Annotated in this window: 60 protein-coding genes and 1 tRNA gene; 35 read left to right on the forward strand and 26 right to left on the reverse strand. The window is 63.8% G+C overall.

The genetic code is table 11. The features are described from left to right. The first annotated feature begins 294 nt into the window (after window positions 1-294). From DL899_RS02145 to DL899_RS02175, 7 genes are read left to right on the forward strand one after another with little or no spacing between them, the layout of a single operon-like run. Complete coding sequence (locus DL899_RS02145) at window positions 295-996, forward strand: response regulator transcription factor (protein WP_111732132.1); 702 nt, start codon at window positions 295-297, stop codon at window positions 994-996. After that, the gene (locus DL899_RS02150) at window positions 996-2,714 is read left to right on the forward strand and encodes a sensor histidine kinase (RefSeq protein WP_111732133.1); all 1,719 of its coding nucleotides are present in this window, start codon (window positions 996-998) and stop codon (window positions 2,712-2,714) included. Before DL899_RS02145 ends, DL899_RS02150 begins: the two co-directional genes overlap by 1 nt. A gap of 9 nt (window positions 2,715-2,723) precedes the next feature. Then, a complete protein-coding gene (locus DL899_RS02155; RefSeq protein WP_111732134.1) occupies window positions 2,724-3,203 on the forward strand; it encodes an HPr kinase/phosphorylase in 480 nt (159 codons plus the stop codon). A gap of 16 nt (window positions 3,204-3,219) precedes the next feature. Then, window positions 3,220-4,155, forward strand: a complete 936-nt coding sequence (gene rapZ / locus DL899_RS02160) for an RNase adapter RapZ (protein ID WP_111732562.1) — start codon at window positions 3,220-3,222, stop codon at window positions 4,153-4,155. Continuing rightward, window positions 4,152-4,544: a PTS sugar transporter subunit IIA gene (locus DL899_RS02165; protein WP_111732135.1), complete on the forward strand. Its 393-nt coding sequence runs from the start codon at window positions 4,152-4,154 to the stop codon at window positions 4,542-4,544. Before rapZ ends, DL899_RS02165 begins: the two co-directional genes overlap by 4 nt. Window positions 4,545-4,571: 27 nt before the next feature. Continuing rightward, complete coding sequence (locus tag DL899_RS02170; protein ID WP_111732136.1) at window positions 4,572-4,850, forward strand: HPr family phosphocarrier protein; 279 nt, start codon at window positions 4,572-4,574, stop codon at window positions 4,848-4,850. A 32-nt stretch (window positions 4,851-4,882) separates the two neighbouring features. After that, window positions 4,883-5,785 (forward strand): lysophospholipid acyltransferase family protein, encoded by a 903-nt coding sequence (locus DL899_RS02175; RefSeq protein WP_111732137.1) that lies wholly within the window; start codon window positions 4,883-4,885, stop codon window positions 5,783-5,785. Window positions 5,786-5,818: 33 nt separating this feature from the next. Here the strand turns inward: DL899_RS02175 and polA are convergent, their stop codons facing one another. Both polA and DL899_RS02185 read right to left on the reverse strand, forming a co-directional pair. After that, window positions 5,819-8,614, reverse strand: coding sequence for a DNA polymerase I (polA, locus tag DL899_RS02180; protein WP_111732138.1), 2,796 nt, complete (start codon window positions 8,612-8,614; stop codon window positions 5,819-5,821). Window positions 8,615-8,762: 148 nt separating this feature from the next. Further along, a complete protein-coding gene (locus DL899_RS02185) occupies window positions 8,763-8,942 on the reverse strand; it encodes a zinc-finger domain-containing protein (RefSeq protein ID WP_111732139.1) in 180 nt (59 codons plus the stop codon). Between the two features lie 75 nt (window positions 8,943-9,017). On the opposite strand from DL899_RS02185, the gene DL899_RS02190 reads away from it, so the two are divergent. Continuing rightward, on the forward strand, window positions 9,018-9,947 hold the full coding sequence (locus DL899_RS02190) for an ABC transporter ATP-binding protein (protein WP_111732140.1): 930 nt from the start codon (window positions 9,018-9,020) through the stop codon (window positions 9,945-9,947). 9 nt (window positions 9,948-9,956) lie between these two features. On the opposite strand, the gene DL899_RS02195 is transcribed toward DL899_RS02190, so the two are convergent. From DL899_RS02195 to DL899_RS02205, 3 genes are all read right to left on the reverse strand, one after another. Continuing rightward, window positions 9,957-10,736: an ion transporter gene (locus tag DL899_RS02195; RefSeq protein ID WP_111732141.1), complete on the reverse strand. Its 780-nt coding sequence runs from the start codon at window positions 10,734-10,736 to the stop codon at window positions 9,957-9,959. Between the two features lie 102 nt (window positions 10,737-10,838). After that, entirely contained in the window at window positions 10,839-11,219 is a 381-nt protein-coding gene (locus DL899_RS02200) for an HIT domain-containing protein (protein ID WP_111732142.1), read from the reverse strand. A gap of 12 nt (window positions 11,220-11,231) precedes the next feature. After that, complete coding sequence (locus tag DL899_RS02205) at window positions 11,232-12,809, reverse strand: DUF5928 domain-containing protein (protein ID WP_111732143.1); 1,578 nt, start codon at window positions 12,807-12,809, stop codon at window positions 11,232-11,234. Window positions 12,810-12,958: 149 nt separating this feature from the next. Here DL899_RS02205 and DL899_RS02210 point away from each other — a divergent pair, with 149 nt between their 5' ends. Beyond that, window positions 12,959-13,780: a sulfotransferase family protein gene (locus DL899_RS02210; RefSeq protein ID WP_239494572.1), complete on the forward strand. Its 822-nt coding sequence runs from the start codon at window positions 12,959-12,961 to the stop codon at window positions 13,778-13,780. Between the two features lie 99 nt (window positions 13,781-13,879). On the opposite strand, the gene DL899_RS02215 is transcribed toward DL899_RS02210, so the two are convergent. Together DL899_RS02215 and nth are read right to left on the reverse strand one after the other, a co-directional pair. Further along, the gene (locus DL899_RS02215) at window positions 13,880-14,866 is read right to left on the reverse strand and encodes an adenosine kinase (RefSeq protein WP_111732145.1); all 987 of its coding nucleotides are present in this window, start codon (window positions 14,864-14,866) and stop codon (window positions 13,880-13,882) included. Continuing rightward, window positions 14,863-15,507 carry an endonuclease III gene (gene nth / locus DL899_RS02220; protein ID WP_111732564.1) on the reverse strand — a complete coding sequence of 215 codons (645 nt, stop codon included), beginning with the start codon at window positions 15,505-15,507 and terminating at the stop codon, window positions 14,863-14,865. Before nth ends, DL899_RS02215 begins: the two co-directional genes overlap by 4 nt. 98 nt (window positions 15,508-15,605) lie before the next feature. On the opposite strand from nth, the gene DL899_RS02225 reads away from it, so the two are divergent. Together DL899_RS02225 and DL899_RS20050 are read left to right on the forward strand one after the other, a co-directional pair. Further along, window positions 15,606-16,490: a methylated-DNA--[protein]-cysteine S-methyltransferase gene (locus DL899_RS02225; protein ID WP_111732146.1), complete on the forward strand. Its 885-nt coding sequence runs from the start codon at window positions 15,606-15,608 to the stop codon at window positions 16,488-16,490. A gap of 140 nt (window positions 16,491-16,630) precedes the next feature. Further along, entirely contained in the window at window positions 16,631-17,293 is a 663-nt protein-coding gene (locus DL899_RS20050; protein WP_111732566.1) for a YiaD family glycine zipper/OmpA-like lipoprotein, read from the forward strand. A 93-nt stretch (window positions 17,294-17,386) separates the two neighbouring features. Here DL899_RS20050 and DL899_RS02235 read toward each other — a convergent pair whose 3' ends face one another. Next, window positions 17,387-18,772, reverse strand: coding sequence for an aminotransferase family protein (locus DL899_RS02235; protein ID WP_111732147.1), 1,386 nt, complete (start codon window positions 18,770-18,772; stop codon window positions 17,387-17,389). Window positions 18,773-19,174: 402 nt separating this feature from the next. Between DL899_RS02235 and DL899_RS02240 the strand changes: the two genes are divergently transcribed. The 3 genes from DL899_RS02240 to DL899_RS02250 all read left to right on the forward strand — a co-directional run bounded on the left by DL899_RS02240 (window position 19,175) and on the right by DL899_RS02250 (window position 22,332). Further along, a complete protein-coding gene (locus tag DL899_RS02240; protein ID WP_111732148.1) occupies window positions 19,175-20,173 on the forward strand; it encodes a taurine ABC transporter substrate-binding protein in 999 nt (332 codons plus the stop codon). Window positions 20,174-20,260: 87 nt separating this feature from the next. Further along, window positions 20,261-21,070 carry a taurine ABC transporter ATP-binding protein gene (locus tag DL899_RS02245; RefSeq protein ID WP_111732149.1) on the forward strand — a complete coding sequence of 270 codons (810 nt, stop codon included), beginning with the start codon at window positions 20,261-20,263 and terminating at the stop codon, window positions 21,068-21,070. After that, window positions 21,067-22,332: an ABC transporter permease gene (locus DL899_RS02250; RefSeq protein ID WP_111732150.1), complete on the forward strand. Its 1,266-nt coding sequence runs from the start codon at window positions 21,067-21,069 to the stop codon at window positions 22,330-22,332. The genes DL899_RS02245 and DL899_RS02250 overlap by 4 nt, the downstream gene beginning before the upstream one ends. Window positions 22,333-22,351: 19 nt before the next feature. On the opposite strand, the gene DL899_RS02255 is transcribed toward DL899_RS02250, so the two are convergent. Beyond that, entirely contained in the window at window positions 22,352-22,795 is a 444-nt protein-coding gene (locus DL899_RS02255; RefSeq protein ID WP_111732151.1) for an Lrp/AsnC family transcriptional regulator, read from the reverse strand. 82 nt (window positions 22,796-22,877) lie between these two features. On the opposite strand from DL899_RS02255, the gene DL899_RS02260 reads away from it, so the two are divergent. After that, complete coding sequence (locus DL899_RS02260) at window positions 22,878-23,483, forward strand: LysE family translocator (RefSeq protein WP_111732152.1); 606 nt, start codon at window positions 22,878-22,880, stop codon at window positions 23,481-23,483. A gap of 84 nt (window positions 23,484-23,567) precedes the next feature. Beyond that, window positions 23,568-24,530, forward strand: coding sequence for an acetyl-CoA carboxylase carboxyltransferase subunit alpha (locus DL899_RS02265; protein WP_111732153.1), 963 nt, complete (start codon window positions 23,568-23,570; stop codon window positions 24,528-24,530). 39 nt (window positions 24,531-24,569) lie between these two features. Here the strand turns inward: DL899_RS02265 and DL899_RS02270 are convergent, their stop codons facing one another. Then, window positions 24,570-25,220, reverse strand: a complete 651-nt coding sequence (locus DL899_RS02270) for a GntR family transcriptional regulator (protein ID WP_111732154.1) — start codon at window positions 25,218-25,220, stop codon at window positions 24,570-24,572. A 31-nt stretch (window positions 25,221-25,251) separates the two neighbouring features. Further along, window positions 25,252-25,944: a M48 family metallopeptidase gene (locus DL899_RS02275; RefSeq protein ID WP_111732155.1), complete on the reverse strand. Its 693-nt coding sequence runs from the start codon at window positions 25,942-25,944 to the stop codon at window positions 25,252-25,254. Window positions 25,945-26,061: 117 nt separating this feature from the next. Here DL899_RS02275 and DL899_RS02280 point away from each other — a divergent pair, with 117 nt between their 5' ends. Together DL899_RS02280 and DL899_RS02285 are read left to right on the forward strand one after the other, a co-directional pair. Further along, window positions 26,062-26,388, forward strand: coding sequence for a TIGR02300 family protein (locus DL899_RS02280; protein WP_111732567.1), 327 nt, complete (start codon window positions 26,062-26,064; stop codon window positions 26,386-26,388). An 83-nt stretch (window positions 26,389-26,471) separates the two neighbouring features. Continuing rightward, window positions 26,472-26,547, forward strand: a tRNA-Ala gene (locus tag DL899_RS02285). Window positions 26,548-26,866: 319 nt separating this feature from the next. On the opposite strand, the gene DL899_RS02290 is transcribed toward DL899_RS02285, so the two are convergent. From DL899_RS02290 to DL899_RS02310, 5 genes are all read right to left on the reverse strand, one after another. Beyond that, window positions 26,867-27,520, reverse strand: coding sequence for a DUF1826 domain-containing protein (locus tag DL899_RS02290; RefSeq protein ID WP_111732156.1), 654 nt, complete (start codon window positions 27,518-27,520; stop codon window positions 26,867-26,869). A gap of 40 nt (window positions 27,521-27,560) precedes the next feature. Next, entirely contained in the window at window positions 27,561-28,031 is a 471-nt protein-coding gene (locus DL899_RS02295) for a phosphoribosyl-AMP cyclohydrolase (protein ID WP_111732157.1), read from the reverse strand. 38 nt (window positions 28,032-28,069) lie between these two features. Continuing rightward, on the reverse strand, window positions 28,070-29,269 hold the full coding sequence (locus DL899_RS02300; protein ID WP_111732158.1) for a GTP-binding protein: 1,200 nt from the start codon (window positions 29,267-29,269) through the stop codon (window positions 28,070-28,072). Between the two features lie 20 nt (window positions 29,270-29,289). Further along, window positions 29,290-31,257 carry a threonine--tRNA ligase gene (thrS, locus tag DL899_RS02305; protein ID WP_111732159.1) on the reverse strand — a complete coding sequence of 656 codons (1,968 nt, stop codon included), beginning with the start codon at window positions 31,255-31,257 and terminating at the stop codon, window positions 29,290-29,292. A 96-nt stretch (window positions 31,258-31,353) separates the two neighbouring features. After that, entirely contained in the window at window positions 31,354-32,514 is a 1,161-nt protein-coding gene (locus tag DL899_RS02310) for a CobW family GTP-binding protein (RefSeq protein ID WP_111732160.1), read from the reverse strand. Window positions 32,515-32,605: 91 nt separating this feature from the next. Here DL899_RS02310 and hisI point away from each other — a divergent pair, with 91 nt between their 5' ends. From hisI to DL899_RS02325, 3 genes are read left to right on the forward strand one after another with little or no spacing between them, the layout of a single operon-like run. Continuing rightward, on the forward strand, window positions 32,606-33,079 hold the full coding sequence (gene hisI / locus DL899_RS02315; protein ID WP_111732161.1) for a phosphoribosyl-AMP cyclohydrolase: 474 nt from the start codon (window positions 32,606-32,608) through the stop codon (window positions 33,077-33,079). 10 nt (window positions 33,080-33,089) lie between these two features. Continuing rightward, the gene (gene ribD, locus DL899_RS02320) at window positions 33,090-33,788 is read left to right on the forward strand and encodes a bifunctional diaminohydroxyphosphoribosylaminopyrimidine deaminase/5-amino-6-(5-phosphoribosylamino)uracil reductase RibD (protein WP_204355233.1); all 699 of its coding nucleotides are present in this window, start codon (window positions 33,090-33,092) and stop codon (window positions 33,786-33,788) included. After that, on the forward strand, window positions 33,785-34,039 hold the full coding sequence (locus DL899_RS02325) for a hypothetical protein (protein ID WP_162685463.1): 255 nt from the start codon (window positions 33,785-33,787) through the stop codon (window positions 34,037-34,039). Before ribD ends, DL899_RS02325 begins: the two co-directional genes overlap by 4 nt. A gap of 265 nt (window positions 34,040-34,304) precedes the next feature. Here the strand turns inward: DL899_RS02325 and DL899_RS02330 are convergent, their stop codons facing one another. Then, the gene (locus tag DL899_RS02330; protein WP_111732164.1) at window positions 34,305-34,820 is read right to left on the reverse strand and encodes a c-type cytochrome; all 516 of its coding nucleotides are present in this window, start codon (window positions 34,818-34,820) and stop codon (window positions 34,305-34,307) included. A 370-nt stretch (window positions 34,821-35,190) separates the two neighbouring features. Here DL899_RS02330 and msrB point away from each other — a divergent pair, with 370 nt between their 5' ends. The 5 genes from msrB to DL899_RS02355 all read left to right on the forward strand — a co-directional run bounded on the left by msrB (window position 35,191) and on the right by DL899_RS02355 (window position 39,359). Then, the gene (gene msrB / locus DL899_RS02335; protein WP_111732165.1) at window positions 35,191-35,640 is read left to right on the forward strand and encodes a peptide-methionine (R)-S-oxide reductase MsrB; all 450 of its coding nucleotides are present in this window, start codon (window positions 35,191-35,193) and stop codon (window positions 35,638-35,640) included. Beyond that, entirely contained in the window at window positions 35,633-36,142 is a 510-nt protein-coding gene (gene msrA / locus DL899_RS02340) for a peptide-methionine (S)-S-oxide reductase MsrA (protein WP_111732166.1), read from the forward strand. Before msrB ends, msrA begins: the two co-directional genes overlap by 8 nt. A gap of 92 nt (window positions 36,143-36,234) precedes the next feature. Then, a complete protein-coding gene (locus tag DL899_RS02345; RefSeq protein WP_111732167.1) occupies window positions 36,235-37,251 on the forward strand; it encodes a C4-dicarboxylate TRAP transporter substrate-binding protein in 1,017 nt (338 codons plus the stop codon). Between the two features lie 81 nt (window positions 37,252-37,332). Then, complete coding sequence (locus DL899_RS02350) at window positions 37,333-37,962, forward strand: TRAP transporter small permease subunit (RefSeq protein ID WP_111732168.1); 630 nt, start codon at window positions 37,333-37,335, stop codon at window positions 37,960-37,962. Next, window positions 37,962-39,359, forward strand: coding sequence for a TRAP transporter large permease (locus DL899_RS02355; protein ID WP_111732169.1), 1,398 nt, complete (start codon window positions 37,962-37,964; stop codon window positions 39,357-39,359). Before DL899_RS02350 ends, DL899_RS02355 begins: the two co-directional genes overlap by 1 nt. Before the next feature lie 6 nt (window positions 39,360-39,365). On the opposite strand, the gene DL899_RS02360 is transcribed toward DL899_RS02355, so the two are convergent. Together DL899_RS02360 and paaZ are read right to left on the reverse strand one after the other, a co-directional pair. Beyond that, on the reverse strand, window positions 39,366-40,145 hold the full coding sequence (locus DL899_RS02360; RefSeq protein ID WP_111732170.1) for a PaaX family transcriptional regulator C-terminal domain-containing protein: 780 nt from the start codon (window positions 40,143-40,145) through the stop codon (window positions 39,366-39,368). A gap of 34 nt (window positions 40,146-40,179) precedes the next feature. Beyond that, window positions 40,180-42,210: a phenylacetic acid degradation bifunctional protein PaaZ gene (gene paaZ / locus DL899_RS02365; protein ID WP_111732171.1), complete on the reverse strand. Its 2,031-nt coding sequence runs from the start codon at window positions 42,208-42,210 to the stop codon at window positions 40,180-40,182. A 101-nt stretch (window positions 42,211-42,311) separates the two neighbouring features. Between paaZ and paaG the strand changes: the two genes are divergently transcribed. The 4 genes from paaG to DL899_RS02385 all read left to right on the forward strand — a co-directional run bounded on the left by paaG (window position 42,312) and on the right by DL899_RS02385 (window position 44,406). Continuing rightward, the gene (gene paaG / locus DL899_RS02370; RefSeq protein WP_111732172.1) at window positions 42,312-43,097 is read left to right on the forward strand and encodes a 2-(1,2-epoxy-1,2-dihydrophenyl)acetyl-CoA isomerase PaaG; all 786 of its coding nucleotides are present in this window, start codon (window positions 42,312-42,314) and stop codon (window positions 43,095-43,097) included. A 2-nt stretch (window positions 43,098-43,099) separates the two neighbouring features. Then, the gene (gene paaI / locus DL899_RS02375; protein ID WP_111732569.1) at window positions 43,100-43,540 is read left to right on the forward strand and encodes a hydroxyphenylacetyl-CoA thioesterase PaaI; all 441 of its coding nucleotides are present in this window, start codon (window positions 43,100-43,102) and stop codon (window positions 43,538-43,540) included. 38 nt (window positions 43,541-43,578) lie between these two features. After that, entirely contained in the window at window positions 43,579-44,175 is a 597-nt protein-coding gene (locus DL899_RS02380) for a TetR/AcrR family transcriptional regulator (RefSeq protein ID WP_111732173.1), read from the forward strand. Between the two features lie 63 nt (window positions 44,176-44,238). Then, on the forward strand, window positions 44,239-44,406 hold the full coding sequence (locus DL899_RS02385; RefSeq protein ID WP_162685465.1) for a hypothetical protein: 168 nt from the start codon (window positions 44,239-44,241) through the stop codon (window positions 44,404-44,406). 137 nt (window positions 44,407-44,543) lie between these two features. Here the strand turns inward: DL899_RS02385 and DL899_RS02390 are convergent, their stop codons facing one another. From DL899_RS02390 to paaA, 6 genes are read right to left on the reverse strand one after another with little or no spacing between them, the layout of a single operon-like run. Beyond that, a complete protein-coding gene (locus DL899_RS02390) occupies window positions 44,544-45,302 on the reverse strand; it encodes a Phenylacetic acid catabolic protein (RefSeq protein ID WP_111732175.1) in 759 nt (252 codons plus the stop codon). A 12-nt stretch (window positions 45,303-45,314) separates the two neighbouring features. Beyond that, window positions 45,315-46,391, reverse strand: a complete 1,077-nt coding sequence (locus DL899_RS02395) for a 2Fe-2S iron-sulfur cluster-binding protein (protein WP_111732176.1) — start codon at window positions 46,389-46,391, stop codon at window positions 45,315-45,317. Between the two features lie 13 nt (window positions 46,392-46,404). After that, entirely contained in the window at window positions 46,405-46,878 is a 474-nt protein-coding gene (gene paaD, locus DL899_RS02400) for a 1,2-phenylacetyl-CoA epoxidase subunit PaaD (protein ID WP_111732177.1), read from the reverse strand. Continuing rightward, entirely contained in the window at window positions 46,872-47,639 is a 768-nt protein-coding gene (gene paaC / locus DL899_RS02405; protein ID WP_111732178.1) for a 1,2-phenylacetyl-CoA epoxidase subunit PaaC, read from the reverse strand. The genes paaD and paaC overlap by 7 nt, the downstream gene beginning before the upstream one ends. Then, window positions 47,639-47,977, reverse strand: a complete 339-nt coding sequence (gene paaB / locus DL899_RS02410; protein ID WP_111732179.1) for a 1,2-phenylacetyl-CoA epoxidase subunit PaaB — start codon at window positions 47,975-47,977, stop codon at window positions 47,639-47,641. Before paaB ends, paaC begins: the two co-directional genes overlap by 1 nt. A gap of 11 nt (window positions 47,978-47,988) precedes the next feature. Beyond that, window positions 47,989-48,981: a 1,2-phenylacetyl-CoA epoxidase subunit PaaA gene (gene paaA, locus DL899_RS02415; protein ID WP_111732180.1), complete on the reverse strand. Its 993-nt coding sequence runs from the start codon at window positions 48,979-48,981 to the stop codon at window positions 47,989-47,991. Window positions 48,982-49,220: 239 nt separating this feature from the next. Between paaA and DL899_RS02420 the strand changes: the two genes are divergently transcribed. The 5 genes from DL899_RS02420 to DL899_RS02440 all read left to right on the forward strand — a co-directional run bounded on the left by DL899_RS02420 (window position 49,221) and on the right by DL899_RS02440 (window position 53,148). Then, complete coding sequence (locus DL899_RS02420; RefSeq protein WP_111732181.1) at window positions 49,221-49,613, forward strand: VOC family protein; 393 nt, start codon at window positions 49,221-49,223, stop codon at window positions 49,611-49,613. 97 nt (window positions 49,614-49,710) lie between these two features. Beyond that, window positions 49,711-50,094, forward strand: a complete 384-nt coding sequence (locus tag DL899_RS02425) for a DUF2946 family protein (protein ID WP_111732182.1) — start codon at window positions 49,711-49,713, stop codon at window positions 50,092-50,094. 77 nt (window positions 50,095-50,171) lie between these two features. After that, window positions 50,172-51,293, forward strand: a complete 1,122-nt coding sequence (locus DL899_RS02430) for an ABC transporter substrate-binding protein (RefSeq protein ID WP_111732183.1) — start codon at window positions 50,172-50,174, stop codon at window positions 51,291-51,293. Continuing rightward, complete coding sequence (locus DL899_RS02435) at window positions 51,290-52,372, forward strand: FecCD family ABC transporter permease (RefSeq protein ID WP_111732184.1); 1,083 nt, start codon at window positions 51,290-51,292, stop codon at window positions 52,370-52,372. The genes DL899_RS02430 and DL899_RS02435 overlap by 4 nt, the downstream gene beginning before the upstream one ends. Beyond that, on the forward strand, window positions 52,369-53,148 hold the full coding sequence (locus DL899_RS02440) for an ABC transporter ATP-binding protein (RefSeq protein ID WP_162685466.1): 780 nt from the start codon (window positions 52,369-52,371) through the stop codon (window positions 53,146-53,148). Before DL899_RS02435 ends, DL899_RS02440 begins: the two co-directional genes overlap by 4 nt. 252 nt (window positions 53,149-53,400) lie before the next feature. Here the strand turns inward: DL899_RS02440 and DL899_RS02450 are convergent, their stop codons facing one another. Further along, window positions 53,401-53,904 carry a hypothetical protein gene (locus DL899_RS02450; protein ID WP_111732185.1) on the reverse strand — a complete coding sequence of 168 codons (504 nt, stop codon included), beginning with the start codon at window positions 53,902-53,904 and terminating at the stop codon, window positions 53,401-53,403. Window positions 53,905-53,910 lie beyond the last annotated feature (6 nt).

A 53,910-nucleotide genomic window follows, 5' to 3' on the forward strand; every position in this document is an offset into this window, starting at 1 on the left:
CCGCGCAACGCCTTTGCAAAGGCTCTTAGCATGACGCTTTCGTCAATGAACAGGACGCTGTCGCGCAGTTAGCGCAACCAACGCCAAGTTAGCGCAACCGTGGCAAGGAACCGCCGGATCGATCGCGCGTCTGATGTGTCGCGATGTGAGTCAATTTAGCCATTGCTAAGATTTTTCCGCCTCAAATGGCCGGGGCGGGCTGGCTGATTCGCAGTTTGGGATTGATAAAATGGCCGAAAAAGGGCAGGTAGTAGAAAAAAATTGAGCAATGAGAGCGGTTAGGGGAAAAATAATATGTCAAGAATTGCCCTTGTGGACGATGACAGGAACATCCTGACATCTGTCTCGATGACACTCGAAGCCGAGGGTTTTGAGGTCGATACTTATAATGACGGGCAACAGGCGTTCGAGGCGTTCAGCAAGAAGCTGCCGGATATGGCCGTTCTTGACGTCAAGATGCCGCGCATGGACGGAATGGATCTGCTGCAGCGGCTGCGCCAGAAAACCTCGATGCCGGTCATTTTCCTGACATCGAAGGATGACGAGATCGACGAGGTGCTGGGCCTTCGCATGGGCGCGGACGATTATGTAAAGAAACCGTTTTCGCAGCGGCTCTTGGTCGAACGCATCCGCGCGCTGCTGCGCCGGCAAGAGGCGAACGCGGGCGAACTGGTCGCCGATACCGAGGAATCCAAGGTGATCGAACGCGGCCAGCTGCGGATGGACCCGCTGCGCCACGCGGTGACCTGGAAAGGCCAGGACGTATCGCTGACGGTGACGGAATTCCTGCTGTTGCAGGCGCTGGCGCAACGCCCCGGCTTTGTCAAAAGCCGCGATCAGCTGATGGATGTGGCCTATGACGACCAGGTTTACGTCGATGACCGTACGATCGACAGTCACATCAAGCGGCTGCGCAAGAAGATGCGTATGGTCGATCCGGAATTCTCGGCCATTGAGACCCTATATGGCATAGGGTACCGTTACAACGAAGAGTAATGGCTCTCGCCGAAAGGATAGACGTGCGCGACCAGTCGCTTTCGGACGACGGCGGCGTCGTTCTAGGAGATGACTTTGTAGCCCCTGAGAACGTGGTGGAGGACGAGGTCCGCATCCGTCGCGAAAAGCGTGGCTACCTGTCACGCGGCGGCGCCTCCCTGACCCGCAAGATCGTTACCTTCAACCTGATCGCGCTGAACATCCTCGCGGCGGGCATTCTCTTTCTCAACGCTTCGGGCAACGGGCTGACGCAGCAACGCGCCGATCACATTGCCGGCGAGACAGAGCTTGTCGCCGACGTGTTCGAGGCGCAGCTGCCCTCTGGCGCGCCGGTCAACCTGATGACGGGTGACGGTGTGGATGTCGCTGAAACCCTGGCCGGGATAGATTTGCGCCCCGGGGTCGAGGTGTTCGTTTTCGATACCGATGGCCGGCTGGCCGGCAAGATCGAAAGCCCCGCCGCCACGGTGGGCGAAGGCGATGGCTTTCGGACCTATATCACCGATGCGATCACCTGGGCATGGGGCCTGGTTTCGGCGCCATTTTCCACGGAAGAGCGCGGCCGCCCGATCCCGAGCGTCGAGGATCAGGTCGGGGCACTGGTGGCGCCGACGCTGGACCGGCGCACGCGCGTGATCAGTACCGGCAGGGGCGGCGGCGACGTCTTTTCGGTGGCGGTGCCCATCATGCATGGCGACACCCCCGTCGGTGTCGTGGCATTGGCCAGCGTTTCGGGCGAATTCGACCGCCTGGTGCGCGTCGAGCGCGAGCGCGTTCTGCAGATGTTCATCGTCGCCACGCTGGTTTCGGTTGGGCTGAGCCTGATCCTGGCCTCGACCATCTCGAACCCGCTGGCCGAACTGGCGGCGGCGGCCGAGGTCGGCGGTGCCCGCAACCGCAATCGTGGACGCGGCGGCCAGGGCGGGCGCATCCGAATTCCCGACCTCACCGCGCGGCCCGACGAGATCGGCCGCCTCAGCGGCGCGCTGCGGGGCATGGTCGCGGCGTTGTATCATCGGATAGATGGCAACGAACAGTTCGCGGCGGATGTCGCGCACGAGATCAAGAACCCGCTGGCGTCGCTGCGTTCGGCCGTCGGCACGCTGCGGCTGGCCAAGCGCGAGGACCAGCGCAACAAGCTGCTTGACGTGATCGAGCACGATGTTCGCCGCCTCGACCGGCTGGTCAGCGATATTTCCAACGCATCGCGGCTCGATAGCGAACTGGTGAAGGAAGAGCAGGAAAGCTTTGATCTGGTGGCGATGCTGTCAAATCTGGCCCAATACCTTGGCGAGCAGGCCGGCCAGAAAGGCATAGAGTTCGTAACCGATTTCCCGCGCGAACGGATCGTCATAACCGGGCTTGAGGCGCGGCTGGCGCAGGTGTTCGTGAACCTGATTACCAACGCCATCAGCTTTTGCGAGGATGGCGATGCGATCCGCCTTTGGGTGCGCAAGCGCGAAAACCGGGTGGTAGTCGTGGTCGAGGACACCGGCCCGGGCATCCCCGAGCAGGCGCTGACAAAGATTTTCCAGCGGTTCTATTCGCAGCGTTCTGAAAAGGAATTCGGCAACAATTCGGGTCTTGGCCTGTCGATCTCGAAACAGATCGTCGAGGCGCATGACGGCGTGATATGGGCCGAGAACATCCGCCCCACCGATGCCGATGCCACCTCTGACCCGCTTGGTGCCCGCTTTGTCGTGGGTCTGCCGGTCTGATCCGGCGCGATGGCCGGTCCCGATACCCCTGACGCCGTGCCCGCGGAATCGGCAGAGCCCCTGCCGGATGTGGGCGAACTGGTGCTGCACGCCTCTTGCGTCGCCATTGACGGGCGTGCGGTGCTGATCCGGGGGGCGTCGGGCAGCGGCAAGTCGGGTCTGGCGCTGCAACTGATGGCGCTGGGGGCCGGGCTGGTCGCCGATGACAGAACCCGGCTCTGGCGGAACGGGGCGGCGCTGATGGCCGACGCGCCGGCCACGTTGCGCGGCCGGATCGAGGCGCGCGAGGTCGGGATACTGACCGCCCCTGCGGCAGGCCCCGCCGAGGTGGTGCTTGTCGTCGACATGGATACGGTCGAGACCGACCGCCTGCCGCCGATGCGCCGCATGCCGATTCACGGTGTCGGGCTGCCGCTTGTAAGGAAATCGCATCTGGCGCATTTTCCTGCTGCGATCCTGACCTATCTGAAAGGTGGGCGCGACGCTTGAGAAAGGTCCTGACGAAATGGCGAAATCCGCAACGGCACATCCGCTGATTCTGGTGACCGGCCCCTCGGGCGCGGGCCGGACGACGGCAATTCGCGCGCTCGAGGACATGGGTTTCGAGGCGATCGACAACCTGCCGCTGTCGCTGCTGCCGCGGCTGGTGGAGGGGCACACGCCCGAGCGGCCGTTGGCGCTGGGGATAGACGTACGCAACCGCGACTTTTCCACCTTTGCCGTGATCCAGGCGATCGACAACATAACAAGCGCCGATTCGGAGCAGATGCAGGTGCTCTATCTCGATTGCCGTCCCGAAGTGCTGTTGCGCCGATTTTCAGAGACCCGCCGCCGCCATCCCCTGGCCCCGGCCGAAAGCCCGGGCGAAGGCATTCACCGTGAACTCGATCTGCTTGGGCCGATCAAGGCCAGGGCAGACGTGCTGATCGACACCTCCGAGATGTCGCCGCATGAATTGCGCGCGGAACTGGATCGCTGGTTCGCGCCCCGGGGCACGCCGCAGCTGGCGGTGACGGTGCAGTCGTTTTCCTACAAGCGCGGCCTGCCGCGCGGGCTGGACATGGTGCTGGACTGCCGTTTTTTGCGCAATCCCTACTGGGACGAGACGTTGCGCGGCCTTGACGGGCGCGACCCGCGCGTCATGGCCTTTGTCGCTGCCGATCCCCGCTATGTGCCGTTTCGTGACAGGGTTGCCGATCTGGTCAACCTTCTGCTGCCGGCCTATGAGGACGAAGGCAAGGCGTATCTGTCCATCGGCTTCGGGTGCACAGGCGGACAGCACCGCAGCGTTGTCATGACACAGACGATGGCCGAGGCCCTTGCTAAGGACGGCTGGCAGGTGTCTATAAGGCACCGCGAGTTGGAGCGAACCACCCCCCCGGCCCCGTCTGCCGTCATGGCACCGGCGGCGCGCTTGCCCAAGGAGGACGACAAGTCGTGATCGGGATTGTGATCGTGGCGCATGGCAGGCTTGCCCGCGAATATGTCCGGGCGATCGAACATGTCGTCGGCGCCCAGCCGGGCCTGCGTGCCATCACCATTGAACAGGACTATGACCGCATCTCCAAGCAGGCCGAGATTTGCGTCGCGGCCGACGAGGTGGATGCCGGCGACGGGGTCGTCGTCGTCACCGATATGTTCGGCGGCTCGCCCTCGAACCTGTCGCTCAAGGCCTGTCAGCCCAAAGGGCGGCGCATCCTGTACGGCGCGAACCTGCCGATGCTGATCAAGCTGGCCAAGAGCCGCCACCTGGACATCGCTGATGCGACACGTGCCGCCCTCGATGCCGGACGCAAATACATCGACAGCCACAACGTGTCGGCAGACTGAGCCGCAACCGACCGAAAGCGACGAGACATGAGCGATACTATCACTCGGCGATTCAATATCGTGAACGAAAAAGGGCTGCACGCCCGTGCGGCGGCCAAGCTCGTCGAAGTGGCCGAAGGGTTCGACGCCAGCGCCGAGGTCAGCCTTGACGGCCAGTCGAGCGGCGCCGATAGCATCATGGGGCTTTTGATGTTGGCAGCCTCGAAAGGAAAGACTATTGACGTGCGCGCTTGGGGGGCTGACGCTGAAGCCCTCGTCGACGCGGTAGAGGCACTCGTTGCCGACCGTTTCGGCGAGCCGATGTAGGCGCCAGCGTGGCACGGGTACGTGATACGGGGATGAACCAGGTGGCAGACCGTGCGCAGGACCATAGCCCGGACCAGACCGGCGAGACGGTCAACTTTACCAAGTATGACCGCCGCAGCCTGACCTATGCCAATTCCTTTGATTCATCGCTGACGGCGTTCACCATCCGCGCCATCGAATGGTTCACCGGCAAGTTGACGATCCTGCGCATGATCCGCGCGTTCGAACGCCGTGGCGCGCCCACCGGCCAGCCGTTCTGGCGTGCGGCGCTGGACACGATGGGCATTCCGCTGCTGACCCCGCAAGAGCAGATCGACAACATTCCCCCCGAAGGGCCGGTGGTGGTGGTGGCCAATCATCCCCACGGCCTGGTTGACGGGATGATCATGGCCGATCTGATCGGGCGGAGGCGGACGGATTACAAGATCCTCACCCGTGCCCTGCTGACCGGCATTGACGAGGTCGCGGCCTCGTACATGATCGCGGTGCCGTTTCCGCACGAACCGGATGCGCAGCGCAAATCGGTCGAGATGCGCGCCAAGGCGATGGCGCATCTGCGCGAGGGCGGGGTGATCAGCGTGTTTCCGTCTGGCGTGGTGGCGTCATCCGACACCTTGTTCGGCCCCGCAATCGAACAGGAATGGAACGTCTTTACCGCCCAGATGATCCGCCGTTCGGGCGCGCAGGTGGTGCCGGTGTATTTTCCCGGCTCCAATTCACGTCTCTACCAGATCGCCAACCGGATCTCGGCAACGCTGCGGCAGAGCTTTCTGTTGCATGAGGTGGTGCGCAGCTGCAACCGCCCGCAACGGCCGGTGGTGGGGCGCCCGGTGCCGCCAGAGCAGATGAAACTGCTGGAAACCGACCCGCGCGGTTTCATGGCCTGGCTGCGCGAGCATACGCTGTCGCTGGGTGACGAAGACAAGAAATCCTGAATACGCCCCCGGCACATAGGCCGGGGCGGGCGCTCAGTGTGCCTCGGCCCAGTTCGCGCCGCGCCCGGCATCGACGGTCAGCGGCACGTCGATGCGCACAGCCGGTTCGGCGGCGCCTTCCATCACCTCGCGCGCGGCGGCAATCAGATCGTCGGCGGCATCCTCGGCGACCTCGAACAGCAGCTCGTCATGCACCTGCAACAGCATCCGCGCCGGCATCCCCTCGATGGCGGCGGGCATGCGAATCATGGCACGGCGGATGATGTCGGCGGCGCTGCCCTGGATGGGTGCGTTGATGGCGGCGCGGCGGGCAAACCCGGCGCGCGGGCCGCGGGCTGAAATCTCGGGCGTGTGGATGCGCCGGCCAAAGAGCGTTTCGACATGCCCGTGTTCCTTGGCAAAGGCGATGGTGCTGTCCATGTAGGCGCGGATGCCGGGGAAGCGTTCGAAATAGCGGTCGATGAAGGCCTGCGCCTCGGCCCGCGGAATGCGCAGGTTACGCGCCAGACCGAAGCCCGAGATCCCATAGATGACCCCAAAATTGATCGCCTTGGCGCGGCGGCGAATGTCGGGCGTCATCTGGTCCATCGGCACGTCGAACATCTCCGACGCGGTCATGGCGTGGATGTCCAGCCCGTCGCGGAACGCCTGCTTCAGCTCGCCGATATCGGCGACATGGGCCAGGATGCGCAGCTCGATCTGGGAATAGTCGAGCGAGACCAGCACATTGCCCTTGTCGGCAATGAAGGCCTCGCGGATGCGGCGGCCCTCTTCGCTGCGCACGGGGATGTTTTGCAGGTTCGGGTCGGTCGAGGCCAGCCGCCCGGTGTTGGCCCCGGTCTGCACATAGGATGTGTGGACGCGGCCGGTCTCGGGGTGGATGTGATCCTGCAGCGCGTCGGTATAGGTCGATTTGAGCTTGGCCAGCGCGCGCCAGTCCAGCACGCGGGCGGGCAATTCGTGCTCGGTTGCCAGGTCTTCCAGCACATCGGCGCCGGTGGCCCAGGCGCCGGTCTTGCCGCGCGTGCCGCCCTCGTATCCCAACTTGTCGAACAGGATTTCACCAAGCTGCTTGGGCGAGCCCACGTTGAAGTTTTCGCCGGCAAGCTGGTGAATTTCGGCCTCCAGCGCGGCCATCTTCTGCGCGAACTTGCCGGACATGCGCGACAGTGTTCCTCGGTCGACGAGGATGCCGTCGCGCTCCATCCGGGCCAGCACCGGCACCAGCGGGCGTTCCAGCGTCTCGTAGACGGTCGTCACCCGTTCGCGGTGCAGCCGGGGCTTGAAGACATGCCACAGCCGCAGGGTGACGTCGGCATCCTCGGCGGCGTATTTCACCGCCTCGTCGACATCGACCCGGTCAAAGGTGATCGCCGACTTGCCGCCGCCCAGCAGTGACTTGATCGGAATCGGGGTGTGCGAAAGATAGCGTTCGGACAGGGTGTCCATACCGTGCCCGTGCAGCCCGGAATTGAGCGCGTAGGACAAGAGCATGGTGTCGTCGATGGGCGACACGCCCAGCCCCAGGCGGGCCAGGATCTTGGCGTCGTACTTGATGTTCTGCCCGATCTTGAGGATGGCGTCATCCTCCAGCATCGGTTTGAGGCGTTGCAGCACAGCGTCGCGGTCAAGCTGCCCCTGCACGGGCGCGTCGTTGCCGAACAGGTCGTCGGTTCCCTGGCGGTGGGCCAGCGGGATATAGCAGGCGCGCCCCGGCTCGGTCGCCAGCGACACCCCCACCAGTTCGGCCCGCATTTCGTCCAGCGAGGTGGTCTCGGTATCCACGGCGACAAAGCCCTGCGCGGAAATGCGGTTGAGCCACGCATCAAGCGCCTCCATCGTCGAGATGCGCTCATAGGCGTCGGGGTCGATGGCGGGCCAGTCGGGTGCGGCCTGTTCACCGGTCTCTGCCGCGGTGGGTTCGGGGATTGCGGGGGGCTCTACCCCCAGCGCATCGGCCACGCGTTTCGAGAGGGTGCGAAACTCCATCTCCGTCAGGAATGACAACAGCTTGTCAGGGTCGGGGTCGCGCAGTTCCAGGTCGTCGATGGTGAAATCCAGCGGCGTGTTGCAGTCGAGTTCCACCAGCTTGCGTGACAGTTCGATCTGTCCGCGGTGTTCGATCAGGGTCTGCCGGCGCTTGGGCTGGGGGATTTCCTCGGCCCGGTCCAGCAGCTCTTCGAGGGTGCCGTATTCGTTGATCAGCAGCGCCGCGGTCTTGATGCCGATGCCGGGCGCGCCGGGGATGTTGTCGACGCTGTCGCCGGCCAGGGCCTGGACGTCGACCACGCGTTCGGGCGGCACGCCGAACTTTTCCTCAACCCCTTCGACGTCGATACGGCGGTTCTTCATCGCGTCCAGCATCTCGACCCCGCCGCCGACAAGCTGCATCAGGTCCTTGTCGGAGCTGACGATGGTCACCCGTCCGCCGGCCTTGCGGGCTTGGCAGGCCAGCGTGGCGATGATGTCGTCGGCCTCATACCCTTCCAGTTCCTTGGCAGGGATGTTGAAGGCCTCGCTGGCGGCGCGCGTCAGCGGGATCTGCGGGCGCAGATCGGCCGGCATTTCGTCGCGGTTGGCCTTGTAGGCATCATAAAGGTCGTTGCGAAAGGTGTGGCTGCCCTTGTCAAAGATCACCGCGACATGGGTGGGTGCGTCGTTGCCGTGGTCGCTGTTGATATAGCGCTGCAGCATGTTGCAGAACCCGGCAACCGCGCCGATGGGCAACCCGTCGGATTTGCGCGTCAGCGGCGGCAGCGCGTGGTAGGCGCGAAAGACAAAGGATGACCCGTCGATAAGATGCAGATGGCAGCCCTTGCCGAATGTCATGATGCGCCCCCCTTGCCCGATGATTCATGTTGGCCGGCATTGCCGGGTATGCCACGTCGCACCGCCCCGGACCAGTATGCGGGCAACGATGCGGGCCGGGGCGTTGCCGCCGCCGGGCACCGGGATCAGGCCGCGCCGGGGTGCGGCGTCAGACCTTGCCCTCGAAATCGCGGTGGATGATCCGGGCGTCGCAATAGGGGCATTCGACCCAGCCGGTTTCGCGCGGAATCCACAGCCAGACACGCGGATGCCCCAACGCGCCCTCGCCGCCGTCGCAGGCGATGCGGTAGCTGTCGGCGATCCGGGTTTCAGGGGCCTTTGTCACCATCTGGCAGTTTCCTTTTCCGCTCCGGTCATCTAGGTGCGAATATGAGCGATCGCAAGCGCGGGGGCAAGAGCGGCCATGAGCGGAAACGCAGTCGAAATCCAAGGACTGACCAAGGTTTATCGCGGGCGCAAGGGCGAGCCAGAGAAACATGCGCTGCGCGGGATTGATCTGACGATACCCGCCGGCTGTGTTTTCGGGCTGCTGGGGCCCAACGGGGCGGGCAAGTCGACGCTGATCAACATCCTGGCGGGGCTGGTGGTCAAGACCTCGGGAAAGGTCACGATCTGGGGGTTCGACCAGGACGTGAACCCGCGCCAGAGCCGCGCCGCCATCGGGGTGATGCCGCAAGAGTTGAACCTCGATGCGTTTTTCAGCCCGCGCCAGGCGCTTGAGGTGCAGGCGGGGCTGTATGGCGTGCCGAAATCGCAGCGGCGCACCGACGAGATTCTCGCGCTGGTGGGGCTGCAGGACAAGGCCCACGCCTATGCCCGCACGCTGAGCGGGGGCATGCGCCGGCGGCTGCTGCTGGCCAAGGCACTGGTGCATCACCCCGCGGTGCTGGTGCTGGACGAGCCGACAGCGGGCGTCGATATCGAATTGCGCCGAATGCTGTGGGACAATGTCCGCCGCCTGAACGCCGAGGGGATGACCATCGTTCTGACCACGCACTACCTGGAAGAGGCCGAGGAGATGTGCGACCAGATCGCCATCATCAACCACGGCCAGCTTGTGGCGCAGGATACGACCCAGGCCCTGCTGGGGCGCTTTGACGCCAAGACCATGCTGATCCGCCCCGAGGAGCCGCCCGAACGCCTGCCTCATGCCGAGGGGCTGGAGGTCGAGGCCAAGGCCGACGGAACGCTGGCAATCACCTATCAGACCAGCCGCACCAGCGCCGAAGAGGTGCTGGCCGCAGTGCGCGACGCCGGGGTGCGCATCAATGATGTGCGCACCGAACAGGCCGACCTTGAGGACGTGTTCCTGGAACTGACCAGGGCGGATTGACGGTTTCGGTCAGTCCCGGCGCCGCTCTGCCAGCAGTTCCTCGATCCGTTCCAGCCGTGTCAGCACGTCGTCGCGGTAGGTGTCGGTGCGCTCGGCGTCCTCGGCATGGTGGGCGTCCTGCATCGAATTGACGATGAGGCCGACAACCAGGTTCACAACTGCAAAGGTGGTCACCAGGATGAAGGGAACAAAGAACGCCCAGGCGTGGGCATAGGTTTCCATCACCGGGCGGACGATGCCCATCGACCAGGATTCCAGCGTCATGATCTGAAACAGCGAATAGGCCGACCGCCCGATGGTGCCGAACCAGTCGGGAAAGGCCGCACCAAAGAGCTTGGTCGCCATCACCGAGCCGATGTAGAAAATAAGGCCCATCAGCAGAAAGACCGACCCCATCCCAGGCAGGGCGTTCATCAGCCCTTCGACCACGCGGCGCAGCGAGGGCGTGACCGACAGCACCCGCAGCAGCCGCAGGATGCGCAGTGCGCGCAGCACCGACAGCCCCTGACCGGCGGGCACCAGCGCGATGCCGACGATCACGAAGTCGAAGATGTTCCAGCCATCGCGAAAAAAGCCCGGCCCGCGGGCAAAGAGCTTGAGCGCGATCTCGGCGACGAAGATCGCCAGGCAGATCTGGTCGAGCAGTTCGATCACCGGCCCCGCCGCCGCCATCACGGTTTGCGATGTCTCCAGCCCCAGGACGGCGGCGTTGAACAGGATGACGCCGAGAATGAAGTTCCGAAACAGTGGGTGGCCGACAAGGGTGCCGACCCTGGCGCGCAGGGACATGGGGGCAAGATCCGGTTGCTGGGGCATGTGCTGGGATATGGGGGCAGGAGTCGTGGCGGCAAGATGCCGCCGCGCCGTTGGTGGCGATGTCCTGCCGTGGCCTCAGGTCTTGGGCAGCATCAGCCCCAGATTGCAGCCGCCAAGGATGTGCAGGTGATAGTGCGGCACGTCCTGCAAACCGTTCTTGCCCGCATTCGCCAGCACGCGGAAACCGTCGCCGCCATCGCCCGGGCTGACCTTGGTCATGCCGCAGATTTTGGCGGTGGCGCGCATGAAATCGACCAGCTCCGCATCGGATGCGTCGGCGGCGAAATGATCGTGGCACACATAGGCCCCTTTGGGGATGACCAACACATGCACCGGCGCCAGCGGCTGGATGTCGTTGAAGGCTAGCGTGTGCTCGGTCTCCAGCACGGTATCGTTGGGTATCTCGCCGCGCAGGATCTTGGCAAAGACGTTCTGGTCATCATAGACGTATGGCATGAGGTATCGGCCTTAATCAGCAAACAATTCAGGTGTCTGTGTGATCTCTAGCGCCTTTTCCGGCGGGATATCAAGGAACTGCGCGATCTGGGGCGCATTTTCCTCGGGCGTATCCCATTCCTTGATCATCATGTGGTTTTCGAACTCGGCATCGCGGATGCGATCGCGTTCATAGATCATGTCGCCGCGCACGGTGGGCAGCAGCCGTTCCCATGTCGCGTCGGAGGTCTGTTCGCCGGCCAGGCCGACCCTTTTGCAATGGCCGATGAGGTAGCTGTCGGTAAAGGTGCACTGCACCTCCAGCATGCGTGTCGTCGCCCGGTCGCCCGCGAAATCCTGCATCAGGTCCAGGTTGGAGGGGTCCAGGCAGATGATCAGCCGGTCGGTTTCGAAATAGTCGAACAGCATGCGCATCAGCGCCCGGCGATGGCGGTGGCGTTTTTCCAGCGTCGACTGGATGCCGCCCAGATCGGGCAGCGGCGTGTTCTCTTCGTTGAAGAGATAGTCGATGGTGGGCATGTTGGCGACGTGCTTGATCCGCCCCAGCAGGCGTTTGGCGACGTGCCATTTCTTGCAGATCACGATCATCAGCTCGCGCCGGCGACCCAGGGTACTTTCCTCTTCCCAGAAGCGGCTGGCAAAGCGGCGGCCGATGCGGCCCCGCCCGGTGAGAAAGTTGTAAAGATTGCGCCCCTCGCCCGAAATCTGGAATGTCGCGTTGCCGTCGGCGTAAAGCGTGCCGAGCCGCTGCTTGAGTTCCGTCGCCTCGGGGCTGATCTTGCGCGCGAACAGGGCATCCTGGCTGAGCAGCAGGTCGTAATGGTCGTTGTAGAACGTCACCGGCATCCCGTAATCGGTGAACATCAGGAATGTCAGGGTGCGGGTGCGGATCTGCGTTTCGGGCACCAGATGGCGCACAAGCGTCTGAAAGAACGTCTCGTCGGGGATCCAGGTGGTGCGAAAAAACCGCGTCACGTCGCGGCGCTGGCGGATGAAATCCAAAATCGCTTCGACGGTGCGGCGGCGCAGGCACCACCACTGGCTGCCGATCTGGATCTGCAGATCGGCGGGAATGGCGCGCGACAGCCCCAGCCGTTTTTGCAGGTTGTAGGCGGCGTAAAAACGCCGGGTCTGGGTGCGTTCGTTGAAATAGTGACGATAGATCAGCCGGTCTTCCTTGATCCCGGTCTTGATCCAGTCGCTTTCGAAGAAATCGAAGCTTTCGATGTAATCGACGTCTTCGGCATCCAGGAAATCATGCGCGTAGGCCGCGGATTTCACCGCCATGCAGTCGCCCGACAGCATGTAGAAATGCGTGGCGCGCGGAAACTTTTTGGTCGCGGCCTCGATCGCGTGCAGCGTTGCTTGCACCAGCGACCATTCCCCCCAGCCACATCGAACACGGCGGCGCGCGAAGGTGACGTTGGGGTTGTCGGCCAGCGCGTCCTTGATCCGCTTGAAATCCTCTGGTCGGGCGCGGGCGTCGAAATGAATCGACATATAGTCGCCTGCGGCGGTCAGCATCCGCGCCTGGCGGATGATGGCCTCCGGGTCTTTGTGACACAGCAGTATGAACGCGATTCTTGCCATGCGCGAAACGGCCTACCCCGATTTGTCTTTATTGTTTACATTGATAGCCATGAACGCGGATTGAAGAAACCTCCTTCCGCGCGGGTTTTCTACGGGTTACAAATCCTGAGTCCGAATAACAGGGCTGGCTGAGGCAGGAGAGACGAGAAATGGGCGGATTCCCGGGCACATGGATGACCGAAAGCGAAAGCGTCATCTACCGCGTGGTGCCCAAATGCGCCTGTTCCACGATCGGGCAGGTGCTGTACTATTCCGATCACGGCGAGTTCTTTGACGGCGACATTCACGATGCCGAAAACGGGCTGCACAAATGGGCGCGCGAGGACAGCCAGGACCTGATCCGCGCCAATGTGCAGGCACAGGACACCTATGCCTTTACCTGCGTGCGCAATCCCTACACGCGCATCCTGTCCAGCTTTTTCGACAAGATCTGTGGTATTCAGCGCAACGGCCGGCGCTATCGCGGCAAGCTGGTGCCGCTGCTGATCCAGAAATACGGCATCGAGGTCGGCGGCGAGGACGGCAAGCAGGAATTCGACCAGATCCGCAGCTTTCGCCGGTTTCTGCTGTTCGCCCGCGACACCATCCGCTGGCGCCGCCCGATGGATCCCGACATCCACTGGTCGGCGATGTCGGGGCATGTATCGACGTTCATCGTCAATGGCGGACGCTACAACACCATCTTCTGGACCGAAAAGTTCAACGATGGCATGCAAGAGGTGCTGGACGCCGTCGAGACCCCGAAAAAGGTCGATCTCAAGAAAATTCCGCGTTTCAACGAAAGCGCCGGCCACGGGCCACAGCGCGCGCATCCGGTCGAGGATTATTTTGACGACCTGTCGATGCACCTGGTCTATGAAATCTACAAGCGCGATTTCGAGCTGTTCAAATACGATTTCGAAAACCCGGCCAACAAGATGCCGACCGGAGAGATCGATTTGGAAGAAGTGCACGCCAAGCTGGGTGAATAGCGTCCGAGGGGCAAGGGTGCTGCCACTCTTGCCCCTGGTGGTACCATGGGCAATTCACCCCAGGGCATTCTCAATGGGATAAAAACGGGAAGCCGTGGGTCAGATCAGGCCTTCGGCCGCGAACATGTCCCTGACGCTGGCCTCGGGGCGCGCGCCGTAATGGCCGATGACCTCGGCCGCGGCGATACAGCCCATGCGGCCCGAAACCGCCAGCGGTTTGCCGGTGGCCATGCCATACAGGAAACCGGCAGCGAACTGGTCGCCCGCGCCGGTGGCATCGATGGGGGTGACGGTCTGCACCGGCACTGTCACCGTCTTGCCGCCCTCGACCAGCACCACGTCGTGGCCCGAGCGGGTGCAGACGATGGTGCCGCTCTCCTCTGCCGCCCGTTCCAACGCCGCGCCCAGGTCTTCGGTCTGGTAGAGCGATTTCCATTCGTGTTCGTTGCCGATCACGAAATCCAGCTCGCGCACCAGCGCGCGGAAATCATCGCGGTGCCGGTCGACGCAGAACGGGTCGGACAGGGTGATGCCCGCCTGTCCGCCACCCGCGCGCGCCGCCCGCGCGGCCGACATAAACGCCGCCTTGCCCTTGTCCTTGTCAAAGAGATAGCCCTCAAGAAACAGCAGCCCGGCGTTGCCGGCCACGGCGTCGTTGACGTCGTCCGGCCCCAGCTCGGTCGAGATGCCAAGGTAGGTGTTCATCGACCGCTCGCCATCGGGGGTGACGAAGATCATCGAGCGCGAGGTCGGCAACTCGCCCCCGTTGGCGGGCGCATTGATGAATTCCGTGCCGGTGCCGGCCATATCGGCCGCATAGCTGCGCCCGGTCTCGTCGTCGCACACCCGCCCGATAAAGGCGGTGGACAGCCCCAGCGCCCCAAGCCCGGCGATGCTGTTGGCCACCGACCCGCCGGCGACCTGGCGGCGCTCCTGCATGTTTTCCAGCAGGAATTCGGCGCGCTCGGCGCCGATCAGCTGCATCACGCCCTTTTCTATGCCCATCCGGGCGAGAAAGCGGTCGTCGCAGGGCGAGATGATATCGACAACGGCATTGCCGATGCCAACGGCTTGGTAGCGGGTCATAAATTCTTGTCCTCGTATTGGCAGAGATCGCGGATAATGCAGGTGCCGCAGGCGGGCTTGCGCGCCCGGCAGGTATAGCGGCCATGCAGGATCAGCCAGTGATGGGCGTGCAGCTGGTAATCCACCGGCACGTTGTCCTCTATCGCGCGTTCGACGGCGATCACGTCCTTTCCCGGGGCGATGCCGGTGCGGTTGCCGACGCGAAAGATGTGGGTGTCGACCGCCTGCGCCGGGTGGTGCCACCACATGTTCAGCACCACGTTCGCGGTCTTGCGTCCCACCCCCGGCAACGATTGCAGCGCGGCGCGGGAATTGGGTACGTCGCCGCCATATTCATCGACCAGGATGCGTGACAGCTTGATCACGTTGCGAGCCTTGTTGCGGTACAGCCCGATGGTGCGGATATGTTCGGTCAGCCCTTCTTCGCCCAGCGCCAGCATCTTTTCGGGCGTGTCGGCGATGGGGAACAGCGCGCGCGTGGCCTTGTTGACGCCGACATCGGTTGCCTGAGCCGACAGTGCCACCGCGACCAGCAGGGTAAAGGCGTTGACATGCTCCAGCTCCCCCTTGGGTTCGGGGTCGGCGGCTTTGAAGCGCGCGAAGGTCTCGCGCATCGCGTGATAGTCGAGCTGGCTGGCCATGGCGCCTGTCATGCCCGCATTCGCGCCAATGCGCAATATTCGGGTCGCGGGGTGCCGGGCGGCACGTTAGATTTGGTGGTGAAAGAGGGGATGCCGCGATGAATGCCGAACCGCAGTCGAGCTATCATTACCAGGTCATGCGTCGTGCGATCGACCGGATCGACCGTGCCGGAGGTACGTTGTCGCTGGGCGATCTTGCCGCCGAAATGCAGATGAGCCCGGCCCATTTCCAGCGGTTGTTTTCGCAATGGGCAGGGGTGTCTCCGAAACGGTACCAGCAATACCTGACGCTGGGCCACGCCAAGGCGCTGCTGGCCGAGCGGTCCACCACGCTGGCGACGGCGCATGAGGTGGGGCTGTCGGGGTCGGGGCGACTGCACGATCTGTTCCTGCGCTGGGAGGCGATGAGCCCGGGCGACTATGCCCGGGGTGGCGAGGGGCTGATCATCCGCTGGGGTTGGTTCGACACGCCTTTCGGGCGGGCGCTGGTGATGGGCACAGACAGGGGCATCTGCGCCATCGCATTCGCCGAAGAGGTGGGCGAGGCGCAGGCGCTGGCCGACCTGACCGGGCGCTGGCCGCGGGCGCAATATGTCGAAGACCCCGAACCGCTGCGCGACTGGGTGGCGGCGGCCTTTGTCGACGGGGCCGGCCAGCGGTGCGAAATGTCGCTGCACCTGATCGGCGCGCCCTTTCAGATCAAGGTGTGGGAGGCGCTGCTGGCGGTGCCCTCGGGGCAGGTCACGACCTATTCCGAGATCGCCCGCGCCATCGGCCATCCGCGCGCAGTGCGCGCCGTGGGCACGGCGGTGGGGCGCAACCCGATCAGTTTCCTCATCCCCTGTCATAGGGCGCTGCGCAAATCGGGCGGGCTGGGCGGCTATCACTGGGGGCTGCCGGTCAAGCGCGCCATGCTGGCGTGGGAGGCGGCGCGCGCAGACGCGGCCATACCAGGGGCCGAAACCGCCGCAAGCGGCGCCTGACGGCGGATTTTCGGGATGCGCGCCTGAATTTGGGCGGGATTGCGCCGATATATTCGGGCTTTGGTCTTGGGAACGGGCAAGATCGCGCCTATTATCGGGAAAAGCCGCGAAAGACCGGGCATAGCATGAGAGGCACCACGATGATCCGAGCACGCACCCCCATCCTGATTTTGGCAGGCATGTCGCTACTGGCGGCTGCGTCCTGTACCGACCCGGCCCAGCTGGGCGGCACCGACCCCAACCAGAACACCAAGCAGGGGGCGCTGCTGGGGGGTATCCTGGGTGCGGGGCTGGGCGCGCTGGTGTCCGATGACAAGGGCAAGGGCGCCGTTGTGGGCGGCATCGCCGGGGCCGCGAGCGGCGCCGTGGCCGGCAGCTTCCTCGACCGGCAGGAGGCGGACCTGCGCCGCGACCTGGAGAACCAGCAGATCGCCATCACCAACACCGGTGACCGGCTGATCGTGACCATGCCGCAGGATATTCTGTTCGCCGTCGACAGTTCTGCCGTCAACAGCACGCTGCGCGCCGACCTGCTGACGGTGGCGCAGAGCCTGCAGAAATATCCCGACTCGCGGGTGCAGGTCTTGGGCCACACCGACAACACCGGCAGCGCCGCCTATAACCAGGGCCTGTCCGAACGCCGCGCCAACGCGGTTGCCGATGTGCTGATGAATGGCGGCGTCGCCTTCAGCCGGATCGAAACTATCGGCCGTGGCGAGGATCAGCCGGTTGCCTCGAACCTCACCGAAGAGGGGCGCGCGCAAAACCGCCGGGTCGAGATCGTGATCCTGCCGATCGTCTGAGGCGGGGCGGTTCAGATCAGGCGACAAAGAACAAGGCCGGCACGCAGCAAGCGCGCCGGCCTTTTCGTTGGCTGAAATGCCAATCGCTAACGGTTAACCAAAGACCTTGGCCAGCGCCTTGTCGGTGGCGTCGACGATCTGGTCGATGTCGTCGCGGTTGGCAATCAGGGCGGGCGAATAGCACAGCACGTTGTTGAACCCCGGAACCGAGCGGTTGCTGGCGCCGATTATCACGCCCTCGGCGGCGCAGGCGGCGACAACGGCGCCGACCTCCTTCTCCGACACAGGGTCCTTGCTGGCGCGGTCGGTGACCAGCTCTGCCCCCAGGAACAGCCCCTTGCCGCGCACATCGCCGATGACGGCGTGCCGGTCCTGCAGCCCGCGCAACTGGTCGAACATGTAGACGCCCATTTCGGTGGTGTTCTCAAGCAGGCCTTCTTCCTCGATGATGTTCATGTTTTCCAGCGCCGCTGCCGGCCCGGCGGTGCAGCCGCCGAAGGTCGAGATGTCGCGGAAGTGGTCCAGCGGGTCCTCGGGCTGATCCTTGAACATCTCGAACACACGTTCCGAGGTGACGCAGCAGGCGATGGCGGCATAGCCCGACGCGACGCCCTTGGCCATGGTCACGAAGTCGGGCTCGATCCCGTAATGCTGGTAGCCGAACCATTCGGTGCCGGTACGCCCGACGCCGCACACCACCTCGTCGATATGCAGTAGGATGTCGTACTTGCGGCAGATTTCCTGCACGCGGGGCCAGTAACCCGGGGGCGGGGTGATGACGCCGCCGCCGGCGGTGACCGGTTCAAGGCAGAGCGCGCCCACCGTGTCGGGCCCTTCGGCAAGGATCACCTCTTCAATGGCGTTGGCGGCGCGGATGCCGTATTCCTCGCCCGACAGGTCCCACTGGGCGCGGTATTCCATGCAGTGTGGCACACGCACGAAACCGGGGGCAAAGGGGCCGTACTGGACGTTGCGTTCATCCTGGCCGCCGGCCGACATCGCGCCGATGGACGAGCCGTGATAGTCGCGCTCGCGGTAGAGGATCTTGTACTTGCGCCCGCCATGGAACTTGTGCGCGATCTGGCGCACCATCTTGAAGGCCTTTTCATTCGCTTCGGTGCCGGAGTTGGTCTGATAGACACGCGCCATTCCCGGCATTTTTGAGATCAGCTTTTCCGCGAACTGCGCGCCGGGGATGGAACCCGCGGTGCCGGCGAAATAGTTGAGCTTGACCAGCTGGTCGCGCACGGCGTTGGCAATGCGTTCGCGCCCGTAGCCGACATTGACCGTCCATACCCCGCCCGAGACGGCATCGAGGAACTCCTTGCCGTTCTGATCCCATACGCGCATGCCTTTGCCCTCGACGATGATGCGCGGGGCGCCGGTTTCGAAGGGCTTGTGCTGAATAAGATGGTGCCAGACATGGGCGCGGTCTGCGTTGACCACCTTTTCGATGTCGTTGGGAATGTTGCCGTCCATCGCGATGCTCCATCAGTTTCGCCCCGGCCGGGCGCGGTCGGGCTGCAGGCAGGCGCCTGCGGTTTGGTTCTTTGTCATCTCAGCCCCGAATGCGCGGTTTCGGTTAGGTCCAATTGATGGTTTTGTTTAGGTCCAAACCAGGTATCTCAGAAAGCCGAGTATGCGCCGCCCACCCGAAAGATCGCAGAAGTAGAAGGCTTTATTGATGAAATCCGTTTTCACGATAGCTGAAAACCAACTCCGAGCGGCGACAAAACCGTTGATTGGAATCCGATTATCGTTTCGGATGGAAGACCTGATGCCGACAAACCGCGCGCGGCGAACATGTCCGAAAGGTCGCATCGGACGCCGCGCCAGGGCCAATCAACAAATGCGACCGCACCCAACGGGAGAAACGACCAGATGAAATTCACATCCAGATTGCTTTCTATCGCCGCCTCGGCCGCGGTGCTGGCCAGTGCGACGGCCGCCACTGCCGAAGAGATCACCGTTGGCTATTTCCTCGAATGGCCGATGCCGTTCCAGTACGCCAAGGCGACCGGCATGTATGACGAGGAAATGGGTGTCACCGTCAACTGGCGCGCTTTCGACACCGGCACCGCGATGAGCGCGGCGATGGCGTCGGGCGACGTGCAACTTGTCGTCAGCCAGGGCGTGCCGCCCTTCGTCGTGGCCACCAGCGCGGGGCAGGATCTGCAGATCCTCGACGTGGCGGTCAGCTATTCGGACAACGACAACTGCGTCGTGCGCGCCGATCTTGAGATCGACAAGGACAGCGCCAAAGAGCTGGAGGGCAAGAAGGCCGCCGTGCCGCTGGGCACCGCCGCGCATTATGGCTTTCTCAGGCAGATGAGCCATTTCGGCGTCGATGTCTCGTCGATGGACGTGGTCAACATGGCCCCGCCCGAGGGGGCGGCGGCCATCGCGCAGGGCGCGATCGACCTGTTCTGCGGCTGGGGCGGCAGCCTGCGCCGGGCGCTGGAACATGGCAACGTGCTGTTGACCGGGGCCGAAAAGGAGGAGGTCGGCATCCTTGTCTTTGACGTCACCAGCGGGCCGGCCGCCTATGTGGCCGAAAACGCCGAGGTGGTGTCCAGCTTTCTGGCGGTGACCGCCAAGGCCAACGCCATGTGGGCCGATCCGGCCAACCGCGACATGATGCTGCCGGTGATCGCCAAGGACAGCGGCATGGACGTGGACGCGACTGCAGCCACGATCGACACCTTCGTCTTTCCGCCCGTCGATGAGCAGCTGACTGAAAAATGGCTGGGCGGCGGCGCGCAGGAGTTCATGAAAGGCGTGGCCGACGTGTTCGTCGAGGCCGGCAGCATCGACGCCGCGCTCGACACGTATGAAAGCAGCGTCAACACCGGCCCGCTGGAACAGGCGTCCAGCATGTAATTCCGTCGGGGGTTTTGCCGCGGGTCCGGACCGGGCCCGCGGTTTCGGACTCTCATGCAATACGACAGGACGGAAAAAGGGGCAGGGATGGAAAACCTTTCCATAGCCGATGTCTCGATGCGGTTCGATCTGCCGAATGGCGGCCATGTGCAGGCCCTGCAGAACATATCGCTTGAGATCGAAAGCGGCGAATTGATGAGCGTGCTGGGCCCCTCGGGGTGCGGCAAGACGACATTGCTGAACATTCTCGCCGGCTTCCTGGCGCCGACCGATGGCGAGGTGGTGCTGAAAGGGCACCGCGTTACCGGCCCCGATGCCGAACGCGGCATGGTGTTCCAGCAGGGCGCGCTGTTCGAATGGATGAGCGTGCGTGACAATGTCAGTTTTGGCCCCCGCATGGCGGGGCGCAAAAAGTCGGACTGGGCCGGCACGGTCGATCACCTGCTTGAGGTCGTCGGACTGCAGGATTTCAAGGACAAGTCGGTCTATGAGCTGTCGGGCGGCATGCAGCAGCGCGTGGCGCTGGCGCGCTGCCTGGCCAATGATCCCGATGTGATCCTGATGGATGAACCGCTGGGCGCGCTGGATGCGCTGACCCGCGAAAAGATGCAGGGGCTGGTGCTCAAGCTCTGGAAGGAGACCGGCAAGACCATCATCCTGATCACCCACTCGGTCGAAGAGGCGTTGCTATTGGGCGAACGCCTGCTGGTGATGGCGCCGCGGCCGGGGCGCATTCACCGCGAATACCGGTTGCCCTTTGCCGACATGGGCGTGGGCAAGGACCTGCGCGAGGTCAAGAAACATCCCGAATTCGCCGAAAAGCGAGAGGAAATCCTGTCGATGATCTGGGACATGGAAGAAGAGATCATGGGCCGGTCTGAGGAGGAGCCGGCATGATCATCCTCATCATATATGTGGCGATCTTCGTCGTGGCCTTCGTCGCCGTCCGCATGGGGCTGCGCCGGCTGATGGAGCGGCATGATTTCACCTCGCTCAAGACCGTGACCTTTGGCGACGAAAGCGCGGTCAGGCCCGACCGCTGGGCGAGTGTGATCTCGGTGCTGACCATCTTTCTGCTGTGGGGGGCGTTCACCGGGTCGCAATGGGTGCCCTTTCATGCGCCCGGCCCGTTCGTGGGCGATACCAGCTTTACCTACACGATGGAGGCGCCCGATGGCGCCCGCGACGATGCCGAGGTTCTGGTGCGGGTCTTTCGGGTTGGTGAAGAGGTCGAGCCGCCCGAGGTCGCCCCCGGCGACGGGTTCGCCCGCAACGACGCGCTGGAGGTCGGTGCGTGGCGGTCCAAGCTGTTGCTGATGGACAAGAACGACGGGATCACCCGCAAGGACGGCGCAAGAATTGTGGCAATCGACGGCCAGCCGGCGGGCCCCGGCGACCGCATCGAGGTGGCCAACGGAACCGTTGCGATAACCGCCAAGGGGTCGCTCAACTTTTCACCCGATGGCGGCCTGCAGATGGAGCCGATCTGGCTGCCCCCGCCGGAGGCGGTGGTCGCCCGCGTGGGCGAGATCGCCAGCCAAGGCTATCAGAACTTCACTCTCTGGCAGCATCTCTACTGGTCGCTCTTCAGGGTGGTCGTGGGCTTTTTCTTTGGCGCGCTGGTGGGTATCCCGCTGGGCTTTGCCATGGGGCTGAGCGACTGGTTCCGCGGCTGGTTCGACCCGATCGTAGAGTTCATGCGCCCGGTGCCGCCGCTGGCGCTGATCCCGCTGGTGATCATCTGGGCCGGGATCGGCGAGGTCGGCAAGATCATCCTGCTGTTCCTTGCGGCGTTGTGGATCATGACCATCGCGGCGCGCGCCGGGGTATCGGGGGTGGCCATTTCCAAGGTGCACGCGGCCTATTCGCTGGGGGCCAGCAAGTGGCAATTGTTGCGCTATGTGATCATGCCCAATTCCCTGCCCGAGATATTCACCGGGGCGCGGGTGGCGATGGGCGTGTGCTGGGGCACGGTGGTCGCGGCCGAACTTGTCGCCGCCGAAAAGGGTGCGGGGATGATGATCATGGTCGCGTCACGCTTTCAGCTGACCGACATCGTGCTGATGGGCATCATCCTGATCGGTGTCATCGGCTATGGCATCGACATCCTGATGCGCCGGGCCGAAAAATGGCTGGTGCCGTGGAAGGGCCGTATCTGAGAATGGCAGGCGCGGTCCCTCAGGCGCGTGCGTCCTTGGATGAGCCGATCACGACATAGGTGGTGATCGCGTTCACCTGCGGCAGGGTGCCGATGACATCGGTATGAAACGCCTTGTAGGCGGCCATGTCGGCCACTTCGATGCGCAGCAGGTATTCGACCGAGCCGGTGATGTTGTGGCATTCGAGCACCTCTGGCGCGCGGTCCATCGCGCGCTCGAACGCCTCTTGGCTGGCCTTGGTGAATTCTCTCAGGCCGACCGTGGCATAGGCCACGAATCCCACGCCCATGCGGGTGTGGTCCAGCACCGCGCGATAGCCGCGGATGATGCCGCTTCGTTCCAGTTCCTGAACCCGGCGCAGGCAGGCCGAGGGTGACAGGCCGACCCGGTCGGCCAGTTCAAGATTGCTGATCCGGCCATTCCGGGAAAAGTGGTGCAATATTTGCTGGTTGATTCTGTCCATGAGCGTTAGTTATTGCATAATGTGTTTCAAACAAGCAATGAAAAGCAATCACATGCTGTAAATTTCAGGATAATGTTGCGCCATGAACATTGATGTCTTCGCCCCTCTGCTTGCCTTTGCCCTGGTCACGGTTCTGACGCCGGGGCCCAACAACCTGATGCTGATGGCGTCGGGCGCCAATTTCGGCATCCGCCGCACCGTGCCGCACATGTTGGGTGTGGGGTTGGGGTTTCCGGCGATGGTGGTTTTGGTGGGGCTGGGGGTGATGCAGCTCTTTGACCTGTGGCCAGCCAGTTATGGCGTGCTCAAGGTGCTGAGCGTGGGATACCTTTTGTGGCTGGCCTGGCGGATCGCCAATGCCGCCCCGCCGCAGGATAACGCCACCGGGGCCGGTGTGCCGCTGACCTTTGTGCAGTCGGCCGCGTTCCAGTGGGTCAACCCCAAGGCGTGGAGCATGGCGTTGTCGGCGATCACGCTTTATGCGGCGGGGCGCGACCTGGGGGCGGTGCTGTCGGTGGCGGCGGTCTATGTCGGCGTGTCGGTTATCAGCACCACGACCTGGGTGGCCATGGGCCGGGGGGTCAGCCGCCTTTTGCACGACACGGCCCACCTGCGGCTCTTTAACCGGGTGATGGCGGCGCTGCTGGTGGCGACGCTGATCCCGGTCGTCTTGCCCGGCCTGATCTGAATGCCCGCCGCATCGGCGGCGTTTTGATTGCAAATCGCCGCCGGGATGGCCATATATCGCGGCGGCACTGGCAGGAGCGCACGCATGACCAATTACCTCGACTTCGAGAAACCGCTGGCGGAGATCGAAGGCAAGGCCGAAGAGTTGCGGGCACTGGCGCGCACCAGCGATAACATGGATATCGAGGCCGAGGCCGCCGCGCTGGACAAGAAGGCGGCGGCGCTGTTGCGGGATCTCTACAAGAACCTCACCCCGTGGCGGAAATGCCAGGTGGCCCGCCACCCCGAGCGGCCGCATTGTTCGGATTACATCAAGGCGCTGTTCACCGAGTACACGGCGCTGGCCGGCGACCGTAATTTCGCCGACGACCAGGCGGTGATGGGCGGGCTGGCACGGTTCCGTGACCGCCCGGTGATGGTGATCGGCCACGAAAAGGGCAGCGACACCAAGAGCCGCATCGAACGCAATTTCGGCATGGCCCGCCCAGAAGGATACCGCAAGGCGATCCGGCTGATGCAGATGGCCGACCGTTTCGGCCTGCCGGTGATTACGCTGGTGGATACCCCCGGCGCCTATCCCGGCAAGGGGGCCGAGGAACGCGGGCAGAGCGAGGCAATCGCGCGCTCGACCGAGACCTGTCTCGGCATCGGGGTGCCGCTGGTCAGCGTCATCATCGGCGAGGGCGGCTCTGGCGGGGCGGTGGCCTTTGCCTCGGCCGACCGCGTGGCGATGCTGGAACATTCGGTCTATTCGGTGATCAGCCCCGAGGGCTGTGCGTCGATCCTGTGGAAGGATGCAGAAAAGATGCGCGAGGCGGCAGAGGCGCTGCGCCTGACCGCGCAGGACCTGATTCGCCTGGGCGTGGCGGACAAGGTCATCCCCGAGCCGCTGGGCGGCGCACACCGCGACCGCAGCACGACGATAGACTCCGTGGGCAAGGCCATCGAAGAGCTGCTTTCCCCGCTCGATGGCAAGGGCCGCGCAGCCCTGATCAAGGGCCGGCGTCAGAAATTCCTCAGGATGGGCGACAAGGGGCTGGCGGCCTGACGCCTTTGCCGCGTTCGGCCGGCAGCCGGCCCCGGGCCATCACGCAAGCAGCATCTTCAGCCCCTGGGTGACGTCCGAACGCACCGCCAGGCGCAGGCCCGGCTCGTCCCCTGCCTTGAGGGCGGCGATGATCAGACGGTGGTAATGCGACGGCTCCTGCCGGTGGACGCGGGTATATAGCATGCGCATCGTCGGCCCGAGTTGCAGCCAGACGGTTTCGGCCATCGCCAGCATCGCCGGCGCCTGCGCGCGCAGATAAAGCGTGCGGTGAAATTCTAGGTTGCGGCGGATATAGCCGACCGAATCCTTTTGGGTGATCGTCTCGGCGATAAGGCCGTTGATGGTCTGCAACCGGTCGATCAGCGCGATATGGGCGCGCGGCAGGGCGCGGCTGGCCAACTCGACCTCCAGCAGGGTGCGCAGGGCGGCGAGTTCCTCGATTCGTTCGTTGCTCAGCTCGGGCGTTGTTACCCGGCCCGAGCTGGAAACCGTCAGCGCCCCCTCGGCCGACAGCCGGCGCACCGCCTCTCGCGCGGGGGTCATCGAAACCTCGTATTCAGCCGCAAGTCCCCTGAGCGTCAGCGCGTGGCCGGGGGGCAGCTCGCCATGCATGATGCGGCTGCGCAAACCGCGATAGACACGGTCATGGGCTGAATTGGGTATCGGGTCGGGGCGAGGGGCGACAAGCATGGGCTATTTGTGATCACGAACGCCGCGCAGGTCAATCGCCAAAGCGATAGCGGTGCAGCCCCGCGCCATTCTCGCGCAGCCAGCGGCGCGGCGCGTCATAGCCGGGCATCAGCCGCCCGACCGTGGCCCAGAAGGCGGGCGAATGGTTCATCTCGGCCAGATGCGCGACCTCGTGCGCGGCGACATAGTCCAGCACATCCGCCGGCGCCATGATCAACCGCCAGGAATACATCAGCCCCCCCGTGGACGTGCATGACCCCCAGCGAGAGCGGGTGTCGCGCAACGTGATGCGGGTATAGTCGCGCCCCAGCGCGGCGGCGTAGCGGTCGGATGCCTCGGCCAGCCTGTCGCGCGCGCGGGTCCTGAGCCAGGCGCGCAGGCGGGCAGGGGCGGTGTCGGCCGGGCCGGAGACCAGCAGGAGGCCCTCCTCGGCCCGTACGCCGCGGCCGGTGGCCTGCTCTACCTGCATCGTGACGCCGCTGACGGGCAGTTTCGTGCCGATCGCCACCTGCACCGTATCGGGCTGACGGTTCAGTTGCCGGCGCAGCCAGTCGGCCTTTTGTCCTGCGAATTCCAGCGCCTTGCGTTCCGGCACGCCGGGGGGCAGCGTCAGCGTCACCCGCCCGTCCAGCGCCGAGACCCTGAGTGATATTCGCCGCGCCCTGGGCGACCGGCGCAGGACCAGTTCGACAGGGGGGTTGCCGGGAAGGATGTGATCGTCCATATGCGCCTTCTGAGGATTGGTGCGCGCGGGGTGCGCAAAGCCTTTGACACCTCGCCTTGGTTATGGCAGGTGGCGCGGATCATCTGCAAGGCCAGAGAGTTGCAAGAGGGATCATCCATGCCCAAGGAAGAATGGGGTGTAAAGCGCGTCTGCCCGACCACAGGCAAGCGTTTCTACGACCTCAACAAGAACCCGATCGTAAGCCCCTATACGGGCGAGATCGTGCAGTTCGAAAGCGGCAAGAGCCGAACGATCACTGCCGATGCCGAGGACGCGGAGACCAAGAAACTGCGTGCAACGGACACCGAGGTCGACGGCGAAGTGCTGGAGGATGACGACGTCGACGTCGATCTGGGCGACGACGTTCTGGAAGACGACGACGACACCGTTCCGCTCGACGATATCGCCGACATTGCGGACGACGACACCGACACCGACAGCTGACCGCGATGGGCGGGATTTTCCGCTTGATCCCGTCCCGCGGTTTGCCTAGATAGCGCCCGACGGCCCCTTGGGCCGCACGGCACGGGGCCTTAGCTCAGCTGGGAGAGCGCTTGCATGGCATGCAAGAGGTCAGGGGTTCGATCCCCCTAGGCTCCACCACCACCTTCTCGGTAATTCGATAGGTTTCAGAGTGGGTTACGCGGTGGCCCGTTACCTTTTGACGGTATTGTCACTTTTGTGCATGCAGTCTCGTGTCACCATCTTGTCACTCGATGAGGTAGGCATCTGGTTGTGAATGGTGTGGCGAACCGGACCAAGAATGCCTGCTTTCGGCCCACACCGGCCATTCGTCGGGCCAAGACTCGCCGCAGTGCAGGTTCACCAAACCAGCCGTTCGCTGCGATCACAATATCCAAGACTCGGCAGGCGACGGTAGCGTGAGGCAAACCTGACCTGTTCCGTCGCAGAGGTATCTCACTCAGTGCAAGAAATGCCTGTCTGTTTCCTCGTCGGGGTCCGTGACGGGATCGAGCACGAGAACCAGCCGTGTCTCACCGGTTCCTTCTATTGGTGGTGAACGATGCAATAGGCCGGATACCGGGGTTTCCGGCCAGCGGGTCCCACGCAGCACGATCGGCGATCCTGTCGGCACAGTGAAGATGTGGTCCGGCTCGCGCCCTTTGCCGGCAAAACCGTATTGGGTGCCCGTGCCACGATAGGTGCAGACCAGCCGCGCGGTTACCGCGTCGATGTGGAACTTGCGGCAGGCGTTGCTACAAACCACGTCGAGACGCAGGCGCAGGTAACTGACGCGCATGACATTGGCAAAAATCGCCGCCAGCGTCGAAACGTCACTGATCAACAAATCCCGCTCGAGGCCCTTGGGCGTGCCACAGGCGTTGGTGATGTCCATCAGCGCATCGCACACCCTGTCCTCGGGCAGGACCACCCGCGCCCTCGGGAGTTGATCAGGCGCGAGATTGTCGATCCAGCGCCTGAGTCGTGGCAAGGGCTGGCGCTCCCAGATTGCGCCGGCGCAATCCGCCCGGCGGATAGCCGAGAGGCCGTCAGGCGTAGCAACGCTATGGAGCCCGTTCTCGGCAACGTGTTTGGTGGCCTGAACGATTGTCATGACGATCCTTTCGAAAGCAGGCGGCGCACGGTTTGCCGCCCTATGGTTGGTAAGGCAGGGACGAATGATGCAGCACGATGCGCAACACATCATTCGCGTCCCTCTTGTAGCCAAAGCTCTTGTCGACCCTGGTGTCGTTCCCATCCTTATCGATAAGAATGATCCAGCCCATCCACATGGCGATATCGCCCTCGATGAACTCAGCCGAGGTCACGCTGTCCATGGCGCGCCATCCTCGGATCGCGAACCCGGTATCAAGGGGGTATTCGTCGGAATGCCCGCAAAAATAGGCCAGCGCGCCGGCCTTGGTCGGGCGAAAGGTCTGTTCGCCGCTGGCCATGGTGGGTTTGAACATCACCGGCCCCAGATCATAGCCGTAATTCGCATCCAGATGTGCCATCGCGGCGACGCGGGCCGCGTCAAGCCCGTCGTCTTCATATGCCTTGGAAATCGCGACTTTCTGTTCGCCCCAGATGGTGCGTGCTGCCAAGAGATCCTGAGATGTGATCATTGTCTTCCTTCCGGTTGCAAGTTGCATACAGGGTCAGTTCAGGCACCCCAGCGTGGGAACGGGTCGGGCAGCGAAATCCAAGCTTCCGGCTCAAATTCCGTGGTGTCGACCAAAGCATCGTTCAGCTTTGCGCAGATCGCTTCGCGGTCGAGCCCCGCACCGATAAAAACGATCTCCTGACGCCGGTCGCCCCAGGGCTCGGCCCAGTTGCGGGCGATCTCGGCCTGCGCCTCGGGATGCTTGGGCAGCCTTTCTTGCGGCACCGAGGCCCACCAGCGCCCCAGCGGCGTAACCGAGGACATCGCACCTGCGAGACTGAACTCGGCAGCCCAGTCCGGCCGGGTTGCGATCCAGAAATGCCCCTTGGCACGGATCGTGCCCGGCAGCGGGCCGTTCAACACGGCGTGCAGCTTGGCCGGGTCGAATGGCGCCCGGGCGTTGTAGACAAAGGAAGTGATGCCGTATTCCTCGTCCTCGGGGACGTGGTTGGCAAAACCGTACAGCTCCTTGGCCCACATCGGATGCTCGTGAGCGGTTTCGAAATCGAACAGGTCGGTATCGAGAATGGTACTGGGCTCCACCTCGGAATGATCGGTTTCGATGATCTTCGCGTCGGCGTTCAGGCTGCGGATGATCTTGCGTGCCGCATCGGTGCGCTCGGGCCCCGCATCCGAGACCTTGTTGAGGATCACCACATCGGCAAATTCGATCTGTTCGGTCAGAAGGCTCACGAGGCTGCGATCATCCTGTTCGCCCAGGGATTCGCCTCGGTCTGTCAGGAAATCGTGGCTGGCATAGTCCTGCAGCAGGTTCACCGCATCCACCACCGTCACCATGGTGTCTAGCCGCGCCACATCCGACAGACTCTGGCCTTGATCGTCGCGAAAATCAAAGGTCGCGGCCACGGGCAGTGGCTCGGAGATGCCTGTACTTTCAATCAGGAGGTAGTCAAACCGACCTTCCTCTGACAGGTGGCGCACCTCCTTCAAAAGGTCGTCGCGAAGCGTGCAGCATATGCAGCCGTTCGACATCTCGACCAGCTTTTCTTCCGAGCGCGACAACTCGGTCCCCTCGCGCACGAGGTCGGCATCGATATTCACCTCTGACATGTCGTTGACAATCACGGCGACGCGTCGCCCCTCGCGATTGTTGAGAACCCGGTTGAGAAGCGTGGTTTTTCCCGCCCCGAGAAACCCGGAAAGGACGGTTACGGGAAGACGGGTGTCGATGGTTGACATGGTTGGTTCCTTTAGCTTCTTCAAAATATTACGATTTGTTCAGGCGCGCCCGGCTGACAGTCAGCGCGGATGCCACCTCGGGGAGGTTGCGCATCCTGCATCAGGATGGCCGTCGCCTCAGCAAGGGGAAGCGTCTGCGTTGCATCCGTTCCATGACGTCGGATCGTTACGGTCTGGTTTTCCGTCTCGCGTGCGCCAAGGGCGATCTGGACCGGAATTTTCTTCAGGGCATGTTCACGGACCTTGTAGCCGATCTTTTCGTTGCGCAGATCGGTCTCGACGCGCAGCCCGGCGGCCTTCAATGCGGTCGCGACCTCATTTGCCCACTCGTCTGCGGCGCCTGTTACCGTGGCCACCACGGCCTGCACCGGTGCCAGCCAGAGCGGCAGGTGCCCGGCATAATGTTCGATCAGGATGCCGGTAAACCGTTCCAGCGATCCAAAGAGCGCCCGGTGCAACATGACCGGAGGCAGTTTCTCACCAGAGGGTGCCACATAGGTCGTCCCGAACCGTTCCGGCAGATTGAAATCCACCTGTAGGGTGCCGCACTGCCAATCCCGCCCGATGGCGTCCCGCAGCACATATTCCAGCTTGGGTCCGTAGAACGCGCCTTCGCCTTCGAAGATGGTATAGGGATGGCCCGCCTGATCCAGCGCGGTACGCAGCGCGTCTTCGGACCGATCCCAGCTTTCGTCGCTGCCGATCCGGTTTTCGGGGCGAGTCGACAGCTTGATCCGCACGTCCTCGAACCCGAAATCGCGATAGATCGACAACACCAGATCGTTGACCTTGAGGCATTCTTCGGTCAGCTGCTCAGGCGTACAATAGATATGCGCGTCATCCTGCGTGAAGCTGCGCACGCGCAGCAGACCGTGCAAGGCGCCGGAGGGTTCATAGCGGTGGACCTTGCCGAACTCGGCTATCTTGAGCGGCAGGTCACGGTAGCTTTTGACGCCCTGCCCATAGATCAGCATGTGTCCGGGGCAGTTCATCGGTTTTAGCGCATAGTCGCGGTCATCCTCGGTTGTCGCCAGAAACATGTTCTGGCGATAGTTCTGCCAATGGCCAGAGGTCTCCCACAGGGCGCGGTCCATGATGTCGGGCGAATTCACCTCGACGTAACCTGCCGCCTCCTGCCGCGCACGCATGTAGCCGATCAGCGTCTGGAAAAGCCGCCAGCCTTTGGGATGCCAAAAGACAGAGCCGGGCGCGACCTCTTCGAAATGGAACAGGTTCATCTCGCGCCCCAGCCTGCGGTGATCGCGCTTCTCGGCCTCGGCCATCATGGTCATATGTGCATCAAGCGCAGCCTTGTCGGCAAAGGCGATCCCGTAGATGCGGCTGAGCATCCGGTTGTTGCTGTCACCGCGCCAATAGGCCCCCGCCACGTGGGTCAGCTTGAAGGCGCTGCCCGCGTCGCCGGTGGTGCGCATATGCGGCCCACGACACAGGTCGAGCCAGCCGCCTTGACGGTAGATCGTCACTGGCTCGCCGTCCGGGATCGCATCCAGAAGGGCCAGTTTGTAGGGCTCTCCCGCCGCCTCGAAATACTGCCGCGCCTCTTCGCGGGACCATTCCTTGCAGGTGAAGGGCGTCTTGGCGGCGATGATCTCGCGCATCTTCTTTTCGATGATGGGCAGATCCTCGGGCGTGAACGGGGTGTCACGCTCGAAGTCGTAGTAAAAGCCATGCTCGATAGCAGGGCCGATGGCTGTTTTGGTGCCGGGCCAAAGCGCCTGCACCGCCTCAGCCAGTACATGGGCAAGGTCATGGCGGATCAGTTCCAGCGCGCGTGGGTCATCGTGCGACATCAGCTCCACCTCCGCCTCGTCGGGCAGTGGCGCGGAAAGATCGCTGACCTTGCCATCGATGATTGCCGCCACCGTCCGCTTGGCAAGGCTGGGGCTGATGGCGGACGCGAGATCGGCGGCGGTGCTGGCGGGATCAAGCGCGCGGGTCGCGCCATCGGGGAGGCGGATATGGATCATTCGAGGATCTTTCTTTCACAGATCGGGGGGCATCGGATCGTGTCCGCGTTTTCCCGTGGGTTTCAGCGGGCAAGGCGCCAAAGCGGCAAGCATGGGTCAGACGGGATTGTCGATGGTATCGGCCATCATGCCGCCGTGCAGGATTTCCGACGCCGGCCCTTCCTCGGGCCGCATCAAGAGCACTTTGAGGCTGTCTTTGAGGTCCGCCTCCTCGGTGTTCCGCGCAATGACAACGACGCGGCTCGTCGTGTCCCGGCCCGACCAGGTTTTCAGCGGCACTGGCGCGTCGAAGATGTGCTGCACCCCGTGAAAGACAAATGGATACTCTAGCCCCGCAACGTGCAGGATGCCCTTCATGCGCAGGATGTCCGGCCCCCTGAGCGCGATCAACGTATCCAGCCAGGAATCAAAGACCTCGGCGGGAATGGGGTCTGTCACCTCGATGGATGCAGAACTGATCCGGTGATCATGCCGGTGATGTGTCGCCGGCACTGATGGGTTGAAGGTCGCCGGAGCCGGGGATCTTGCGGAGAACCCCGAAAGGCCGGCCAGAGGATCGGGCTTGGCCACCTCCGCCGCCATCTTGGGCGACATCCCCAGCCAACTGTCCACATCCGAAGACGTCACATCCCTGTGCATCGCGGACAGGCCGAACAGCGTTCCTACCGGCACTTTTCCGTGCTCCGCATGGACGCGCCGAGCCGAGGCATTAAGCCCGCTCAACCGCTTCTCGAACCGGGTCAAGTCAAAGGGATCGACCAGATCGGTCTTCGACAGGATCAGCAGGTCGGCTATGGCCACCTGGTGAACCGCCTCGAACTGTCGGTCGAGCGTTTTCATACCCGTTGCCGCATCCGCCAGCGTCACGACACCATCCAGCCGGAACGCCTGCGCGATCTGGCGGTCCGTCACCAAGGTGTGGACGATCGGACCCGGATCGGCGATGCCGCTGGTTTCGATCACAACGCGATCGAAATCCACCTGCCCGGCGTCACGCTTTTCAAGCAAGGCCCCTAACGTCTTGGCCAGGTCCTCCAGGATGGCACAGCACAGGCACCCCGATTGCAGCAAAACGGTCTCTTCGGTCGCCTCTTCGATCAGGTCGTGATCAAGAGCCACATCACCGAATTCATTCATGATGACGGCAATCCGCCCGGCCTCGGGATCGCGGATCAGGTGGTTCAGCAGCGTTGTCTTTCCTGCCCCGAGGAACCCCGTCAACAAGGTGACCGGAACGCGTTTGTCCTCCAATGCCATTTTGGGCTCGCCCTTCAGCCTTGTATCTGCTTTCAGTCATGTTGTGTTATGATATAACATTACTATACACAAGAGCCTCGAAAGGACCGAGATGTCGCAATTGGAATTTCAATCCCGTCAGTCTGTGGAGCAGGTCGAGGAAGGCACCGACCTCGCACCCAAATTCGGCGAAGATGGCCTGTTGCCCTGCATCACAACCGATGCCACCACGGGTGAGGTGCTGATGCTCGGCTGGATGAATGCAGAAGCCTTCCGACTGACCATCCAAACCGGTGAGGCGCACTATTTCAGCCGCTCCCGACAGGTGCTGTGGCACAAGGGCGCGACCTCCGGTCTGGTCCAGAAGGTTGTCGAAGCACGCATAGACGACGATCAGGATGCGCTTTGGCTGCGCGTCGACATCACCGGTTCCGGAGCATCCTGCCATGTTGGCTACCGCTCCTGCTTCTATCGGGCAGTGCCGTGTGGCGAACAGGCAGGGGCCCCGCTGACCTTCCTCGAAGAACACAAGACGTTCGACCCGGTGGCTGTGTATGGCGATGTGCCGAACCCAACCCAACTCTGATCGCGCCTGGATGCAGCGCGCCCTTGCGCTGGCCAAAGCCGCACGCGGCCATGTCTGGCCCAATCCGCCTGTGGGTTGTGTTCTGATAAAGGATGGCGCGGTTCTGGCAGAGGCCGCCACCCACCCCGGCGGCCGCCCCCACGCCGAACGCGCCGCGATAGAAATGGTCGCGGCCACGAGCGGGGTCAGCGCCGACGGCGCGACCCTCTACGTGACGTTGGAACCTTGCTGCCATTGGGGCAAGAGCCCGCCCTGCACGGATGCTATCATCGCGTCAGGTGTGCGCCGTGTCGTTTGTGCCATTCACGATCCCGATCCACGGGTGAACGGCGGAGGTTTCGAACGGCTTCGAAACGCCGGGATCGAGGTCTCTGTCGGGCTTGGCGCGGCGCAGGCATCTCAGGTGATGTCGGGCTTCTTCCATCGCGTCCGAACAGGCCGACCGCAGTTGTTGGTTTTGGACCACGAAACCCAGGCCATCCCCGATGGCGCAGACGCTTTGCTGTCAACGATCAACGGCTCTCTTTCGTTGCGCAGCAGAACGCCACAGGGCGTGAAAACGACATCGATCCCCATAGGCACAGCGTCCGGCCTGCTCGCAGGATTGGCCGACATCGGCCTGACCACCGTCGCGGTCTCCGCACACGATCCGGTCACCAAAGCATTGCGGCCCTTGGCGAACACCCGGGCAGACCGAGGCGCGGCATGACGGAACGCAGCGCTATTCAGACTGCAATAGGCTTGTGGCACACACAGCGCATCAAGCGGCTGATCAGAGAACACGTTGGCAGCGGTGCAGCCTGCCTTGTCTCGATTCGCGAGACGGTTTGCACCGACCCCACCTGCGCAGGACCGGCGACCGAGGTGCGCATAACAAGCCAGAGCTTCCGCGAAACCCGTTTCACCATCCACAAGCCTGTTTCCGCCGTGTCCCATTCAGACATTGCCGAGATGTTTTGAGCACATCTGTTTCATCGACCAACAACATTCCGAGCCACCCAATCCCCGTAGTTTGCAACAAATTCTGCCGCAGTATGCACAACGTCGTCGGACATTTGAAATATCGCGCTCCCGCTGAGCGGCCGACCGGCACCGACCGCGGAACCGGTACGCTATAGGGCACCGCGACCGATGGGGCAGCGCCGAAACGGTTATTCCATGTCGCGACGGGTGCGCCCATGATCCTGCATGGAACACTATGGCCAGAGGATCCCCACTCTGGCTTTCAGAACTCCGAAGGATAGAGCAAAGCCCGATAGGCAGTATTCTGGCCGCTGTAGAGGGTATTGGCAGCGTCTTGCTTGGCGCGGATGTGCGTGGGCCAGGTCGACTTGATGTAAGATAGCACATCGACAATCTGGTGATCACTGAGCGAATCGGCGAACTGCGGCATTCCCGCCTGATTGAGGGCTCTGCACAGGGCCGCGGCCTCTCCCGACTTGGTGAGTTGAAACAACGCAAAGTCCGGGTGCTGCCAAGTATGACCGTTGACATCATGTGGTGGGGCCACTTGTTCCGCCGCAGTCCGGCTGGCGGCCGAAGCTCCACCCTCTAGCGCGCCGTGACAAGCAGAGCATTCGCGCTGGTATAGTTTCTTCCCCCGGGCCACCGTTTCAACATCAGTCCAGTTGAGGAGTTGCGGGGTCGGTCGATCCGGGATGAGCAAATAGCCCGCCACACTGATTGCGCCGACGACCGCGGCACCAATTACACTTGCGAATGCGGCCCTCTGTCTGCGCATGCCGCCCCCTTCGAGTGAGCGAAAAGCCTACTGCGAGGGGCCCCCCTTTGGCAACGGCCCGACCATTCAAACAGGTCGGGGCAAGGTCTTGGTTGTTCAAAGTTTACGTGATCGAGCATTGTGGGCGTTGGTGGAGGGCGCAGCGAATGACAGCTTGCCGCCCACCCTGCCCGCTACTTCGGGTATCCCGGCCGCGATCACGGCGCGATTTCGCAACCTACCCCAGTTCCGCCAGCGCCTTCACCTGTGCCAGTAGGAGCAATGCCGGGTGGAGTCTTTCGTTTGCGCCGGCTTGGCAAATGCCGTTGAATTTGCCGCAGTCTGTGCCATCTGTTTTTCACAGGCATGTCGGACGGCAGGGGGAATTCCGATGAAATACAAGTGCAGCAAAGAGGCCATTGCGCGGCTGACGCCAGAGCAATACCGCGTAACCCAGGAGGGCGGCACCGAACGGCCCTTTACCGGGGAATACAACATCCATGACGAACCGGGCATCTATGTCGACGTGGTGTCGGGCGAGCCGCTGTTCGCCTCGACCGACAAGTTCGAATCGGGTTGCGGCTGGCCCAGCTTTGCCAAGCCGCTGGACACCGGGAATATCAGCGAGCACCGCGACGACTCGCTTGGCATGGCGCGGACCGAGGTGCGCTCGGCCCATGGCGACAGCCATCTGGGTCATGTCTTTCCCGATGGGCCGCGCGACCGGGGCGGCATGCGCTATTGCATAAATTCCGCCGCGCTGCGTTTCGTCCACCGTGACGACATGGCGGTAGAGGGCTATGGTGATTACCTGAAATGGCTGGAGGAAAAAGATGGCTGAGGAACGCGCCGTTCTGGCGGGGGGTTGTTTCTGGGGCATGCAGGACCTGATCCGCAAGCTGCCCGGCGTGATTCGCACCCGAGTGGGCTATAGCGGCGGGGACGTGCCCAACGCCACCTACCGCAACCATGGCACCCATGCCGAGGCAATCGAGGTGGTCTTTGATCCCGACAGGATCAGCTATCGCCGCCTGCTGGAGGTGTTCTTTCAGATACATGACCCGACCACGCCCAACTGCCAAGGCAACGATGTCGGCATGTCCTATCGCTCGGCCATCTATTATTGCAGCGACGAACAACGGCGCATCGCGCTGGATACCATCGCCGATGTGGAGGCCTCGGGCCTGTGGCCCGGAAAGGTCGTGACCGAGGTCGAACCCGTGGGCGATTTCTGGGAGGCCGAGCCGGAACACCAGGATTACCTGCAGCGCTATCCCCGCGGTTATACCTGCCATTTCCCGCGCCCCGACTGGGTGCTGCCACGCCGCGACGCCGCTGAATAGCGGGGGCCTGTCGCGCAGAAATTATTTAAGTTGGCATGTTGGGCATCCCGTTTATGCTGGCCCTCATAAGTTGATAAACGGGAGGAAAAAACATGCGCAAAGTAATGGGACTGACCCTCGGCACCGCCCTTGGCCTCGTCTTCGCGGCCGAGGCAATGGCCACCGAATGGAACGTTTCGGTCTGGGGCAAGCGGCGGGCCTTTACCGAGCATGTCGAAAAGCTGGCCGAGCTGGTGGCGGAAAAGACCGGCGGCGAGTTCACCATGAACGTCAGCTATGGCGGGCTGTCGAAGCCGCGCGAAAACCTTGACAACATTTCGATTGGCGCGATCGAGATGGCGCAGTTCTGCGCCGGCTATCATCCTGACAAGAACCGTCTGATCACGGTGCTGGAACTGCCGTTCCTCGGCGTCAGCAACCTGACCGAAGAGGTCGCGGTCAGCCATGCCGTCTATGGCCATCAGGCGGTGCAGGACGAGATGGCGCAGTGGAACGCCCGGCTGGTGATGACGTCGCCGATGCCGCAATACAACATCGTCGGCACCGGCGAGCCGCGCGACACGCTGGCCAAGTTCGACGGCATGCGCGTGCGCGCCACCGGCGGCATCGGCGAGGCGTTCAAGGCGGTGGGCGCGGTGCCCACCTCGGTGACCGCGACCGAAGCCTACCAGGCGATGGAATCGGGCGTGGTCGATGCGGTCTCGTTCGCCCAGCACGCTCATCTGAGCTTTGGCACCATCAACCGGGCCGACTGGTGGACGGCGAACCTCAACCCCGGCACGGTGAACTGCCCGGTGGTGGTCAACATCGACGCCTACGAGGCGCTGTCGGACGCCGAGCGCGAGGCGCTCGACAGTTCGGTGCCTGAGGCGATCGACCATTACCTTGCCAACTACGGTGAACTGCTCAAGCGCTGGGACAGCGTGCTTGAGGAAAAAGGCGTCGAGAAAGTCATGATCTCGGACGAACAGATTGCCGCGTTCCGGGCCAAGGCCGCCGATCCGATCCGCGAGCAGTGGATTGCCGACATCAAGGCGCAGGGCCTGCCGGGGCAGGACCTGTATGACCTGGTGATGTCGACGCTGGAAAAGACGCGCGCCGCCGAGTGACGTCGTGAAACGCGGCCGCCTGACGCCTGGCGTCCGGGCGGCCGCCGCGTTCCCGGGCCTACCGAAACGAGGGAGGGGCACATGGCCAGCGCGTCCACCGTCTTGCAGGACGGCAGCCTGCTCAGTCGTCTCGACAGGAAGTTGTTGCGGCTGGAGCGGGTCTTTGCGCTGCTGAGCGGGCTGGCGGCGTTTTCGCTGATGTTTCTCGCCGTGCGGTCGGTGGGCGGGCGCAAGTTCTTCGATGCGCCGCTTTCGGGCTATGTCGATTATATCGAGCTCCTGATGCCGGTCATTGCCATCCTCGGCGTCTCCTTCGTGCAGCGCGAGGGCGGGCACATCCGCATGGACATCCTGATAGGGCGGCTCGGGGGCCGCGCGCTGTGGGCGGCAGAGCTCTTGTCGGTGGTGCTTATCCTGATCCTGATGCTGGCGCTCCTGTGGGGCAGTTGGGCGCATTTTCAGCGCAGCTTCGATTTCTCGCTGCCGCTCTGGAGCCGCGACAGCACCATCGACATCAGCGCGCCGATCTGGCCGGCCAAGCTGGTGGTGCCGGTGGCCTTTGCCGTGCTCTGCCTGCGGCTGGTACTGCAGGCCTGGGCCTATGGCCGGGCGCTGGTGCTGGGAACAGAACGCCCGGCGGCGGTGCCGCTGGTGCAGACGGTTGCCGAACACGCCCGCGCCGAGGCCGAACAGCTTGAGGGGCACGACTGATGGAGCCCATTGAAATCGGCCTGTGGGTAACAGGTGGCATGCTGGTGCTGGTGGTGCTTGGCATGCGCGTGGCCTTTGCCGCCGCATTGGCGGGGTTCGTGGGGCTTGTCTGGCTGCGCTGGAACGGGTTCGGGTATGCGCCCGAGCGGTTCGGCAAGGCGCTGGAAATCAGCGTCAAGGTCGCCGGTCAGGTGCCGCATTCCAAGGTATCGGCCAATTCCCTGTCGCTGATCCCGACCTTCATCCTGATCGGCTATCTGGCCTATTACGCGGGGCTGACGCGGGCGCTGTTCGAGGCCGCCAAGCGCTGGATCGCCTGGGTGCCGGGGGGGCTGGCGGTCTCGACCGTCTTTGCCACCGCCGGGTTCGCGGCGGTGTCGGGCGCGTCGGTGGCCACGGCGGCCGTCTTTGCCCGCATCGCCATCCCCGAGATGCTGAAGGTGGGCTATAACAAGCGCTTTGCGGCCGGTGTCGTCGCCGCCGGCGGCACTCTGGCCAGTCTGATCCCACCCTCGGCGATCCTGGTGATCTATGCCATCATCGTCGAACAGGACGTGGGCAAGCTGTTGCTCGCGGGGTTCATCCCCGGCGCGTTCTCGGCGGTGATCTATGCCGTGCTGATCATCGGCATCGCGGTGCTGTTCAAGAATGTCGGCCCCCCCGTCACCGGCTTTACCTGGCGCGAACGGCTGGTGTCGCTGCCCCCGGCGCTGCCCATCGTGGCGGTGGTGGTGATCATCATATTCTTTGTCTACAACCCCTTTGGCGATGCTTGGGGCACCCCGACAGAGGGCGGCGCGGTCGGTGCCTTCATCGTCTTTCTGATGGCGCTTTATCGCGGCATGCGCTGGGCCGAACTGAAGTCGGCGCTGATCGAGACCGCCAAGCTGACGGTGATGATCTTTACCATCATCTGGGGGGTGCTGATCTATGTGCGCTTTCTGGGTTTTGCCGATCTGCCCGGCGCCTTTGCCGACTGGATCACATCGTTGCATATGTCACCCTGGCTGATCCTGGTGTGCATCCTGCTGGCCTATGCCGTGCTGGGGATGTTCATGGACGCCATCGGGATGCTGCTGCTGACACTGCCGGTGGTCTATCCGGCGGTGATGGCGCTCAATGGCGGGGAATATGTGACAGCCGCCGACAGCGCCTTTGGCATGTCGGGCGAGATGTGCGCGATCTGGTTCGGCATCCTGGTGGTCAAGATGGCAGAGTTCTGCCTGATCACGCCACCCATCGGGCTGAACTGCTTCGTGGTGGCGGGCGTGCGCCCGGACCTGTCGGTGCAGGATGTCTTTCGCGGGGTGATGCCGTTTTTCCTGGCTGATGCGGTGACGATCGGCCTGTTGGTGGCGTTCCCGGCCATCGTGCTGTGGTTGCCGAGCCTGGCCTGAGCGGCGTCAGGGGGAAAGTTCGTCCAGGGCGGGGCGCGGAAATCGTTCCAGCACGGCCATGACGGCGCGGCGCGCGCGTGCGCCTTCCCAATCCTCGCCCAGCAGGTTGTCGGGCAGATCGCCGTGGCGCAGCCTGAGCCGCCGCCAGTGATGCAGGAGCACCACCCTCAGGGCGCTGCGCGCCACCGCATCCGTCGGTACCGCCAGCCCCAGCGCGGTGCCGGCGGCATCGGCCAGGCGCGCGTAATCTTCGCGCAGATCTGCCCCGAGGAGGGTGTCGGCCAGCCACCGGGGCACCGCGCCGGGGGTAAGTTCCGCGTGCCAGATATCCGGCGACACTGCCGGGGCCGGCCCCGCCAGCAACGCGGTGCGTGGCGCAATCTGCACCGCGCCCTCGGGCAGGACAGTGGCAAAATCAGGCGCGGCCACCTGTGGCGGGGCCAGCAACAGGCGGACTGCCCCCTTGGCCGGCGGATCGGGGGCGTAAATGCGGCCACGTACGGCTGCGGTCTCGGTCCAGCCCATTTCCGACAGCCGATAGGCCGCGTCGCGCCCGTTTCGTTCGCTCTCGATCCAGCCGTCGCGCTTGAGCCGGTGCAGCGCCACCCGGGTCGAGGCCGGCGTCAGCCCGATCCGCCCCAGCACCCCCTGCAACGCGCGCCCGGTGATGCGGTCGTTTCGGTCGCGGCAAAAATCGCCCAGAACGGTGACGATCACCGACCACGTCCGGAGCGGGCCGCAGGCGGCGAGCCGGTCGATTTCGCTTTGTGTGCCGGAGGTTTGCATGTTGGTCAAAGCTTACCCTCGCCCCTGACGCGCCTCAAGCGGCGTTCACCGTCAACAGCTCGTATTCGGCGACCGGTTCATCATTCTGGTTGGTGATGGCGACGCGCCAGCGCACCTCGCCGTATTCCGCGTTGCGGGGGGTCTTTGCCTTGACCGTCAGGCGTACGCGGATGGTGTCGCCCGGCACGACCGGTTTCATGAAGCGCAGGCCATCAAGCCCGGTATTGGCCAGCACCGGCCCCTCATCGGGATCGACGAACATACCGGCGGCAAAGGACAAGAGCAGGTAACCATGCGCCACCCGGCCGGGAAAGAACGGGTTTCGCGCGGCGGCTTCGTCGTCCATGTGGGCATAGAAGGTGTCGCCTGTGAAGCGGGCGAAATGCTCGATATCCTCTGTTGTCACGGCGCGCGGCGCGGTCAACAGCGTCTCACCAATGGTCAGCTCGGAAAAGCGCCGGCGGAAGGGGTGTGCCGGCCCCTCATGCGTGGCGGCGCCCGGCACCCAGCACCCGGTGATTGCCGTCAGCATGTCGGGCGAGCCCTGCACCGCGGTGCGCTGCATGTAGTGCTTGACCCCGCGAATGCCGCCCAGCTCTTCGCCCCCGCCGGCGCGGCCGGGGCCGCCATGCACCATGTGCGGCAGCGGCACACCGTGGCCGGTGCTCTCGGCCATCGACACGCGGTCGTTAACGTAGATGCGCCCGTGCCAGGCAGCCGCGCCCAGGATCACCCCGCGCGCCACCTGCGCGTCATGTGTGATCAGCGAGGCAACCAGCGACCCGCCGCCGCGATTGGCCAGTTCGACCGCGTGGTCGAGATCGCGATAACCCATGACGGTCGAGACCGGGCCGAATGCCTCGGTATCGTGGATGCGCGTGGCGCGGTCGGGGTCGGTGCAGTGAAACAGCATCGGCGGCAGAAAGGCGCCCTGCTGCACATCCTCGCCGGTGATGGCGAAATCGTCCGGGTTGCCCAAGACACGTTCTGCCTCGTTTGCCAGCATCGCGACCTTTTCCAGCACATCGCGTTTCTGCGCGGCAGAGACCAGCGCCCCCATGCGCGTCTCCTTCAGCCGGGGGTCGCCGACAGTGACCTTGTTCAGCCGCTCAGACAGCGCGTCGATCACCGCCCCGACCTGTGCGTCCGGCGCCAGAATGCGGCGGATGGCGGTGCATTTCTGCCCGGCCTTGGTGGTGATCTCGCGCGCGGCCTCTTTGATGAAAAGGTCGAATTCGGGCGTGCCCGGCACCGCGTCGGGGCCGAGGATCGAAGCATTGAGGCTGTCCTGCTCGGCCATGAAACGGACGGAGTTTTCCAACAGCTTCGGGTTCGCGCGCAGCATGTTGGCCGTCGCCGCAGACCCGGTGAACCCCACAACATCCTGGCATGTCAGCCGGTTCAGCATGTCACCCAGCCCGCCGCTGACCAGTTGCAGCGCGCCCTCGGGCAGCAGCCCCGATTGCAGCATCAGCCGCACGCAGGCTTCGGTCACATAGCAGGTCGCGGTGGCGGGCTTGACGATCGCCGGTACCCCGGCCAACAGCGCGGGCGCCAGCTTTTCCAGCATCCCCCAGACCGGAAAGTTGAAGGCGTTGATGTGCACTGCCACGCCCCGCAGCGGTGTGCAGATGTGCTGGCCCAGAAAGCTGCCGGATTTCGACAACTGTTCGACCGCGCCGTCGGGCAGGACATGGCCATCGGGCATGTCCCGCCGGCCCTTGGAGGCAAAGGCGAACATCGTGCCGATGCCGCCGTCGATGTCAAAGCGGTGGTCGGCCAGCGTCGCGCCGGTGTCATAGGACAGATCGTAAAGCGCCTGCTTGTGTTCGTTGAGGTGCTGCGCCAGCGCCTTGAGCATGCGGGCACGGTCGTGAAAGGTCAGCTTGCGCAGGGCTGGCCCGCCGACCCCGTGGGCGTAGTCCAGCATCGCGCCGGTATCCAGGTTCTGTTGCCCGGCGCGCGCGATCACCCGGCCGGTTATGGCGCTTTCGATCTTGCGCGCCCCGGCATCGGGGGTGATCCATTCGCCGGCGGCAAAGCTTGCGACATCCAGAATGCTCATGCGGTCTGTCCTTGCAGAAAAGGGCGATATGGTTGTTTATTGACCAACCGGCCGGTCTATGCAACATGCATTCCGACGATTCCAAGCGAGATGCGAGCGCCATGAGTGACACGATCCTGACCACTGATCACGGCGGCTGGGTTGAGATCACCCTCAACCGTCCCAACCGGATGAACAGCTTTACCGAAGAGATGCACCGTGCCCTTTACGCCGCGCTGGAGGCCGCACGCGACGGCGGCAAGCGTGCTGTGCTGCTGACGGGTGCGGGCAGGGGGGTCTGTGCCGGGCAGGACCTGGGCGACCGTGACCCGTCCAAGATGGATGGCCCGCCGGACCTGGGGCAAACAGTGCAAACATTCTATGCCCCGCTGGTGCGGCTGATCCGAGCGCTGGAATTTCCAGTGGTCTGCGCGGTCAACGGCGCGGCCGCCGGGGCGGGGGCCAACCTGGCGCTGGCCTGCGACATGGTGCTGGCGGCTGAAAGCGCGCGCTTCATCCAGTCCTTCGCCAAGATCGGCCTCATTCCCGACACCGGCGGAAGCTGGCATTTGCCACACCTTCTGGGCGAGGCACGCGCCAAGGGACTGGCGCTGACGGCCGAACCGTTTTCGGCTCAGCAGGCTGCGGATTGGGGGCTGATCTGGAAATGCCTGCCCGATGCGGCGCTGATGGACAAGGCGCGTGCGATGGCTGCGCGGTTCGCCGAGGGGCCGACGCTGTCCTACGCCCAGTCCAAGGCCTGCATCCAGGCCGCCGCAACCGCCTCGCTGGAGGATCACCTAGAACGCGAGGCCGCTGCGCTAAAGCTGTGCGGCGAAAGCGCCGATTATGCCGAGGGCGTGTCGGCCTTTCTGGAAAAGCGCGCGCCGCGTTTTCAGGGGCGATGACCATGACGCCGAAGGAACGCGCGGAAAAGGCCGCCGCCGCGATGTGGCAGGGCGATGCCGCCAGCCAGGAACTGGGAGTGCGGCTGGTCGAGGTGGACGAGGGGCGGGCAGTGCTGGAACTGACGGTCGAGCCGCGCCATTGCAACGGCCATGGCATCTGTCACGGGGGGGTCACCTTTACCCTGGCCGACGGCGCCTTTGCCTATGCCTGCAACAGCCGTAATCAGGCGACAGTGGCCCAGCACAACACCATTACCTATCTCGCGCCGGCCCATGCCGGCGGTGTGCTGAGCGCGTCGGCCGGGGAAACCAGCCTTAACGGGCGCAGCGGCGTCTATGACGTCACCGTCACCGATCAGACCGGCCGGCGCATCGCGCTGTTCCGTGGCCTGTCGCGGGCCGTGCGCGGCACAGTCTTTGACGAGGGGGAAGGAAACGGATGAACACCGCAACACGCGCATCGGGCACGGGGGGCTAGATCATGGCCCGCACCATCGCCCGTGACCACGACGAAAAGCGCGCGCAGATCCTGAAATCGGCGGCGCGCGTCTTTGCCACCCAGGGGTTCGACCGCGCGTCGATGAGCGAGCTTGCCCGCGACTGCGGCATCTCCAAGGCCAATATCTATCACTACTACGACAGCAAGGACGCGATCCTTTACGACATCCTCGAAACCCATCTGCGCGGCCTGCGTGACCGTATCTGCGGGCTGGACCTGGCCGGGCTTTCGCCCGAGGCGCAGCTGCGGGTCACGCTGCGTGAATACCTGCTGGCCTATAAGGGGGCAGACAACGAGCACCGGGTGCAGGTCAACGGCGTCGACCGCCTGCCACCCGCCGAGCGTGAAATACTGCTCGATTATCAGCGTGACATGGTGCGCCACCTGGCGGCGATCCTGGGCGCGCTGGCGCCGCCGGCGCTGGCCGGGGACACGGCACGCTTGCGGGCGGCGACGATGTCGGTCTTCGGCATGCTGAACTGGCATTACATGTGGAACAGCGGCGCCGGCACGCAGGCGCGCGCCGATCACGCCGACCTGATGGCCGACCTGACGCTGAAGGGGCTGCCGGGCCTTTAGGGCCGATTGTGCCGTGGCGCATTCCGTGCAGGAATGGGGCTGGGCAACACGGAAAGGCTGCCGATGACACACCGCCCCCAAGATGTGCGGGAGTTTCTGGATGCTTGTCTCGCCGCGTTCGGCGATCGCGTCAGCGATCCGCGCGCGACGGCCTCGCTGAAACGGATCGGCGCGGCGCTGGAAACCCCCGGCAAGGTATCGTCGGGGGATGGCGCGCCGCTGCCTGTCTGAGACCCGTTGGCGGGGGCGGCGGTCCGGTCCGGGTCTCGCGCCCCGGCGCCAGAGCCGGGGCCTTCTTCCCGTATCTCGAACCTCGGGTCGCGCCCGGGGTGAGAACGAAGAATGGGCGTGGCTTGCAGAAATCCCGCTTACGCCGCTTTCAGACCCAGCGCCGCCAGTATCCCGGTGGTTTCCCGCTCCCATGCCGCGCGCAGGTCCGCGTTCGGGGTGTGGCGCAGGCCCATTGCCTTGACCCGCGCGAACTTGTCCGAGGCATCCATCCCGAACGACGCCGCGACCCGCGGCCACCAGAGCGTGACCGCCGCCTGCACCGCCTCGATGCCCTCGGTCTGCAACAGCCGCTCGACCCCTTCCAGCGCCAATTCGGCATGGCGTGTCTCGACCGGCAGGATACCGCGAAACGTCTCTGCCAGCGGCTGATAGGAAACCTGCGCCAGTTCGCCCAACTGCACCACCACCGCGCGCCCCATCAGCAGGTTCATCACCACCGCGTCAGTCCAGCCCTGCAGCGGATAGTTGAAAACCGAAAGCCGCATGTCGTGTTCGCTGCGCCCGGGTGCGGCATCGGCCCCCGGCTTGTCCCGGGCTGTCCACGGATGGTGGGTGTAATAGCGGGCCGTGTCGGCGCCGAATTCGCCCATCTGGCGCAGCACGCGCTGGGCGTGCACGGTCTTTTCCAGCACGATGCGGGCGGCGGCAATGCGTTCCTCTATCCCCGGCGCGGCGTTGATCAGGTCGGCGAACCCCGCCGCGCCCGCCAGTTCGCTGTCGACGAAGGTCGCCATCATCCGCAGCAATTCGGCGCGATAGCGCGGCGGCACGTTGGCGGGGCTGGTCAGCCGGCCGCCCTGGGCCAGATAGTCGGAAATGCTCATCCCATCGGTCATGGCGTGCGCCCCTTACTGATCATAGTCGATCCTGACGCGGTCGGTCAGCGGGCGGGACTGGCAGGACAGGACATAGCCCTTTTCGACCTCGTAATCCTCCAGCGCGTGGTTGACGGCCATTTCGACCTCGCCCTCGATCACCCGGCAGCGGCAGGTCGAACAGACCCCGGCGCGGCAGGCAAAGGGCGCGTCGATATCGTTGGCCAGCGCGGTGTCAAGCAGGCTCTGCCCCTCGTCGGCGCTGACCTTGCGGGTTGCCCCGTCCAGCGTGATCGTGATTTCCGTACCCTTGCCCGTAGCCTCCACCCGGGCGGCGCGGGGCGGTTGTTTCAGCCGTCCGGGCTGGACCGAGGCAAAGAGTTCGAACCGGATACGGTCGTCCGCCATCCCGGCGTCGCGCAGCGCGGCGGCTATGTCCAGCATCATCGGCTCGGGTCCGCAGATGAACGCTGTGTCGGCCGAGGCCACATCGACCCAGCCGGTCCTAAACAGCTCGGCGCATTTCCCCTGTGTCAGCCGCCCGGTGAACAGGTCGATTTCCTGCGCGTCGGTACCCAGGACGTGGATGACGTTGAAGCGGCCAAGATAGGCGTTCTTCAAATCCTCCAGCTCTTCGCGGAACATGATCGTGTTCACGCCCTTGTTGGCATAGACAAGGGTAAAGGACGCATGCGGTTCGCGCCTCAGCGTGGTCCTGATGATCGACAGGACCGGGGTGATGCCCGATCCGGCCGCAAAGCCCAGATAGTGCCCGCGGGCGGCGGCGTCGAGCGGGACGTGAAAGCGGCCCATGGGCGGCATTGCCTGCAACACCTCGCCCACCTGCAATTCATCGTTGACCCAGGCGGAAAAGGCGCCGCCCTCGACCCGCTTGATACCGACCTGCAGCACCCCGTCATCCATCCCCGAGCAGATCGAATAGGACCGGCGCAGTTCCTCGCCGTCGAAGTCACGGCGAAAGGTCAGGTACTGGCCCTGGACGAAATCGAAATGGTCTGCCGCCCCGTTGACCGGGCGCAGCGTCACCACCACCGCGTCGCGGGTGGTCTTGCGGATATCTGTGACCTCGAGGTCGTGAAAGCGCGACATGCGGGCGCCCCTTTCAGATGCACTTGAAATAGTCGAACGGTTCCAGGCATTCGCGGCAGCGCCACTGTGCCTTGCACGGCGTCGATCCGAACTGGCTGATCCGTTCCAGGTCAGTGCCGCCGCAACGCGGGCAACGGTCGGGCCCGCCGGCGGGCTGTGGCGGCGCAATGCCGTATTCCCGCAACTTGCGCCGGCCCTCGTCGCTGATCCAGTCGGTGGTCCAGGCCGGGCTGAGCTGACGCTTCAGTTCCAGGTTTTCGATGCCGTGGTGGCGTAGCGTGGCCTCGATTTCCATGTTGATGATGCTGGTGGCCGGACAGCCGGAATAGGTCGGCGTGACGGTGACGGTCAGTGTTTCCCCCACCCAGGCGACATCGCGGATCACGCCCAGGTCGGTCAGCGAGATGGCGGGGATCTCGGGGTCGGGCAACTCGTCCAGCCACTGCCAGATCTGATCCGCGCCGGGGCGCGCCATGACGTTCACCATGTGCTGCCCGGATAGGCGCGCTGCAGCCACTGCATTGAACACAGCAGATGCCCCAGATGCTCGGTATGCATCCGTCCGTCGCGCCCGCCGGAATGGGTGAACCGGGTGTCGGGCAGTTCCAGCGTGGCCTCGTTCATGACCCGTTTCAGCAGCGCGTCGTACTCATTGCGCAGGCTGGCGGGGTCGGGCGCCACCCCGGCAGCGGCCAGCGCGGCGTCGCCTTCGTCGGACAGGAACATCTCGCCCACATAGGGGTACAGGTAATCCAGTGCCGCCTGCATCCGGTCGTGGCTTTCGGCAGTACCGTCGCCCAGGCCCACCACCGTATCGGCCGAGCGTTCCAGGTGATAGGCCGCCTCCTTGGCCGCCTTGGCGGCGATCTCGGCCACCCGCGGGTCAGAGGATTGCGCCAGCCGCGGCAGCAGGATCGAGGCCCAGGCATCGAACAGGAACTGGCGCATCATGGTGCGCCCGAAGTCGCCGTTGGGCAGCTCTGCCAGCAGAAAGTTGCGGAAATCCCAGGCATCGCGCAGGAATGCAAGGTCATCGGCGCTGTTGCCCTCGCCCTGGATTTCGGCGGCGTATTCCAGCCAAAGCTGGGTCTGCCCGATCAGGTCGAGCGCGGTATTGGCCAGCGCGATGTCCTCTTCCAGCACGGGGGAATGGCCGCACCATTCCGACACGCGATGCCCGAGGATGAGGGCGCTGTCGCCCATCCGCAGCAGGAAGTTCAGCAGGGCGTCCTTGTCGTTGCCCGCCATCACATGTGCCCCACGTCGTCGGGAATGTCGTAAAAGGTCGGGTGACGATAGACCTTGCTTTCGGAGGGTTCGAACAACGGCCCCTTGTCGCCGGGCGCGGTGGCGGCGATGTGGCGGCTTTCGGCCACCCAGATCGAAACGCCCTCGTTGCGGCGGGTATAGACGTCGCGCGCGTGGTGGATCGCCGCCTCGGCATCGGGGGCGTGCAGGCTGCCGACGTGGCGGTGGTTCAGCCCGTGCTGGCCACGGATGAACACCTCCCACAAGGGCCATTCGTTGCGCCGTGGCGTGCTTTTGCCGTCCGTCTCGGGCAGGGCGCCGGGATTGACCGAACTCATTGCGTCTCCTCCTATTCCGCGGCGGTCTTGCGCGCGGCCTTTTTCCGGGCGTGGGCCAGCAGCCCTTCGCGCACCCAGGCGCCGTCCTCCCACGCATTGCGGCGGGCGCCGAGGCGGTCGGTGTTGCACGGGCCGTTGCCTCTGAGCACGTCAAAAAACTCGTCCCAGTCGGGCTGGGAAAAGTCGTAGTGTCCGCGTTTCTCGTTCCATTTCAGGTTCTCGTCGGGAACGGTAAGGCCCAGATATTCGGCCTGCGGCACCGTCTGGTCGACGAATTTCTGGCGCAGCCCGTCATTGGTGTCGATCTTGATCTTCCACGCCATCGACTGGGCCGAATGCACGCTCTCAGTGTCCGAGGGGCCGAACATCATCAGTGAGGGATACCAGAACCGGTTCAGCGCGTCCTGGGCCATGCGGTGCTGGGCCTCGGTGCCCTGGGCCATCTTCATCATGATGTCGTAGCCCTGGCGCTGGTGAAAGCTTTCTTCCTTGCAGATGCGCACCATCGCGCGGGCATAGGGGCCATAGGATGTGCGTTGCAGCGGCACCTGGTTCATGATCGCGGCGCCATCGACCAGCCAGCCCACCGCGCCGATATCGGCCCAGGTCAGCGTGGGGTAGTTGAAGATCGACGAATATTTCATCCGGCCCGACAGCAGGTCCTCGGTCAGGTCGTCGCGGCTGACGCCCAGGGTTTCGGCGGCGGCGTACAGGTAAAGGCCATGACCGGCCTCGTCCTGAACCTTGGCCAGCAGGATCATCTTGCGTTGCAGCGTCGGCGCGCGGGTGATCCAGTTGCCTTCGGGCAGCTGGCCGACGATTTCGGAGTGGGCGTGCTGGCCGATCTGGCGGATGAGGTTCTGGCGATAGCCATCGGGCATCCAGTCGCGCGGCTCTATCCGCTCATCTGCATCGACCCGGTCCTGAAAGGCGCGTTCCTGCGCGCTCATCTCCTCGCGCGGCTTGATCCCCTTGCCGGTGCTTTTGACCATCTGGGCATACATGCTGGCTATCCTCCCTGGCGGCGTCGAAAAATAACCGACCGCACGGTCGAGATAAGCACCCGCATGATTCGGCACAAGTAAAATGTTACTGTTATGATAACATTTGATCTGAGATGTAACATGTTGCGGCGCGTCCGCTTTGGCCTGTGAATGCCGGGGGCTCGACAGCTTTATGCCCCTTGCATATCAGAAAATCAGGGGAAGCATCTGAAACTCACCACTGCAAGAGACAGTCGAACATGGAAAACCTGCCGGTCATACGCTTTGCCCGCCCGTCAGACGACCTGGACGCCCTGATCGCGTTCTACCGCGATGGGCTGGGGTTCGAGGTCCTTGGCCATTTCGAGGATCACGATGGTTTCGATGGCGTCATGCTGGGCCTCACGGGCGCGCCCTATCATTTGGAATTCACGCGCCGCCGTGGGCACGCGGCAGGCCGTGCGCCGACGCAGGATAACCTGATCGTGCTGTATTACCCGGACGCAGGGGACTGGCAGGCGGCAGTCGACAGAATGCGCGGGGCGGGGTTTGCCCCGGTCCCATCGTTCAATCCCTACTGGGACAGGAATGGACGCACCTTCGAAGACGCTGACGACTATCGCGTGGTGCTGCAGAACGCCCGCTGGCCATAAACGGCGGCGGGGCAGCGCCTTTCTCGCGCGAATTGACTTCGATCAGGCAAGCTGCGACCAATGCGGTGGCGCTGTTCAACGCGGTGACGTCACGCCAATGCGTAAACGGCAAACATCATTCTGGCGGCGGTTCGGGCTGATCTTTCCGGCCCTGACATGGGTTGCCGTTCAGTTTGCCATGGCCGGCGGCCTGCAAGCGTCGCCCGCCGCCGGTCTGCTGATCGAGCTGTGTTCGTCATATGGTGGCGAAACCGTGGTCGTCGATCTCGACACCGGCGCGCCGGTCAAGCAGGTGCAATCCTCAAGCGGTTGCGATTGGTGCCACAGCTTTGGCAAGGCGGTCGACGTGCCGCCGCGAACGGTGCTCGACTGGCATGAACTGGCGCTGAATTACTCTCACCGGCTTGCCCTTGCGCCGCCGCCGCACCTGGTGCTGCGCCTTGTGGGTGATGCGCAAAGCCGGGCACCACCGGTCCTTTAGGTTTTCACGAACAGACATCTTCATGCCTGCCCGTTTCCCGGGCGGGTCCGTGACTTGTGTGAACCAAAGGACAATCCATGTTCCATTCTATCATTCGCGGCGTTGCCGCGGCCGCCGTGGCGGCATTCGTTTCTCTGCCCGCATGGTCGGGCACCCTTACCGTGACCGACACGCTGGACCGGCAGGTCGAAATCCCCGATGACGCGCAGCGCATCGTGCTGGGCTTCTACTTTGAAGATTTCATGGCCGTGGCCGGGCCCGGCGGTCTTGACCGCGTGACAGCCATCTCGCGCGCTCCGTGGGAAGGCTGGCGCAACCTGCAATGGCAGACCTACGTCAAGGCGATGCCACGGATTGCCGAGTTGCCCGACGTGGGCCACACCAGCGATGGCACCTTTTCGCTGGAGGCCGTGATCGCCGCCAACCCCGACCTCGTCCTGCTGGCGGGCTGGCAATACGAATCCCTTGGCGAAGTGGCCCAAAGGATCGAGGCGGCGGGCATCCCCATCGTCGTTCTCGACTACAACGCCCAGACGGTCGAAGAACACGTCGAATCAACGCACTTGCTGGGTCAGATCCTGGGCCAGCCCGAGCGTGCCGAAACCCTTGCGACCGAGTATGCGGCGGCTGTCGAGGCGGTCGAGGCGCGTCTTGACGCCATCCCCGAGGACCAGCGTCCCAGCGTCTATGTCGAGCTTGGCCGCAAGGGCAAGGATGTCTACGACAACTCCTATTCCGGCACGCAATGGGGGGCGGTTCTCGATCAGCTCGGCGCGCACAACATCGCCAACGGCCAGATCGAAAGCTGGGGACCGCTCAGTGCCGAATACGTACTGTCGCAGAACCCCGAGGTGATCCTGCTGGCCGGGTCCGGCTGGGTCGGTCAGGACGAGGCCATCCTGATGGGACCGAACGTCGACAGCGACCTGACCCACGCGCGGATGCGTCCCTATCTGGAACGCCCCGGCTGGAACGAGTTGGACGCGGTCAGGGATGGGCGGGTCTTTGCCGTCTATCACGGCGGTAACCGAACGCTTTTCGACTATGCGTTCCTGCAGTTCCTTGCCAAAGCGCTCTATCCCGAAACCTTTGCCGACCTGGACCCGCAGGCATCGCTTGACCGGTTCTTCGAGACCTACATGCCGATGAACTTTCACGGCACCTATATGACGCGGCTGCCCGCTGGTCAGGACGGATGAGCCACGACATCGCAAAGGGGGGGGCGGTATCCGCCGCCCCTTCCGCGCCGGCGGACCGGTCCTATCGCGCACTGGTTCAAAGGCGCCTGATATGGTTGGGTGGCGGGTTGGTGATATTTCTGTCGCTAGCCATAGTCGATATCGTCACCGGGCCGTCGATGCTGGGCCTTGCAGAGGTGGTGAACGCGCTCTTTGCGCCGTCCGGGGCCAGTTCGATGACGCGGGTCATCGTCCACGACATACGCCTGCCGATCACCTGCATGGCAATCCTGGTGGGCATGGCGCTGGGCATGGGGGGCGTGCACATGCAGACCATCCTGGGCAACCCGCTGGCCAGCCCCTATACGCTGGGCTTTTCTGCCGCCGCGGGGTTCGGCGCGGCGATCGTCATCCTGACCGGGATCGCCCTGCCGGTCGTGCCGTGGCTGACCATCCCGTTGTCGGCCTTTGCCATGTGCCTGATCGCGGGCGGTATCGTCTATTTCTTTGCCCGGATGCAGGGGATGAGCCCCGAGGTGATGGTGTTGGCCGGGATCGCCACGCTGTTCATGTTCCAGGCGGCTCAGTCGCTGGTACAATACATTGCCGCGCCCGAGGTCTTGCAGGCCATCGTGTTCTGGCTGTTTGGCTCGTTGCTGCGCGCAAGCTGGAGCAACGTACCCATTGTCGCCGCCGTTGTCGCGTTGGCAACACTGGCCGTGCTGCCCAACCTTTGGCAACTGACCGCCCTGCGGCTGGGCGACGGGCGCGCGGCGGCGATCGGCGTCAATGTGCGGAGCCTGCGGATCAGGATATTCGCGGTGGTCGCCATGCTGACGACCGGCGCGGTGGCATTCGTGGGCACGATCGGCTTTGTCGGGCTGGTCGCGCCTCATATCGCGCGCATGGCCGTGGGCGAGGATCAGCGCCTGCTGCTGCCAATGGCCGCGCTGACAGGGGCGAACATCATGCTGTCGGCGTCCGTCCTGTCCAAGATCATATCGCCCGGGGCGGTCATACCCATCGGCATCGTCACAGCGGTGATCGGCGTGCCGTTCCTCTTTTTTCTCATTATGCGCGGCCAAAGGAGAAACTGGTGACCCTGCGAATCGACGCGCTGGGCGTTTGTTATGGGGCGTCCCCCATCATACGCCATTTCAGCGACACATGGCGGGGCGGCGAACTGACCGCCCTGATCGGGTGCAACGGGGCTGGCAAGTCCACCCTGCTCAAGGCCCTGGCCGGGCTGTTGCCGGCCAGCGGCGGCGTCAGCCTGGATGGTGCCGGCCTGCGCGCTGATGAGCGCGGCGCGCGAATCGCCTACATGCCGCAGGAAACCGGTGCCACCTCTTCGCTGACGGTGCTCGAGGTGGTTCTGCTGGGGCGGTTGCGTTCGCTCGGGATGCGGGTGCCGGCCGGATTGATCGCCGAGGCCGTTGGCGCGCTGGATGCCTTCGGATTAGCCGCATTGCAGACCCGACGGATCGACGAGATCAGCGGCGGCCAGCGCCAGCTGGTGTTCCTGACCCAGGCGGTATTTCGTGCGCCACGGGTTCTGCTGCTGGACGAACCGACTGCGGCCCTCGACCTGCGTCATCAGTTGCTGGTGCTGGAAAGCCTGCGCAACCTGGCCGCAAGCACCGGAACGATCATCGCCATGGCGCTGCACGATCTCAACCTGGCTGCCCAGTTCGCCGACCGCCTTGTGGCGCTGCATGACGGAGCGCTCAGGGCGGCCGGACGCGCCGAAGAGGTGCTGACCGGCCCCAACCTGATGGATATCTACGGGATCGAGGCGGATGTCGTCCGCGTGGCCGGCGCGCGGCTGCAGGTCATGCCTCTGCGCGCGGCAGAGCGGGTGGCAGCTCCGTCATGACGGCGGGAAAAGTGTCCATCTTCCGATGATATACGTTCGAAGCCCGGATCGGGGAATCAGCCCGACACGACAACCCCGCGTACGGGTTGAAGCCGTCAACAAGTGCGATTTCAGTGGTGAGCCGTGCAGGATTCGAACCTGCGACCCACTGATTAAAAGTCAGCGGAACGTGTTCGCAACCATCTGTTTTTACACGGTTTTACGGAAAAGTTGTGTTGTGACGAATGGGCAGAATTGTATCAAAACGGCGGATCATGTGAACCGGAACAGGATCAGCCCGAAACTGACGGACCCGACAGAAACAGCCCCGCCGCTACTGTTCACCACGTCGAACTTCACGGTATCGGCGGCCGCCACATAGGCGCGGATCGACACTTCCTTGTTCAGACCGCCGGTCCCAAATCCGATGATGACGAAATCCCCGACAAGGGCGCCGGTTACGGACTGCGTGATCGACTGGTCAACACCGGATGCGATGCTGCCGAAGTCGATGCTGCCCGTCCACTTGATCACGGCGGTAAGGGACGCGCTGCCGGTCACGAAATTCAGGGTCGAGATGTTGGCCGTCGGTGCCGTCAGATTTGTGATCGTAGACGTGCCGAAGTTGTGATCCCCGCCAGCGTAGGCGATCCCCTCAAGCAGTTTCGACTTGGTGATCTTGTACGAGTTGCCCGTCGCAACGTCGAAGATCAGCAGGTAATCGTCATCCGAGATGTTCGCGCCTGGTATTGTAGAAAGGTCATCAAGTTCGGGCATTTTGCG

The organism is Roseovarius amoyensis, assembly GCF_003260265.1.
GTDB lineage: Bacteria > Pseudomonadota > Alphaproteobacteria > Rhodobacterales > Rhodobacteraceae > Roseovarius > Roseovarius amoyensis.

Bases quoted from the DNA above. Each gene is read 5' to 3' on its own strand.
- DL899_RS02145 (WP_111732132.1), top strand. From the start codon at position 295: ATGTCAAGAATTGCCCTTGTGGACGATGACAGGAACATCCTGACATCT.
- DL899_RS02150 (WP_111732133.1), top strand. From the start codon at position 996: ATGGCTCTCGCCGAAAGGATAGACGTGCGCGACCAGTCGCTTTCGGAC.
- DL899_RS02155 (WP_111732134.1), top strand. From the start codon at position 2,724: ATGGCCGGTCCCGATACCCCTGACGCCGTGCCCGCGGAATCGGCAGAG.
- rapZ (WP_111732562.1), top strand. From the start codon at position 3,220: ATGGCGAAATCCGCAACGGCACATCCGCTGATTCTGGTGACCGGCCCC.
- DL899_RS02170 (WP_111732136.1), top strand. From the start codon at position 4,572: ATGAGCGATACTATCACTCGGCGATTCAATATCGTGAACGAAAAAGGG.
- DL899_RS02175 (WP_111732137.1), top strand. From the start codon at position 4,883: ATGAACCAGGTGGCAGACCGTGCGCAGGACCATAGCCCGGACCAGACC.
- polA (WP_111732138.1), bottom strand. From the start codon at position 8,614: ATGACATTCGGCAAGGGCTGCCATCTGCATCTTATCGACGGGTCATCC.
- DL899_RS02185 (WP_111732139.1), bottom strand. From the start codon at position 8,942: ATGGTGACAAAGGCCCCTGAAACCCGGATCGCCGACAGCTACCGCATC.
- DL899_RS02190 (WP_111732140.1), top strand. From the start codon at position 9,018: ATGAGCGGAAACGCAGTCGAAATCCAAGGACTGACCAAGGTTTATCGC.
- DL899_RS02195 (WP_111732141.1), bottom strand. From the start codon at position 10,736: ATGTCCCTGCGCGCCAGGGTCGGCACCCTTGTCGGCCACCCACTGTTT.
- DL899_RS02200 (WP_111732142.1), bottom strand. From the start codon at position 11,219: ATGCCATACGTCTATGATGACCAGAACGTCTTTGCCAAGATCCTGCGC.
- DL899_RS02205 (WP_111732143.1), bottom strand. From the start codon at position 12,809: ATGGCAAGAATCGCGTTCATACTGCTGTGTCACAAAGACCCGGAGGCC.
- DL899_RS02210 (WP_239494572.1), top strand. From the start codon at position 12,959: ATGGGCGGATTCCCGGGCACATGGATGACCGAAAGCGAAAGCGTCATC.
- DL899_RS02215 (WP_111732145.1), bottom strand. From the start codon at position 14,866: ATGACCCGCTACCAAGCCGTTGGCATCGGCAATGCCGTTGTCGATATC.
- nth (WP_111732564.1), bottom strand. From the start codon at position 15,507: ATGGCCAGCCAGCTCGACTATCACGCGATGCGCGAGACCTTCGCGCGC.
- DL899_RS02225 (WP_111732146.1), top strand. From the start codon at position 15,606: ATGAATGCCGAACCGCAGTCGAGCTATCATTACCAGGTCATGCGTCGT.
- DL899_RS20050 (WP_111732566.1), top strand. From the start codon at position 16,631: ATGATCCGAGCACGCACCCCCATCCTGATTTTGGCAGGCATGTCGCTA.
- DL899_RS02235 (WP_111732147.1), bottom strand. From the start codon at position 18,772: ATGGACGGCAACATTCCCAACGACATCGAAAAGGTGGTCAACGCAGAC.
- DL899_RS02240 (WP_111732148.1), top strand. From the start codon at position 19,175: ATGAAATTCACATCCAGATTGCTTTCTATCGCCGCCTCGGCCGCGGTG.
- DL899_RS02245 (WP_111732149.1), top strand. From the start codon at position 20,261: ATGGAAAACCTTTCCATAGCCGATGTCTCGATGCGGTTCGATCTGCCG.
- DL899_RS02250 (WP_111732150.1), top strand. From the start codon at position 21,067: ATGATCATCCTCATCATATATGTGGCGATCTTCGTCGTGGCCTTCGTC.
- DL899_RS02255 (WP_111732151.1), bottom strand. From the start codon at position 22,795: ATGGACAGAATCAACCAGCAAATATTGCACCACTTTTCCCGGAATGGC.
- DL899_RS02260 (WP_111732152.1), top strand. From the start codon at position 22,878: ATGAACATTGATGTCTTCGCCCCTCTGCTTGCCTTTGCCCTGGTCACG.
- DL899_RS02265 (WP_111732153.1), top strand. From the start codon at position 23,568: ATGACCAATTACCTCGACTTCGAGAAACCGCTGGCGGAGATCGAAGGC.
- DL899_RS02270 (WP_111732154.1), bottom strand. From the start codon at position 25,220: ATGCTTGTCGCCCCTCGCCCCGACCCGATACCCAATTCAGCCCATGAC.
- DL899_RS02275 (WP_111732155.1), bottom strand. From the start codon at position 25,944: ATGGACGATCACATCCTTCCCGGCAACCCCCCTGTCGAACTGGTCCTG.
- DL899_RS02280 (WP_111732567.1), top strand. From the start codon at position 26,062: ATGCCCAAGGAAGAATGGGGTGTAAAGCGCGTCTGCCCGACCACAGGC.
- DL899_RS02290 (WP_111732156.1), bottom strand. From the start codon at position 27,520: ATGACAATCGTTCAGGCCACCAAACACGTTGCCGAGAACGGGCTCCAT.
- DL899_RS02295 (WP_111732157.1), bottom strand. From the start codon at position 28,031: ATGATCACATCTCAGGATCTCTTGGCAGCACGCACCATCTGGGGCGAA.
- DL899_RS02300 (WP_111732158.1), bottom strand. From the start codon at position 29,269: ATGTCAACCATCGACACCCGTCTTCCCGTAACCGTCCTTTCCGGGTTT.
- thrS (WP_111732159.1), bottom strand. From the start codon at position 31,257: ATGATCCATATCCGCCTCCCCGATGGCGCGACCCGCGCGCTTGATCCC.
- DL899_RS02310 (WP_111732160.1), bottom strand. From the start codon at position 32,514: ATGGCATTGGAGGACAAACGCGTTCCGGTCACCTTGTTGACGGGGTTC.
- hisI (WP_111732161.1), top strand. From the start codon at position 32,606: ATGTCGCAATTGGAATTTCAATCCCGTCAGTCTGTGGAGCAGGTCGAG.
- ribD (WP_204355233.1), top strand. From the start codon at position 33,090: ATGCAGCGCGCCCTTGCGCTGGCCAAAGCCGCACGCGGCCATGTCTGG.
- DL899_RS02325 (WP_162685463.1), top strand. From the start codon at position 33,785: ATGACGGAACGCAGCGCTATTCAGACTGCAATAGGCTTGTGGCACACA.
- DL899_RS02330 (WP_111732164.1), bottom strand. From the start codon at position 34,820: ATGCGCAGACAGAGGGCCGCATTCGCAAGTGTAATTGGTGCCGCGGTC.
- msrB (WP_111732165.1), top strand. From the start codon at position 35,191: ATGAAATACAAGTGCAGCAAAGAGGCCATTGCGCGGCTGACGCCAGAG.
- msrA (WP_111732166.1), top strand. From the start codon at position 35,633: ATGGCTGAGGAACGCGCCGTTCTGGCGGGGGGTTGTTTCTGGGGCATG.
- DL899_RS02345 (WP_111732167.1), top strand. From the start codon at position 36,235: ATGCGCAAAGTAATGGGACTGACCCTCGGCACCGCCCTTGGCCTCGTC.
- DL899_RS02350 (WP_111732168.1), top strand. From the start codon at position 37,333: ATGGCCAGCGCGTCCACCGTCTTGCAGGACGGCAGCCTGCTCAGTCGT.
- DL899_RS02355 (WP_111732169.1), top strand. From the start codon at position 37,962: ATGGAGCCCATTGAAATCGGCCTGTGGGTAACAGGTGGCATGCTGGTG.
- DL899_RS02360 (WP_111732170.1), bottom strand. From the start codon at position 40,145: ATGCAAACCTCCGGCACACAAAGCGAAATCGACCGGCTCGCCGCCTGC.
- paaZ (WP_111732171.1), bottom strand. From the start codon at position 42,210: ATGAGCATTCTGGATGTCGCAAGCTTTGCCGCCGGCGAATGGATCACC.
- paaG (WP_111732172.1), top strand. From the start codon at position 42,312: ATGAGTGACACGATCCTGACCACTGATCACGGCGGCTGGGTTGAGATC.
- paaI (WP_111732569.1), top strand. From the start codon at position 43,100: ATGACGCCGAAGGAACGCGCGGAAAAGGCCGCCGCCGCGATGTGGCAG.
- DL899_RS02380 (WP_111732173.1), top strand. From the start codon at position 43,579: ATGGCCCGCACCATCGCCCGTGACCACGACGAAAAGCGCGCGCAGATC.
- DL899_RS02385 (WP_162685465.1), top strand. From the start codon at position 44,239: ATGACACACCGCCCCCAAGATGTGCGGGAGTTTCTGGATGCTTGTCTC.
- DL899_RS02390 (WP_111732175.1), bottom strand. From the start codon at position 45,302: ATGACCGATGGGATGAGCATTTCCGACTATCTGGCCCAGGGCGGCCGG.
- DL899_RS02395 (WP_111732176.1), bottom strand. From the start codon at position 46,391: ATGTCGCGCTTTCACGACCTCGAGGTCACAGATATCCGCAAGACCACC.
- paaD (WP_111732177.1), bottom strand. From the start codon at position 46,878: ATGGTGAACGTCATGGCGCGCCCCGGCGCGGATCAGATCTGGCAGTGG.
- paaC (WP_111732178.1), bottom strand. From the start codon at position 47,639: ATGGCGGGCAACGACAAGGACGCCCTGCTGAACTTCCTGCTGCGGATG.
- paaB (WP_111732179.1), bottom strand. From the start codon at position 47,977: ATGAGTTCGGTCAATCCCGGCGCCCTGCCCGAGACGGACGGCAAAAGC.
- paaA (WP_111732180.1), bottom strand. From the start codon at position 48,981: ATGTATGCCCAGATGGTCAAAAGCACCGGCAAGGGGATCAAGCCGCGC.
- DL899_RS02420 (WP_111732181.1), top strand. From the start codon at position 49,221: ATGGAAAACCTGCCGGTCATACGCTTTGCCCGCCCGTCAGACGACCTG.
- DL899_RS02425 (WP_111732182.1), top strand. From the start codon at position 49,711: ATGCGTAAACGGCAAACATCATTCTGGCGGCGGTTCGGGCTGATCTTT.
- DL899_RS02430 (WP_111732183.1), top strand. From the start codon at position 50,172: ATGTTCCATTCTATCATTCGCGGCGTTGCCGCGGCCGCCGTGGCGGCA.
- DL899_RS02435 (WP_111732184.1), top strand. From the start codon at position 51,290: ATGAGCCACGACATCGCAAAGGGGGGGGCGGTATCCGCCGCCCCTTCC.
- DL899_RS02450 (WP_111732185.1), bottom strand. From the start codon at position 53,904: ATGCCCGAACTTGATGACCTTTCTACAATACCAGGCGCGAACATCTCG.